A 46,455-nucleotide genomic window follows, 5' to 3' on the forward strand; every position below is an offset into this window, starting at 1 on the left:
GCCCAGCAGGTGGCCGCGCAGGCGTTCGGTGACGAACGCCAGGCGGCTCTCGGCCTCCAGTTCCCCGCCGGGTTCGAGCAGGGCCCGGTGCAGGGGCCGCCGGCCGCCCGCCTTTTCCGGGCCCGCTGCTCCGGCCGCCCGGCCGCCTCCTCAGCCCGTGTTGCGCTCGAACACCAGGCGCAGGCCGATGAGGGTCAGCCAGGGCTCGTGGACGTCGACCGTCTCGCACTCCCCCACCACCGTCGAGGCCAGGCCCCCCGTGGCCACGACCGTGACGTCGTCGGGGTTGTCGGTGAGCTCGGCGACCATCCGGTCGACGATCCCGTCCACCTGGCCCGCGAACCCGAAGACGATGCCCGAGCGCAGCGCCTCCGTGGTGTTCTTGGCGATCGCGGCGCGGGGCCGCACGATCTCCACCATGTGCAGCTGGGCGCCGCGCCGGGACAGGGCGTCCACCGAGATGTCGATGCCCGGGGCGATGGCGCCGCCCACGTACTCGCCCTTGGTGCTGACCGCGTCGAACGTGGTGGCGGTGCCGAAGTCGACCACCACGGCCGGGCCGCCGTAGAGGTGGTCGGCGGCCAGCGCGTTGATGATGCGGTCGCTGCCGACCTCCTTGGGGTTGTCCATCCGGATCGGCACGCCCGTCTTGACGCCCGGCTCGACGATCACCGCGGCGACGCCGTCGAAGTGGCGGCGGAACATGTCGCGCATCTCGTGCTGCACCGAGGGGACCGAGCAGCACAGGGCCAGCCCGTCGATGTCGTCCACCCCGCCGTGTGCGCTCCCCTCCAGGAGCCCGCGCAGCACCACCGACCACTCGTCGGCGGTGCGCCGGGTGTCGGTCCCCACTCTCCAGTGTTCGAGCAGGTCCTCCCCCTCGAAGAGACCGAAGACCGTCTCGGAGTTACCGACGTCGATCGCCAGCAGCATGGACCCTCATCCTGGTCGAAGTGTCTTTTCTGGGAATCCTCTCCCAATCCCGGCCTTCACGGGAAGTCGGACGGCGGATCCGTTCACAGCAGATCGAGGGCGATGTCCAGGGCGGGGCTGGAGTGGGTGAGGGCGCCGACGGCGAGGTAGTCCACCCCCGTCCCGGCGACGTCGGCGGCGACGTCCAGGGTCAGGCCGCCCGAGGACTCCAGGCGGGCGCGCCCGGCGACCAGGGCGACGGCCTCGGCGAGCTCGGGGACGGTGAAGTTGTCGAGCAGGATCTCCTCGGCGCCCTCCGCCAGGGCCTCCTCGATCTGGTCGATCCGGTCGACCTCGACCTCCAGGGGGATCCCCGGGAAGCGCTCGCGCACGGCGCGGACGGCGGCGCCCACACCGCCCGCGGCGACCACGTGGTTGTCCTTGATGAGCCCGGCGTCGCTGAGGCAGTAGCGGTGGTTGACCCCGCCGCCTCGGCGCACGGCGTACTTCTCCAGGGCGCGCAGCCCGGCGTGGGTCTTGCGGCTGTCGCGGACGCGGGCGCCGGTCCCGGCGACGGCGTCCACCCAGGCGCGGGTGGCGGTGGCGATCCCGGACAGGTGGGTGAGCAGGTTGAGCGCGGTGCGCTCGGCGGTGAGCAGGTCGCGGGTGCGGGCGGTGACGGTCATGAGGACGTCGCCCCGCTTGACGGCGTCGCCGTCGGACGCCTGCCGGGCGACCTCCAGGGCGCCGTCGGAGCCCAGCCAGAACACCAGCTCCGCCAGCGGCAGGCCGCAGACGGTCCCGTCGGCGCGGGCCACCACGTGGGCGGTGCGGACCTGGTCGGCGGGGATGGTGGCGACGGAGGTGACGTCGACCCCGGCCCCGCCGGTGAGGTCCTCGGCCAGGGCACGGCGGACCAGGTCCACGTGCGCCTGGTGGGGCGCGGTCCAGGGGAGCGTGAACTCGTCGCGGACGTCCGGCCCGGGAGCGTCCCCGGCGAGGGGGAACGCGATGGTGTCGAGCTCGGCGGCGAGTCCGGGCGGCAGCGAGGGGGTCCAGGGTTCGTCGGTGGCCACGGGCGTGTCCCCTTCCAGTCGGACGATCACCGGACGGACCCGCCACCGCGGGCGGGGGCCGGCGTGGTCGGCGCGTTGATGGGAGCCGCGGCTCTCGGTGCGGTGGGCCGCGGCGGCGGCCACGAGGCGGGCCACCGTGAGCAGGTCGGCGGCCTCCCAGGAGGCCGTGTCGGGGGTGACCGGGGCGGCGGAGTCCGTGAGGGCGTCCAGCTCGGCGACCAGCGTCGCCAGGCCCTCGCCGGTGCGCAGCACCCCGGCGTGGCGCGACATCAGGGAGCGGACCCGGGCGACGACGGCCGGGTCGGGCAGGGCGGTCACCCGCGGGGCGGGCACGCCCCCGGTCGGCAGCGGTCCGCGCTCGGCGGCCAGCCGGGCGGCGATGCGCTCGGCGAACACCAGGCCCTCCAGCAGCGAGTTGGAGGCGAGCCGGTTGGCGCCGTGGACGCCGGTGCGGGCGACCTCGCCCACCGCCCACAGGCCGGGAACCCCGGTGCTGCCGTCGATGTCCACCTCCACACCGCCGGAGGCGTAGTGGGCGGCCGGGGCGACGGGGATCGGCTCGGCCAGCGGGTCGATGCCGTTCTCCCGGCAGGACGCCAGGATGGTCGGGAAGCGGCTCTCCCAGACGGCCGCGCCGAAGTGGCGGGTTTCCAGGTACACGTGGTCGACGCCCTGCTCCGCCATCGTCCTGGCGATGGTGCGGGCGACCACGTCACGGGGGGCCAGGTCGGCGAGCTCGTGGACGCCCTCCATGATCCGGTTCCCCGCGGCGTCCACCAGGTAGGCGCCCTCGCCGCGCAGCGCCTCCGAGACCAGGGGCTGGCGGCCGCGGGCCTGGGCGCCGAGCCAGAGCACCGTCGGGTGGAACTGGATGAACTCCAGGTCGCGCAGGCGGGCCCCGGCCCGGGCGGCCAGGGCGAGCCCGTCGCCGGTGGACACCGGCGGGTTGGTGGTGGCGGCGAAGATCTGGCCGAGCCCGCCGGTGGCCAGCACCACGGCCGGGGCGAGGGCGGCGCCGACCCCGTCGCGGCTGCCCTCCCCCATGACGTGCAGGGAGACGCCGCAGACCGCACCGGTGCCGGGGTCGCGCAGGGCGTCCAGCGCCACCGCGTGCTCGATGATCTCGATGCGCTCCTCGGCCAGCACGGCCTCGACCAGGGCGCGCTGGATCTCCGCACCGGTGGCGTCGCCCCCGGCGTGGGCGACCCGGTCGGCGCGGTGGCCGCCCTCCCGGGTCAGGGAGAGGCCGCCGTCGGCGTCGCGGTCGAACTCGGCGCCCAGGGCGATGAGGCGGCGCAGCGCCTCGGGCCCCTCGGCGGCCAGGACGTGGACGGCGTAGGGGTCGGACAGCCCGGCCCCGGCCAGGTGGGTGTCGACCATGTGGGCGACCGGGTCGTCCCCGGGGGCCACGGCCGCGGCGATGCCGCCCTGGGCGTAGGCGGTGGAGCCGGTGGAGATCCGGTCCTTGGTCACGAGCACGACGCGCCCGGCCCCGGCGCGGCCCAGGTAGCCGAGCGCGGTGCTCAGGCCCGCGATGCCGGAGCCGACGATGACGACGTCGGCGGTGACGGTCCAGCCCGGCGCGGGTGCGTCGAGCCGGGTCGGGGTGGCTGTGCTCATGGGGATCTTCTTCCGGGGAGGGCGCGGTGACGCGGGGACCGGTGGTCTAGAAGCGGATCGACGTGTTGTCGATCAGGCGGGTGGTGCCGACCCGGGCGGCCAGCGCCAGCACCGCGTCACCGCGGTGGTCGTCGGCGACCTCGGCGAAGGTGGACGGGTCGATGAGGGCCAGGTAGTCGGGTTCGACCGGCGGCTCGCCCCCGGCCGCCTCCTCCAGCACCGCGGCCGCCGCGGTCCGGGCCGCGGCGGCCCCCCGCCCGGCGGCACTGCGGGCCGCTTCCAGGGAGCGCGACAGCGCCAGGGCGGCGGTGCGCTCGGCGGCGGAGAGGTAGACGTTGCGGCTGGAGGAGGCCAGGCCGTCGGGGTCGCGCAGGATGGGCGCGCCCACGATCTCCACCGGGAAGTCGAGGTCGGCGACCATGCGGCGGATGAGCGCGATCTGCTGGGCGTCCTTCTCCCCGAAGACCGCCAGGTCGGGCCGGACCAGGTGGAAGAGCTTGCCGACCACCGTGAGGACGCCGGTGAAGTGGCCGGGCCGGGAGGCGCCCTCCAGCCGCTCCCCCATCTCCCCCGCCTCGATGGTGACCATGGGCCGGCCGGCCGGGTACATGGTCTCGGTCTCCGGGGCGAAGACCACGTCCACGCCCTCCTGGGCGCACCGGGCGGTGTCGCCCTCCAGGTCGCGCGGGTAGCGGTCGAAGTCCTCGTTCGGGCCGAACTGGAGGGGGTTGACGAAGATGCTCACGACCACGGTGTCGGCCCGCTCCCGGGCGATCCGCATGAGGCTCTGGTGCCCCCCGTGCAGGGCGCCCATGGTGGGCACGAGGGCGGTGCGCCCGGCGTCGGCCAGGGCGCGGCGCAGCTCGTGGGGCGTGCGCACCACGAGCGGGGCGGAGAGGTCGGTGGATGAGGTCATGCGGGTTTCCCTGGGGTGTCCGTGACGTGTCGGTGGTGGTCCGGGTGCCGCGGCGGCGGGCGGACGGTCAGCGGCGCAGTACGTCGAGGAGCGGTTCGGCCGCCTCGGGCTTGAGCATCCCGGCGTTGATGGCCAGGTCGGCGGTGAGCCGGGCCAGCTCGATGTAGGCGGCGGCGCTCTCGGGCGCGTGGGCGCGCAGCTGCTCGATGTGTCCGGCGACGGTCCCGGCGTCACCGCGCAGGACCGGGCCGCTGAGGCCGTGGATGCCCAGCCTCAGGGCGTTGTCCAGGGAGGCGCTGAGCAGGGGGGCGATCATCCGGCCGGGGTCGGGGACCCCGGCGGCGGACAGCAGCGAGGCGCTGTCGGCGACGAGGGTGACCAGGTGGTTGGCGCCCCCGGCCAGGGCCGCGTGGTAGAGGGTGCGCTTGTCCTCGGCGATCCAGACGGGTTCGGCGCCCATCTCGACCACCAGTGCCTCGGCGATGGGCCGCAGCGGGTCGGGGGCGGTGATCCCGAACGCGCAGTCGGCCAGCCTCTCGAGGTCCTCGTCGCGGCCGGTGAAGGCCATGGCCGGGTGCAGGGCCAGCGGCAGGGCGCCGGCGGCGGTGGCCGGGGCCAGCACCCCGTACCCGTGGGCCCCGCTGGCGTGGGCGAGGAGCTTGCCGCGCAGGTCGACGCCGGTGGCGGCCAGCCCCTCGGCGAGTTCGGCCAGGGCGTCGTCGGGGACCGTGAGCAGGACGAGGTCGGCGGCCTCGACCACGCGCGCGGGCTCCATCAGCCGCGCGGTGGGCAGGCGCTCGGCGGCACGGGCCTTGGAGGCCTCGGAGACGGCCGAGGCGGCGACGACCCGGTGCCCGGCCAGGCCCAGCGCCCGGCCCAGGACCGAGCCGACGCGGCCGGGACCGATGACGCCGATCCGCAGCCGGGCCGGACGCCCCTGCGTGGTCTCCATGCCTGTGCCCCCTCGTCGTGAGTGCGTCCGGCCCTCCCCGGCCGTGACGCCTGAGCACACGATAGTCCTCCCCGCCGCCCCCTCCCGCGCGCCGCCCCTGGTCGAGGGCACGGTCCGGCGGACGCGCGAGGGGGCGGGCCCCGTCGGGCCCGCCCCCGGTCCACCGCCGCGGTGCCCCGTGCTCGGGGCGGCCGGGTCAGTCCTGGATGATCACCCCGGAGTTGAAGCAGGAGGCGAGGGACTGGCCGAGGACGGCGTTCGAGTTGCCGCAGCCCTGGTTCACGTTCTCGATGCCGTTGATGTAGGCGATGTTGCCGCTGACGTTGGAGCCGTGGCCGGAGGTCCAGGCCCCGCTCTGCGCCGCCGCCGGTACCGCGGAGAGGAGGATCCCGGCGGAGGAGGCCAGGACCAGTGCACCGGTGGCGAGCGTCTTCTTCAGCACTACGCGTTCTCCTTGTCGTGTCCGGGTCGGGGGGACCGCCGGGCTCGTCGCTGGCGCCGTGTCGGCACCGGTGCTGAAACTACCCGTGGACCTCGCATTTTCGACCCCCCTGAACTGGGATCATCACGAAGAATTCCTTTTGAGTGACGTTGCGTGATGGCTTTTCGGGGCAAAGGGCGGCCAAGCGGCGGCCCGAAGAAGCACGAAGCGTCACCATCGGCGGTGATTCAGCACGACGCCAATGCGCTTTACAGCCGTCGGCCTATCCGGAGCACGGATTCGTGCGCGGCACGGTCGGCCCCGGACGCGGAACACGGCCGGCCCCGGACATGAAAAGGAGCGCCGCTCCGTCGTCACGGAGCGGCGCCCGGGAAGTCCACTCGGCCCCGGATCCGCCGGGACGCCCCCGACAGGGACGTCTCCGGCCGGGACCCTCCCGGCCGTCAGGGCCGGAAAGCGGTCGCTACCAGTTCTTGACGGTGGCGCCGGAGTCCACGCAGTTGGCGCCGGCCACGCCGAGGATGGCGATCGCGTTGCCGCAGACGTTGATCGGAACGTCCAGGTCGGCCACCAGCTGGTTGCCGCCGAGGATGCTTCCGTTGCCGGAGGTGAAGACGTTGCTGTTGGCCATGGCCGGAGCGCCCGTGAACAGAACGCCCGCGGCGGCGGCGACGATGGCACTGGCGGCGAAAGCCTTCTTCAGCATGTGTTTCTCCCGTTCGGACCGAACGGCGGGGGCGCCGATCGGTCGATAACGTTGACCATGTGTACAACCGAGAACACTCAACGTGTTCGGTCACCATTTAGCCATACTCGGCGGCCGCCAGAGGCCAGAACACGCGAGCTTTTCGCGGCCTTGACCTGGAGTTATCACCCATCGTGAGTACCCATGTCGGACATGAGAGCCATTAGCGGCAGCAATTTACGCCCTTGATGTGCCGCACGTCACATCACTCTTCCCCGGAGTCCTCCGCGCGTGTCATGGTCGCCCGTGTCGCCCAGCGTTCGGGGCCCGCCGCCGGGACCCGCGCCCGCCTCCCCAGGTCGACCATCTCGTCCAGCAGGCGGCGGGCCTCGGCCGCCTCCCGGTTCTGGGCCCGCGCCCGGACCGGTCCCGGCGGGACGCCCACGCCGAACGCCACCCGGCCGGTGAACCGGGACAGCGGTCCGGCGGTCAGCCGCAGGGCCTGCACCCGCTCCATCGGCACGACCTCCGTCACCCGGCAGAACAGCCCCGAGACGGTCACGAACAGGTGCGCGTCCACGCCCACCAGGGACCGCGAGCCCTTCCGGCCCGGCACCAGCGGCACGTACGCCACCTCGCTCTCCGGGAACAGCTCGTTGACCAGCGCGTAGGCCCGCCGCCGGGGCGCCACCGGGAGCAGCGTCGCCGAGTCGGCCTGGCGGGCCCCCGCGTACCCGGCCACCGTCGCCTCGACGCGGGCCACGCCCAGCGCCCGCCACAGCAGCGGCTCCACCACCCGCACGGCCTGGACCCGGCCCGGGGGGACCGTCTGCATGCGCCGCTGGAACATCCCGTAGCGGAGCCGCAGCCCGTCGGAGGAGACCGAGGCGTAGTAGTCGGTGTAGCGGGCCAGCGGTCCCCAGAACGACCGGATCAGCCCCAGCGTGAGCGGCACCAGCGCCCCCAGCACCCCGGGCTCGCGGAACATCACTCCGGCGGTGACCGTCGCGGCCAGGCCCAGGGAGGCCAGCAGCACCGGGACCCGGAAGGTGAGCGCGCCCAGCAGGAGCAGGAACGGCAACCGGTAGAAGGGCCACTCCGGCGCCTCCGGCGAGCGGCCGGACAGCCCGGCGGCGTGCGCCAGGACCGCGACGCGCATCTTCTCGGCGGTCCCGTGGCGCAGGTAGCGCAGGCGGACCGCGCTGTTGTCGCCGCCGGCCAGCTCGATGCGCAGTTCGGCCAGGCCGAACACCTGGCCCAGCAGCGGCCGGACCACGTCGACCGCCTGGAGCCTGCTCAGCGGGATCTCCCGGGAGCCGCGCATCACCAGTCCGCTGTGCACCACCAGGTGGTCCTCGCGCAGCCCGAAGCTGCCGTACCACCAGGAGGGCAGCGTGTAGGCGAGCGCGCCGAACAGGACCGCGATGGTCAGCATGACCACCCACGCGTACCCGAAGATCGTGAGGATGGGACCGGCCAGCGCCACGAAGGCCAGGGTCACCGCCAGGACGCGGATCGGCACCATCGACCAGTGCGCCCGGTACACGCCCGTGGTGACGTCCTCCTCCCGGCGCCGGAGCGGGGCCGGGGGCTGGCGCTGCCACACCGTCGGCGGCAGCATCACCGGCGGCCCGTACCCCGGCGGCCCCGAGTCGGCCGGCCCGGGCCCCTGCGGCACCGGCCACTGCGACACGGGCCCCTGCGGCACGGGCGGGTGCGCGGGACGGGGCGGGCCGGGCGGGTGCGGGTGCCCCGGGGGCGCCGACCGCTGCGGCGGCCCCGGCGGTGCCTGCGGGGGCCGCTGCGGCACGGGCTGCGGAGCCCGCGGCGGGCCCTGAGGCGCCGGTGGCGGCCCCTGGGGACGGGGGGAGTCGGGACGGTCGGGTTCGTGCATCTACAACCCCGTGGAGAACGTCTCGCTGCGGGACGCCAGCCGGTCGCGCAGACCCACGGCCTCCGCCAACGGCAGGCCGACCACACGCGTGTCGGCGGTGCTGGCGGCGGTGCGGACCCGCACCGTGGCGATGCCCAGCGCCTGTTCGAGCAGGTCGGCGGTGGTGTCCACCACCTGCATGCGCCCGTAGGGCACGACCACCAGCTGGCGGACGAACACCCCGTACGTCAGGTACAGCTCCGTCGCCCCCTCGACGTACCCCCAGGAGCTCTGGAAACGGCCGGCCAGCACCCAGCCCGCGCCGAGCACGGCCAGGGCCGCGACCGCCCAGACCGCGGCCCAGACCCGGTCCGCCCACAGGAACAGGAGCAGCACCCCGATCAGCCCGGACCCCAGGCACAGGGCGCCCACCACCAGACGGCGGTACCAGGCCAGGGCCGGGGACACCCGGAGCCACTCGGTGCCCTCGGGCGCGGCGAAGGCCGCGTCGAGCGGGCGCTCCGGCGCGGGGGGCGGCGGGTCGGTCGGTGTCGGTTCGCTGGTGTCCACGGGCCCAGTCAACCATTTGCCGCCGCTCCCCGTCCGGAGGCGGTCCGGGATCGGTCAGGCCGTCCCGGGGCGGTCGTCGTCGCGGTCCTCGTCCCCGGGCACCCGGCAGGCGTACTCCAGGTACAGGGCGGCGGCCGCCAGCACGCCCGCGGCCAGCGCCGTTCCCAGGGCGGTGAGGAACACCTCCCGGTGCACCGGCAGCCCCAGGTTGTCCACGACCGTGAGCGCCACCCCCACGCAGAAGCCGCCGAACAGCGCGGCGGCCAGCACGCTCGCCTTGGCCAGGGCGACCAGGCGGGCGGCGCTGAGCGGCGGGATCGGCTCGGTGCCGGGCGCCCGGCGGATCCTGCGCCGTGTCCGCCCGGCGGTGAACGCCTCGGCGAAGGCGAGCAGCAGCAGTGTGGGGATCGCCGTCCACGGCATGGGCGGCAGTCCGGGCAGCGCCGTCCCGAACAGCGCCCCCAGCAGCAGGCCGACGGCCCCGAGCAGCACCGGCGTGCGCCACCCGGTGGGGTGCAGGCGCCGCTCGTCGTCCTCCTCGTCGGTCATCGGATCCCCCCGGGCGGGAGCAGCCGCAGGTCGTCGCGCCGGCGGAGCCCCTGTTCGCCCCCGGTGTCCGCGGCCTCCACCGCGGCCAGCAGGTCGGCGAGCGGTCCGCGCCCGGGCAGCTCCGCGCCGGGGTCGGCGTCCAGCCACGGGCGCAGCACGAACGCCCGCAGGTGGGCGCGCGGGTGCGGAAGCGTCAGGACGGGGTCGTCGGAGCGCACGTCGCCGAAGGCGATGACGTCCACGTCCAGGGTGCGCGGGCCCCAGCGGACCTCTCGCACCCGGTCGAAGGCGCGCTCGGCGGCCTGCGCGCGCTCCAGCAGCTCCCCGGGCGTGCCGTCGGTCTCGACGACCACCACGGCGTTGAGGTAGGCGCCCTGTTCGGGGCCGCCCACCGGGGCGGTCTCGTACACCGGGGACAGCGCGACCGGGGCGGGCGCGCCCGCCCCGGTCAGCAGGTGCTCCACCCCGCCGCGCAGGGTCGCCCACCGGTCGCCGAGGTTGGACCCCAGGGCCAGGACGGCACGTGTCACCGCGCGGCACCCCCCGCCCCGGGCACGGTGCCGCGCACCACGGTCACGGACACGTCCGCGAACTCGTGCTCGATCGGCGCCGACGGCTTGTGCACGGTCAGTTCGACCCCGCGCACCCGCGGGTCGGCCGTGCACTCGGCGGCCAGCCGCTCGGCGAGGGTCTCGATCAGGTCCACCGGCTCCCCCGTGACGATCGCGACCAGCCGGTCGGCGAGCAGTCCGTAGTGGACGGTGTCGGCCACGTCGTCGGAGGCGGCGGCGGGCGCCAGGTCCAGGTACAGGACGGCGTCCACCACGAAGTCCTGGCCCTCGCGGCGCTCGAAGTCGAACACGCCGTGGTGGCCGCGGGCCCGCAGGCCCCGCAGGGCGATGCGGTCGGTCATTCCTCCCCGCCCTCGTCCTCGTCGTCGCCCATGAGCACCGGCGAGGCGTGGTGGGACCACAGCCGCCACCCCTGCGCGGTGTCGACGAACAGGTTGGTCGTGACGACCTGGCCCCCGGCGATGAACCCGGGGTTGCCGTCCTCGGCGGTGAGCACGTTCTCCTCGCACGTCACCATCGCGATGTCGCCGCCCACCCCGATGTGGGTCTCGGTGAGGACGTACTGGATGTAGGTGACGTTGGCCATGATCAGGGACCAGGCCCGCATGATCTCGGTGCGGCCGCGCAGCAGCGGCCACCCGGGGTTGACGCACACCAGGTCGGGGGCCTCGTGCTCCTCGGCCCACACACTGCGCATCAGGTCGATGTCGCCGTTCTCGATGGCGCTGTAGAACTGCGCGTTGGCCTCGGCCACGCGCTCCATGACCTCCTGGCGGGACCTCACCGGCGGCCCCGACCCGTGCCGTCGGCGTCCTCGAAGCGCCCCTCGACGAGGGCCTTCCCGCCGTCGGACCAGGCGGCGGCCACCCGGACCGCGTCGGCGCTGGCGCGCACGTCGTGCACCCGCACCGCCCAGGCGCCCCGGTCGGCCGACAGGGTGGTCAGGGCGGCGGTGGCGGCGTCGCATTCGAGGAAGGGCCGCTCCTCCCCCTTGGGTTCGCTCAGCAGCCGGCTCAGGAAGCGCTTGCGCGACCCCGCCACCAGGACGGGGCGGCCCAGCTCGTGGAACCGGTCGAGATGCCTCAGGAGCGCCCAGTTGTGGGCCTGCTCGGGTCGTTTGGAGAATCCGAGTCCCGGGTCGAGGACGATCTGCCCCGGGTCGACGCCTGCACTGATCATGGCCTCCATACGGTCGCGGAGCTCATCGATGACCTCCTGGACGACATCCGTGTACACGGCACGGCTCTGCATGTCATGACTATGCCCGCGCCAGTGCATCAACACGTAGGAGACACCGGAAGCGGCCACGAGCCGCGCCATGGCCGGGTCGGCCAGCCCGCCGCTGACGTCGTTGACCAGGACGGCGCCGGCCTCCACGGCCCGCTCGGCGACCTCGGCCCGCATGGTGTCCACGCTGACGGCCACTCCGCGCGCGGCGAGGGCCCTGACCACCGGTTCGACCCGGCGCAGCTCCTCCTCGGCCGGAACGCGCTGGGCGCCCGGGCGGGTCGACTCGCCGCCGACGTCGATGATGTCGGCGCCCTCGTCGACCAGCCGCAGGCCGTGCTCGACCGCCCGCTCGGGGTCGAACCAGGCTCCGCCGTCGGAGAAGGAATCGGGGGTGACGTTCACTACCCCCATGACCAGGCACCGCCCGCGATCGGGCAGGCCCGGAAGTGTGTATTTCGGCCCCATGGGGGTCACCTTACGCGTAACCACAGGGGCCGGGGGCTCACGCCCCCGGCCCCTGTCCGGATGTTCTCCACGTCACCCGCCGGCGGTCAGCGGCGGTCCAGGATGAGGCTCATCGCCTCCGAGCGGGTGCGGTCGCTGCTGCGGAAGATCCCGCGCACCGCCGAGGTGACGGTCTGGGCCCCGGGCTTGCGCACCCCGCGCATCGTCATGCACAGGTGCTCGGCCTCCACGACCACGATCACACCCCGCGGGTTGAGGTGCTCCATGATGGCGTCGGCCACCTGGCCGGTGAGCCGCTCCTGCACCTGGGGGCGGCGCGCGAAGACGTCGACCAGGCGGGCGAGCTTGCTCAGGCCGGTGATGCGGCCGTCGGAGCCGGGGATGTACCCGACGTGCGCCACCCCGTAGAACGGCACCAGGTGGTGCTCGCAGGTGGAGTACAGCTCGATGTCCTTGACCAGGACCATCTCCTCGTGCCCGGCCTCGAACACGGTGGTGAGCACGTCGTCGGGCTTCTGCCCGAGTCCGGCGAACTGCTCCTCGTAGGCGCGGGCGACCCGCTCCGGCGTCTTGAGCAGGCCGTCGCGGTCGGGGTCCTCGCCGATGGCGATGAGGATCTCGCGGACGGCGCGCTCGATGCGCTCGCGGTCCACGGGTCTGGTCTGGTCCGGCTCGATCACGCCTCGTCCCCTTCTCCGGGGGCGGACGCCCCGTTGCCGACACCGTGGCCGGTGACCTCGTGCAGTGCGGTGCCCGGTTCGGAGCCGTTGGCCTCGGCGCCGTTGAGCATGGCCAGCTCCTTCTTGGAGTGCACCGGGGGCCGGTCGGAGGGCTGGCGCTTGCCGTAGCCGGTGTAGGAGCCGCGGGCCGGGCGCTTGTTCACCGGCGCGAAGATCTCCAGCACCTGCTCTCGGGAGAGCGTCTCCTTCTCCAGCAGGGCCACGACCAGGTCGTCGAGGACGTCCCGGTACTCGACCAGGACCTCGTAGGCCTCGTCGTGCGCGGACTCGATGAGGCGGCGCACCTCCTCGTCGATGATGGAGGCGATCTCCTCGGAGTACTCGCGCGAGTGCGCCATCTCCCGGCCCAGGAACGGCTCGTTGCTCGACGACCCGAACTTGCGGGCGCCCAGGCGCTCGCTCATGCCGTACTCGGTGACCATGTTGCGGGCCAGGCTGGTGGCCTTGTCGATGTCGTCGCTCGCGCCCGTGGTGGGCTCGTGGAAGACCAGCTCCTCGGCGGCGCGGCCGCCCAGCATCATGGCGAGCCGGTCCATCATCTGCGAGCGCGAGGTGAGGAACTTGTCCTCGGTCGGCACCGACATGGTGTAGCCCAGGGCACGGCCGCGGGGCAGGATCGTGATCTTGTGCACCGGGTCGGCGTTGGCCTGCGCGTGGCCCACCAGGGCGTGGCCGCCCTCGTGGTAGGCGATGATCTTCTTCTCGTGCTCGGACATGACCCGGCTCTTGCGCTCGGGTCCGGCCATGACGCGCTCGATGGCCTCCTCCAGCACCGCGTGGGTGATGGTCTCCCGGCCCGCGCGCGCCGACAGCAGGGCGCCCTCGTTGATGACGTTGGCCAGGTCGGCGCCGGTCATCCCGGCGGTCTGCCGGGCGATGGTGTCGAAGTCGACGTCCTCGGCCATCGGCTTGCCCTTGGAGTGGACCTTGAGGATGTCGCGGCGGCCGTCCATGTCGGGGCGGTCCACGACGATCTGCCGGTCGAAGCGGCCCGGGCGCAGCAGCGCCGGGTCCAGGATGTCGGGCCGGTTGGTGGCCGCGATGAGGATGACCCCGCCCTTGACGTCGAAGCCGTCCATCTCGACCAGCATCTGGTTGAGGGTCTGCTCGCGCTCGTCGTGGCCGCCGCCCATGCCGGCGCCGCGGTGGCGGCCGACGGCGTCGATCTCGTCGATGAAGATGATCGCGGGGGCGTTGGCCTTGGCCTGCTCGAACAGGTCGCGCACGCGCGAGGCGCCCACACCGACGAACATCTCGACGAAGTCCGAGCCGGAGATGGAGTAGAACGGCACCCCGGCCTCGCCCGCGACGGCGCGGGCCAGCAGGGTCTTGCCGGTGCCGGGCGGGCCGAACAGCAGCACGCCCTTGGGGATCTTGGCGCCCATCGCCTGGAACTTGGCCGGGTTCTGGAGGAACTCCTTGATCTCCTGGAGCTCCTCGATGGCCTCGTCCGCCCCGGCGACGTCGGAGAAGGTGTTCTTGGGCGTGTCCTTGGTGATGAGCTTGGCCTTGGACTTGCCGAAGTTCATCACGCGGGAGCCGCCGCCCTGCATCTGGCTGAAGACGAACCAGAAGATGGCGACGATGAGCAGGATCGGCAGGAAGCTGAAGAGCGCCGTGGTCCACAGCGGGGTCGTGGCGACCGAGACCTCGTAGCCCTGGAGCTCGGTGCCCTCCTCGTCCAGCGAGGCCTGGAGCATGTCGGCGAGCTGCAGGCCCTGGCCGGCCACCCAGTAGGCCTCGAGGATCTCGCCGTCGGTCGTGGTCAGCACGATGCGCTGGTCACGGTCGATGATCTCGGCGTTGTCCACCTCGTTGCGCTCGATGAGCTGGTGGACGGTCGAGATGTCGGTCTCTTCGGGCTGCGGTTCCCCGCCCAGGTCGAAGACGTTGAAGACGAGGAGGAGCATGGCGAGAACGGCCAGTATCCATATCCACGGGCCGCGGAAAAAGCGCTTCAGATTCATGTGAGCGGAACCCCGTCGGGTCCGTCCCTCCTGACCAGGCCGCCCGCACCGGAGGACTTTCCGAGGCAGGACCTCTTATCGGACACGTGCGTTCCCCGCGAGTACGCCGGGATCGAAATCGACGGTACACCCGTCGGACGGGCGCACCCCTTCCGGATGCGCCGGGGCGGGGGCCCGTCATGAGAGCAACGATCGCGCCCCCGCCGCTTGTTCCCCGCTACTGCTCGTACACGTGCGGGGCGAGGGTGCCGATGAACGGCAGGTTGCGGTACTTCTCGGCGTAGTCGAGCCCGTAGCCGATGATGAACTCGTTGGGCAGGTCGAAGCCGATGTACTTGACGTCGAGGTCCACCTCGAAGGCCAGCGGCTTGCGGACCATGGTGCAGACCTCGACCGAGCGGGGCCCGCGCGACCGGAGGTTGCCCACCAGCCAGGACAGGGTCAGGCCGGAGTCGATGACGTCCTCGACGATGAGGACGTCGCGGTCCTTGATGTCGGTCTCCAGGTCCTTGAGGATGCGGACCACGCCGGAGGAGGTCGTCCCGGCCCCGTAGGAGGACACCGCCATCCAGTCCATGGAGACGGGCGTGTGCAGCACCCGGGCCAGGTCGGCCATCACCATGACGGCGCCCTTGAGGACCCCGACGATCAGGAGGTCCCTGCCCGCGTAGTCGGCGTCGATGCGTTCTCCGAGCTCGACCAGGCGCGCCTTGATCTCTTCCTCGGTGACCAGGACCTTCTCCAGGTCCCGGCCCATGTCCTTAGCGTCCACGCTCACTGTCCTCGCTGCTGGGTTCCCCGTTTGCGGCAACCAGGATAAACGTGCCGAACGTCCCGGGGGCGCCGACGGGCTGCCCCGGGGCCGGCCCCGGCCGGGCCGGAGCCCGGCACCGGGTGACACACCGGGCCGCCGACGGGTTCCGCCCCGTCAGCGCTCGAAGCGGACGTGACCGTCGACACGCCGGGCGCGCACCCCGCCGGGCAGGTCGAGGTGCGCCTGGCCGCGCCAGGCGGTGACCAGCCGGTCGACCTCCCGCACGTGCCGGGCGGTGAGGGCGCCCGCCGGGCAGCCCGCGTCGATCGCGGCCCCGCGCAGGACCCGGGTCCGCAGCGCCTCGGGGGCGTCGGCCAGGACGGCCGCGGACAGGCCCTCCCCCGTCCGCGCCCGGGAGCGCAGCCCGTCGGCCAGGGAGTCCAGGGCGTCGGCGTCGGCGCGCAGCAGGGAGGCGGTGCGGGCCAGCGCCGCGGCGACGCCCGGGCCCAGGGTCCGCTCCAGGACGGGCAGGGTCTCGTGGCGCACCCGGGAGCGGGTGAACCGGGCGTCGGCGTTGTGGGGGTCCTCCCACGGGGCCAGCCCCATGGCGGCGCACGCGGCGCGCACCGTGGCGCGGTCCAGGTCGAGCAGGGGGCGCAGGAGGTGGCCGTTGCGCGGGGCCATCCCGGCCAGGGAACGGGCGCCCGAGCCGCGGGCCAGGCCCAGCAGGACCGTCTCGGCCTGGTCGTCGAGGGTGTGGCCGAGCAGCACCACCGCGGGCTCGTACTCGGCGGCGGCCCCGGCGAGCGCCGCGTGCCGGGCCGTCCGGGCGGCGCCCTCGGGCCCGCCCGGCCCGGTCACCTCGACCGCGCGGACCGACACCGGGTCCAGGCCCAGTCCGGACAGGACCGCGGCGACCTTCTCCGCGCGCTCGGCCGAACCCTCCTGGAGCCCGTGGTCGACGGTGACCGCCCCGGCCCGCAGTCCCAGCCGGGGCGCCTCGAAGGCGGCCGCCCCGGCCAGCGCCAGCGAGTCGGCCCCGCCGCTGCACGCCACCAGCACCGCGGTGCCCGCGGGCAGCGGCGCCAGGGCCCGCCGGACCGCCGACCGGACGGCGGCCACGGCGGGGGGCGGACCGCTCATTCGGTGATGGCCGCCGGGCGCACCACCCGGTTCACCCAGGCGGAGGGGTCGCGGATCTCCGCGATGGTGGGCAGGGTCTCGCGCGAGGTCCACACCTTGTTGAACTCGGCCATGCCGACCTGGGCCACCGCCTCGCGGACGAACGCGGCGCCCTCCTCGTACTGGCGCATCTTCATGTCCATGCCGAGCAGCTGGCGCAGCAGCCGGTCCAGGGGGTTGACCGCCTCCCGCCGCTTCTGGAAGCGGGCGCGGATCCGCTCCACCGACGGCACGACGCCCGGCCCGACCGCGTCCATGACGTAGTCGCCGTGGCCCTCGGCCAGGCTCATCACGGCGGTGACCCGGTCCATGATCTCGATCTGCTCCGGCGTCTGGATGGCGGTGAGGAGGTTGCCCTCCCCGCCGCGCACCGCGTCCGCCACGGCCTCGCCCGCGGCGCGCAGCCGGGTGATGAGGTCGCCCGCGTCCATCTCCGTGGACAGCAGCAGCTCGCGCATCAGCTCCTGGACGTACCCCCGCAGCCACGGCGTGGCCGTGAACTGCATGCGGTGGGTCTCCTCGTGCAGGCACACCCACAGCCGGAAGTCGTGCGGGTCGACGTCGAGCTCGCGCTCGGTGTTGACGATGTTGGGGGCGACCAGGGTCAGCCGCCCGGTGGGCAGGGTGCCGTCGGGGTCCGGCGGCAGGAAGAGCTCGTACTGGCCCAGGACCTTCCCGGCCAGGTAGGCGAGCACCGCGCCGAGCTGCACCCCGGTGATCCGGGAGCCCACGGCGGAGGTGAGGGCGGCGGCCGCGCCGCCGCTGTTGAGGCGCTCGGCGCCCATCTGTTCGAGTACGGGTTCGATGACGGTGCGGAAACCGTCGACGTTGGCGCGGATCCAGCCCGGCCGGTCGACGATCACCGCGGGCCCGGTGGGCTCCAAGGGGTTCATGCCGGTGAAGTCGCGCACGTGCCCGGCGGCCACGGTGGAGAGCTCGCGCAACTGCGCGACGGCCTGTCGCGCGTCGGCGAGATCCACCTGCGGGCCCGGTCGGACGAGGCGGACACCGGTGTTGACGGCTACGTCCCAGTCGATCACAGTCACATTCGCAGCCTACCCACGCAGAGCCTTCCGGCACGGGGATCGGGGTTCCAATTCGGGGTAAGCCCCGGGTTCACCCCGAGTGGGACCGAAAAGCGGCGCCCCCGGCGCCGCGGGGCGGCCGGGGGCGGGGGCCGGGCTCAGGAGCAGCCGCAGCGCGCCAGGGCCGCCGCCAGGGGATCGAGCTGGTAGCCCTGGACACCCGGGCTGTTGGCCACGAAGGCGAACAGGAACATGTTGCCCTCCTGGTCGTGCACGGTCCCGGCGAGCGCGCTCACGTCGTTCAGGGTTCCGGTCTTGCCGCGGATCAGCCCGGCCACGTCGTGGACCGGGGTGCCCTCCGTGTAGCGGTTGCCCAGGGTCCCGGTGGAGTTGGACGTGGGCAGGCCGGTGATCGCCGCGTTGAGTTCGGGGTTGTCGGCCGCCACCCGGAGCATCTCCACCAGGGCGCGCGGGGTGATGCGGTTCTCCGGGCTCAGCCCGCTGTTGTCGGCCAGGTCGACACCCGTGATCCCGTAGGAGTCCATGACCCGGTGGGTGGCCGCGGCCCCGCCCTCGAACGAGGCCTCGCCGCCGGTCTCCAGGGCGGCGATCCGGGCCAGCGCCTCGGCCATGTTGTTGTCGCTGGCCAGCATCATGTGCTCGACCAGGGCCGTCATCGGCGCGGAGTCGACCGAGGCGATCGGATCGCCCTGTGCCCGGACCTCGCTCGGCTCGCCCCCCTCCACGGTGAGCCCGGCCTCCTTCAGCTGCTTGACGAAGGCGTCGGCGGTGGCCCGGGGCGGGTCCGGGACCCGCGAGTGCGTGTCCGGGGAGACGCGCCCGCTGTCGTGCATCAGCGCGTGGACGGAGGCGGTGCTGCCCTCCGTGATGTAGCCGGGCTTCCAGGAGGGCCCGGTGTCCGGCCCGGTGAACAGCGAGTCGTCGTAGCCGACCGAGACCGTGTCCACCCCCTGCTCGGCCAGGGCCGCCGCGGTGCGCTCGGCGAGCTCCTCCAGCGTGGCCACCTGCGGGTAAGCTGCGGAGTCGGCGGTCGTGGTCAGGGTGGAGTCGCCCGCGCCGCGCAGCACCACCATCCCCTGCGCCGGGTCGAAGTGGGCCGTGGTGGTCAGCACGTGGTCGGGTCCCACCGCGTCCAGGACCGTGATGGCCGTGGCGATCTTGGTGGTCGACGCCGGGACCGCGGGGGTGTCCGGGCTGCGCTCGTAGAGCGCCTGGCCGGTGGCCCCGTCGACGACGAAAGCGGAGAGGCCCTCCGCGAGCCCGGACTCCGCCATGGGATCATCGATCACGTCCGCGATCCGTTCCGGGTCCGCCGGGGACGAGGGCGCGGGTTCCGCCGCGGCCGCACCTTCGGCGTTCACGACCGGGTGGGGCACCGCGGGGAGTGGTCGGGCCTCGATCACATCGAGGGCTGCGAACCCGGCGATCAGCACGAATATGTTGAGCAGGGCCAGCGTGAGGAAGACCTCACTTCGTACCCGTCGCACCCGGGGCACCCGCCCTTCCTTAGGTGTCGCGGCCTGACGTTGTTGTTATACGGCGACATTAGTCGCAATGGGAGCCGAGATCAGCATGGAATTCGACGTTACGATCGAGATCCCCAAGGGGGAGCGCAACAAGTACGAGGTGGACCACGAGACCGGTCGCATCCGTCTCGACCGCATGCTGTTCACCTCCACCACCTACCCCGCCGACTACGGTTTCGTCGACGGGACGCTCGGTGAGGACGGCGACCCGCTGGACGCCCTCGTCCTGCTCAAGGCCCCGACCTTTCCGGGCTGCCTGATCCGCGCCCGGGCCATCGGCATGTTCCGGATGCGCGACGAGGCCGGCGGCGACGACAAGCTGCTGTGCGTTCCGGCCACGGACCCGCGCATGGAGCACCTGCGTGACATTCACCACGTGAACGAGTTCGAGCGCCTGGAGATCGAGCACTTCTTCACGGTCTACAAGGACCTGGAGCCCGGCAAGTCCGTCGAGGGCGCCAGCTGGGTCGGCCGCCACGAGGCCGAGCAGGAGATCATCGCCTCGGTCAAGCGCGCCGAGGAGGCGGGCGTCCACGGCGACTCCTCCCACATCTCCGGCGACAAGGAGAAGTAGGGCGGGGCTCCCGTTCGACCTCCGGGGCGGGCGGGCCCGGCGGACTCCGCCGGGCCCGCCCGCCCCGCCGCCCTCGGCCCGCGTCCTCCGGCACGGCTCCCCCACACCGCCGCCCCGGAGGCCGCGGGCCGTTCTCGCGGGTCAGCGGCCGACGAGGCCGGCCGGACCGGTCCAGGGCCCCTCGGCCTCCGAGGTCCGGGTCAGCAGGTAGCCCGCGCAGACGGCGGCCACCAGCGCCATCAGCATCACCAGTCCGATCGAGCCGGCCAGGGGCGGGCCGTGCGGGGTCGGCGAGTCCCCCGGGCCGAGGGGGAAGCCGTCGTGGCCGAAGCGGTCGGCACGGGCGGCCACGTGGGCCCGATAGCCGTCCAGCTCCGGGGCGGCCATGCCCTTGAGGATGCGGACCGGCACCAGACCGGTGTTCTCCGGCATGCTCCGCTCCCCCGGGAGCCGGAGGTCGTACGAACGGCGGCGGACGCACTCGACCTCCGCCAGGGCGTGCAGCCACTCCCCCAGGCGGTCGGGCTCGGTCAGCCGCCCGATGTGCGCGCAGGCGACGATCAGCGTGTCGCGCAGCACCACGTGCGCCGCGTCGCGGTCGCCCAGGGCCAGGATGCAGCGCCGGAACAACTCCTCGCCGTACGCGTCGAGCAGCCTTCGGTAGGCCTCGGCCGACGGCGCGCCGTCGGCACGCAGAGCGTGGATGAGATCCCGGTCCGTCATGGACGAGAATCTACGCTGCCGACCGCGTACACCCCGGCGCTTCGCCGAAAGACGCGTGTGAGAGTCCTCTCCGTCAGCGATCCGAAGGCGGGCGGCGCCGCGGGCGGCCGCGCAGCCAGAGCAGGACGAACGTCAGCGCGGTCAGGGCGCAGACCAGCAGCGCCGCGCCGGGGCCGAGGAAGCCCAGCGCCATCACCCCCGCCGCCGCCACCACGAGCGCCCGGACCAGCAGGCGCACCCACAGCCCGGCCGGGTCGGGGTTCAACCGGCACCTCCGGGCGTGCGAGCCGACACGGCCACTCCTGTCAGTGCGTTCGGGGGACGGTGCCTTTCCGGCGGTGCTCTCACGCCGTACTCGGGCTCCACATGTCACCACCACGCGACGCCTCCCGCAACACCGCCGGATGAGAAGAGGTGTGACACACGCGATTCTCCACGATCGCTTGACTCCCCGCGCCCTTTGCTGGTCTCCTTACAACCATGTATCCGCGCACCCGCACCGACGCCATGGCTCGCAGGGCCCTCCCGGCCCCCTGCCACCCGTCCTGTGCGGCGTGTCCGTGTTGTCGTCGCTGAGTCTTCTTCTCCGGGGCCCATCGGCCCCCTAGGCTCCAGGCCCGCCCGTCCGCGCGCGCTTTCGCGCGGCGGTTCCCGGCGGCTCCTCTCCGCGTCTCCACCGCGGTGACCCGTGCCCTGAGCGGCACCGACGGCCCCTTCCTCCGTGCGACGGGGCCCCCGGACGACATCCGCGCCCTCGACGGCGCGCACGCGAAGGATCTTCCCACGATGGCCCAGCAGGCTCTCTCCGTACGCACCGCCCCGCCCGCCCGCACCTCCGGGGACGACGCCGCGCCCCGCGGCACCGCACCGCACCGCGTGTCCGTGGAGGGCATCGGCGACGTGGCGGACGCCGGCCGCAAATCCGGCTACGCCCACCTGGCCGAACGCCGGCTCCCCACCGTCGGGCGCCTGGTCGCCGCCGCCCGCGGCGCCGCCGCAGTGCTGGCCCGGCCCACCCTGTGGCCCGCCCGGCGGGGCCACTGGCAGCCCGCCCCGCGCGCCGCCCGCCGCGGGGCCGGCGGACGGCTGCGGGTGAGCACCGTGTCCCTTGAGCCCAACAGCTTCGTGTCCGGCCCGGTGTCCCCGCGGGCCGCCGACATGGAGGTGCTGTTCCTGGTGAGCGGGCGGGCGCACCTGATCTCCTCCGGCTCCGACGGGCGCATGCGCTCGGCGGCCGAGCTGGCCCCCGGCCGGGCCCGGGTCGTCGGCGGCTCCCTGGGCGGTCACCAGCACCTGGTCAACACCGGCGAGGAGGTCGCCGTGGTGGTCCGGGTGACCGCCTGAGGGAGGGCTCACGCCCCCTCCTCGAACGCCTCGCCGTCGTCCCGGGCGCGCAGGGCCGCCTCGACGGCCTCGACGGAGCGCAGGACGGCGGCCGTGCGCCGCCCCTCCGCCTGGTAGGCGCGCATCACCTGTTCGAGCGCGTGCGGCGGCAGGTGGCCGCGCAGGTCGACCCGGGCGGTGCGGTAGCCCTCGCGGCCGGCGGCCAGGACCGCGGAGAGGTGCTGGCGCGCCAACCGCGAGAGCGCGACCGGGTACCGCCGCAGGACCCCGTGTGTCCGGTAGTCGGCGGGCAGGAGGTCGAACAGCCACACCGCGGCCGTCCGCTCGAAGGAGTCCGACCCGGGTGGGTGCACACTCGCGGGCCAGTCCGGACTCAGCGACTGATCGGGCATGCCCCGAGCATACCCTTCGTTCGAAATCCTGTTCGAAAAGACCCGGGGTCAGTCCGAGGAGATCTCCTCCCCCTCTTCCCGGCCCTCGCCGGCCTCCTCCTTCCTTCTCTCCAGCTCCACCCTGATGGCCTGCTCGGCCGCGTCGACCGCGGCCCGGGCGGTGATGGCGTTGACGTGGGCCCGGTCCAGCTCCTCGAGGAGGATGCAGTCGAACGCGACCCGCGCGTCGTGGATCGACGCCTCCAGCTGTCGTGATGCCTCTTCCAGACTCATGCAACCCCCATACCCCGGGAGGACCGTCCTGCACATCCCGCCCCAGGGGACACGGGGCGTGCCGGGCGCCGCGGCCGGGTAGACCCGTGGTGGGACCGGACACCGAAGGGGGAGCACGTGGTCTATCTCATCCTCGTCCTGTTGGCGCTGTGGCTGTTCCTGGCGATCCTGGGGGTGTTGATCAAGGGCCTGTTCTGGCTCACCGTCATCGCGGCGGCCCTGTTCGTCGCCACGGCCGTGTGGAGCGGGCTGCGCAGCCGCGCCGGCATGTGAGTTCAGCGTTCGAGGGCCGGTGTGCCGTCGCCGTCGCCGCCCAGCTCCGCGACGATGCCGCGGGCCCGGTCCTCGTCCCCGTCCAGGCGGTCGCGCACCAGCCGGACCGCCTCCTCCGAGCGCCCCAGCGCCACCAGGTTGGCCACCCGCGCGCGCAGCTGCGGCGGCAGCTCGCCGGGGACGCGCGGGGCGGGCACGTACCCGCCGACCTGCGCCGCGGGCCCCGGGTCCACGGGGGCGGGCGGCTCGTCCGCCTCCAGGCGGGCGGCGACCGCGGCGATGACCCGGCGCAGGGCGTAGGAGCCGCCCGCCAGGACGAGCACCGCGCCCACCAGGGCCACCAGCATGAACAACAGGCTCATGCGGTGCCCCTACCCCGGTTCTCCCCCGGCCACCGGACACGAACGGTCATCATTCGGCCACCTCAGGTGGCGAGCACGTCCTCCGGCAGCAGGGTCCGCAGATCGTCCACCCCGGGCTCGGCCCCGGCCCGCGCGGCCTGTTCGATCCGCCGCGCCTGCCGGGTCAGCGCCTCCTCGAACGCCTTGCGGACCTCGCGGCCGTTGCCGTCGGAGAACCGCTCCTCCTCGGCCCCGAACAGCCGGGCCGCAGCGGCCCGGGTGTCCTCCGGCACCAGGAAGTCGGCTCCCTCCGCCATCCCGACGAGGATCCGCAGCAGCTCGTCGTGCGTGTACGGCGCGAACTCCACCGTGCGGGAGAACCGCGACTCCAGCCCCGGGTTGCTCGCCAGGAACCCGCTCATCTCGCCGGTGTACCCGGCGGCGATCACCACGACCTCGTCGCGGTGGTCCTCCATGAGCTTGAGCAGGGTGTCGACGGCCTCCTGGCCGAAGTCGTGGCCGGAGCCCCCCGGCCGGACCAGCGTGTAGGCCTCGTCGATGAACAGCACCCCGCCGCGGGCCCGGTCGAACACGTCCCGGGTCTTCTGCGCGGTCTGCCCGACGTACGACCCCACCAGGTCCGCGCGGCCCACCTCCACCACCTGCCCCTGGGCGAGGACGCCCAGGGCCGCCAGCAGCCGCCCGTAGATCCGCGCCACGGTGGTCTTGCCGGTCCCCGGGGGCCCGGCGAAGACCAGGTGCCGCGACGGCAGCACGGCCCCCAGCCCGGCCGCCTGCCGGCGGCGCCCCGCCGAGATGAGGCTCATCAGGTCGGCGACCTCGCCCTTGACCGAGGTCAGCCCGACCATCGACTCCAGCTCGGCCATCAGCCCGTCGACCTGGCCGCCGTCGCGGGGCCCGCCCACCCGCGCGGACAGCCCGGCGTCCACGACGCCCTCCAGGTCCTCCGGGAGGATGCGGCCCAGGTCCTCGGGGCTGTGGAAGTCCCCCTCCACGACCCGGGTCGCCTGGGTCTGCACGACCGCCTCGAACACGCGGCGCGCCTCGCGCCCGTTGCCGAAGGTCTCGTCGCGCTTCTGGGCCCGGAAGTGCGCGGTGACCGCCTCCAGCACGCCCTCGCCGGGGACGTACCCCTGGGCCCGCGCCATCCCCGCGAAGATCGTGGTGAGCTGCTCGGGCGTGTAGTTCTCGAACTCGATGGTGCGGGCGACCCGCGACCGCAGCCCGGGGTTGGCGTCCAGGAACCCGCGCATCTCGCTGGAGTACCCGGCGAAGACCACGACGACCTCGTCGCGCAGGTCCTCCATGAGCTTGATGAGGGTGTCGATGGCCTCCTGGCCGAAGTCGGTCCCGCTGCCGAACCGCCGGGACAGGGCGTAGGCCTCGTCGATGAACAGCACGCCCCCGCGCGCCCGCCCCACGGCGTCGGCGGTGAGCTTGGCGGTCCCGCCCAGGTGCTCGGCCACCAGGTCCGAGCGGGAGACCTCCACGAACTGCCCCTGGGAGAGCACCCCCAGCGAGCGCAGGATGCCCCCGTACAGGCGGGCGACGGTGGTCTTGCCGGTCCCGGGCGGGCCCGAGAAGACCAGGTGCCGCCCCACGTTGAGCGCGGGCAGCCCGGCGGCCTCGCGCTTGGCACTGGCCCTCTGGAAGTTGACCAGCGTGCGGACCTCCTTCTTGACCCCCTCCAGCCCCACCATGCCGTCCAGTTCGGCGAGCAGCTCCTCCACCGGCGCCGCCTCCCCGACCGGGGCGTCCGGGACCGCGGCCGCCCCGCCCGCCTCGGCGGCGACCCGCACCGTGTCGCCGCCGCGGTTGTTCTCGGACGTGGTGTCCTCGACCTTCACCGCCGCGCCGTCCGCGGAGTCCACGGCCTTACCCCCGTTGTCGGCGATCGTGCACCGGCGCAGGGTCGCCCGGGAATCCTCGTGGACGTCGATGCCGCTGCCCCCGCACCCGCGCACGGTGGAGTCCTCCAGTACCAGGCGGCCGCCGTCCTGGACGATGGCGCCCCTGTCCCCCGTGTCCGAGACCACCGCCGAACGGAGGGTGAGATCACCCCCGTCGGCCCAGGCGCCGTACTGGCACGAGGTGCTCTCCAACCCGTCGATCTCGGCCTTCGCGCCCTCCCCGACGCGGACCGCCCAGGCCTCCAGCCCGCGGAGCCGCAGCCCCTCGGCCCTGTACCTGCCGCCGTCGTCGAAACCGATGCCCCGCACACCCTCCTCCACCGTCACGTCCGCCAGGGTGCCGGTCGAATCGTGGACGCCCACCGCGGTCCCCCGCAGCCGCGTGACCGTGAGCCCCCGCACGTCGAAGCCCGACGTGCCGTCGAGGAGCAGTCCGATCGGCTCCTCCGCTCCGGCGGGGGGCTCGCCGAGCTCGATGTCGGACAGCGTCGGCCGTCCCCCGTTCAGGTGGACCGCGACGATACCCGCACCGGTGACCTTGGAGCGGTGGATCTCGACCCGGGAGTCCACGGTGAGGACACCGTTGTCCTTCGCCCCCGCGACGGTGAGCCCGGTGGCGGTCAGCGTGCTGTCGGACGCGCAGACCGCGCTGCCGGGCGACCGCGTGACCGTGCAGTCGGTCAGGGTCAGCCCGCCGCCCTCCCACACGTACAGCGAGTCTCCCCCGGGCCGGCCGCCGTCGATCCTGAGCCGGGTGAAGGAGGCCTTGGACCCGCCCAGGACCCGGACCGGATAACCGCTGTCGCCCGTGATCTCCACGTCCGAGAACACGGGTTCGGCCTCCTCCTGGACGCAGACGGCGTTGGTGTTCTCGCTCCCGCCGTCGGTGATCCTGCACTTCTGGATGCGCGGCGAGGCACCGCTGATCAACAGGGTGTGGCAGGCGGGGTCCCCGCCCTGGAAGGAGACGTCCGACACCGAGAGGGCCCCCTGGCCCTCGATGAACAGGGCGGCCCTCTCGAAGCGCGTCCGCGCGACGGCGCCCCCCGACCTCTTCAGGTACAGCCCGGCGTCGCGGAAGGTGCACCCCTCGATGTGCAGGGTCGCCCCCTCCGCCTCCACCCGGGCGGTGGAGACGAAGACGCACTCCTCGGCGCGGAACGCGCCCCCGGGGTGGACGTAGACCGGGGGGTAGTCCGCGGAGGCGTTCCTGACCTCGATGCCGAACAGTTCGAGACGCCCTTCGTGGACGTTGAACACGTTGGTGTCGCCGACGGCGACGGTGACCGTGCCCCGCCCCGCGCTGGGGACGACCATCACGTGTCCGTTCACCCCGAGGACGTGCGGCTCCAGGTAGTACCCCGGGTCCACACGGAGGTAGAGGTCCTGGTCGGCGAACCGCGGGTCGTTCATCGCGTCGGCGATGCCGCGGAAGGCGTTCGGGGCGGACTGCGACACATGGAGCGTGATCATGCGTGGGCTCCCGGGGGGGCGAGGGGACGTGCGCTATGTACCGTAGCGGTCGCGCCGTGCCCGTATACGTGCCCCGGTGACCGGTTCCGGCCGGGCCCGGGGCCCACCGGAACGGCGAAGGCCCGTCCGGGGACCGGACGGGCCTTTGTGCTGAGCCGCCTGTCGGAATCGAACCGACGACCTATTCATTACGAGTGAATCGCTCTGCCGACTGAGCTAAGGCGGCGCGACGCCGCGCGGTTCCACGCGGCGAGGCGATCACCAGTTTAGCGTCTCCGCGGAGTGCCGGGTACACGGTTTCGGACCCGGCACCCCGCGGGGTCAGGCGCAGGCCATCCCGTCCCGGGGGACCTCCAGGTCGATGAGGTAGGCGTCGACCATGCGGTCCACGCACGCGTCGCCCATCCGGTAGCCGGTGTGGCCGTCGCCGTCCCGGGTGACCAGGAAGCCGGACTCCAGCGCCCCGGCCAGCGCCTCGGCCCAGGCGTAGGGAGTGGCGGAGTCGCGCGTGGTGCCCACCACCATGATCGGCGGGGCGCCCGGCGCGTCCAGCGGGCCGCCGTCGTAGACGGCCTCCTCGGGCCAGAACGCGCACGGCAGCGCGCCCCAGGCCAGGCTCGGCCCGAAGATCGGGGACTCCTCCCCGGCCTCCTCCGCGGCCTCCACGTAGGCCTCGACCCCGCGCGGGCTGGGCGAGTCGGAGCAGTTCACCGCGATGAGGGCGGCCGTGGAGTTCTCGTACTCCTGCGTGTCGCCCCGGCTGTAGAGCTCGTCGCCCAACTGGAGGAGCACGGTGCCGTCGCCGTCGCTCATGGCGTCGTCCAGGCCCTCGCGGACCCGCTCCCACCAGGACTCGGAGTACAGGGCGGCGAGCACGCCGAGTTCGGCGCGGGCCCGGTTGATCTCCCGGTCGTCCATGGAGTTGTGGAGCGGCTCGCGGGCCGTCCGGGCCAGGAACCCGTCGAGGGCCGCCACGCCGTCCTCGACCGAGTCCCCGTTGCCGCCCAGCGGGCAGTCGGTGCGGGTGAGGCAGTCCTCGACGAAGGCGCGCAGCGCGGTCTCGAACCCGGTGGCCTGGGCGACGCTCAGGTCGAGCTGGTCCAGGGTGGGGTCGACGGCGCCGTCGAGCACCAGGGCGCGCACCCGGTCGGGGAACTGCTCGGCGTAGTGGGCGCCGATGTGGGTGCCGTAGGAGGCGCCCAGGTAGGTGAGCTTCTCGTCGCCCAGCAGGGCGCGCAGCACGTCCATGTCGCGGGCGACGTTGACGGTGCCGACGTTGAGCATGAGGTCGGGGGCGTTGGCCTGACAGGCCTCCACGAACTCGCGGCTGCCCTCCTCCATGTCGGCGACCCCGGCCTCGGTCAGCTCGGACATGTCGCCGTCGCCGTCGGCGGACTCGGCCTCGCCGCCGATGAAGTCGTCGAGCTCCTCGGCGGGCAGGCAGGTGATCGGGGTGCTGCGGCCGACCCCGCGCGGGTCGAAGCCCACCAGGTCGAAGCGCTCGCGCACCTGTTCGCTGACGATGAAGGAGGCGTGGTCGACGAAGTCGTACCCCGAGCCGCCCGGTCCGCCCGGGTTGACCAGCAGGGAGCCGATGACGTCGTCGCCGGTGGCGGCCATGCGCTTGACCGCGATCTCGATGCGCTCGCCCTCGGGCTCGTCGTAGTCCAGCGGCACTTCGTACGTGGCGCACTCGGCCTCGGAGGGCCCGCCGTCGCAGGGCCCCCAGTCGAGCTCCTGCTCCGCGAGGTCGCCCAGGGCCCCGAGCGATTCGGCCGGCTCCTGCGCCCCTCCCCCCGGTGTCAGCGCCGTACACCCGCTCACCAGGAGCACCGTGCCGGTGAGCGTCGCCGCCACCGCTGCCCGCAGCCTCGTCGCCACGTGTTTCCTTCCCGTCGTCCGGTTCCACCGTTGCCTGTGACGGCCGTGCCGCCGTTGCGGTTGCGACGGGGAGGCGGTGCCGTAGGTCGACCGTATCCGCCGGGGGGCGCGGGACGGGCACCGCCCCGCGTCCGGCCCGGTGCGGGCGTCAGCCGAGGAGGAGGGCGGAGGTCATGGCCTCCATGGCGATCTGCGGGTGCACGTTGGCGGCGATGCGCTCGCGGCAGTCCATGATGGCGTCGATGCGCCGCAGGGTGGTCTCCGGCGTGCTGGAGCGGGCGACGCGCTCCAGGTCGCCGGAGCGCTCCCCGGTGGAGCGCTCGACGGACGCCCCGAACTGGAGGGTGAGCACGTCGCGGTAGAAGGCGGCCAGGTCCAGCAGGGCGCGGTCGTAGGAGTCGCGCTTGATCCGGGTGGCCCGGCGCTTCTGCCGCTCCTCCAGGTCCTTCATGGCGCCCGCGGAGCCCCGCATGGCCTTGGCCACGCCCTTGCCGGTGGAGCCCTCGCCGAAGGCGGCCTTGAGCTCGTCCTTCTCCTTCTCGTCCAGGGCGCTGGTGATCGCCTTGGACTCCGCCTCGGCGATCTCGTAGAGCCGGGCGGCGAAGGTGACGCAGGCGCCGATGCCGTCGAGCCTGGCCGGGATGGACAGCACCTCCTCGCGGCGGCGGCGCGCCTCGGGGTCGGTGGCCAGCTGCCGGGCGCGGTCCACCCGCCCCGCCGAGGCGACGGCGGCGGCCCTGGCCGTGCCCTCGTCCACGTCGCCGGCGCGGGTGAGCGCGCCGACGATCTCGGCGGTGGTGGGGGTGGTGAGGGTGACCAGGCGGCACCGGGAGCGGATGGTGACGAGCAGGTCGTCGGGGGTGGGCGTGCACAGCAGCCACACGGTGCGCGGCGACGGCTCCTCCACCGCCTTGAGCAGGGCGTTGGAGGCCGCCTCGGTGGCGCGTTCGGCGTCCTCGAACAGCACGATCCGGAACCGGCCGCCGGAGGGCTTGGACCCGGCGCGCAGGACCAGCTCGCGGGTGGCGGCGACGCCGAAGCTCAGGCCGCTGGGCCGCACGTACAGCACGTCCGGGTGGGTCCCGGCCAGGGCCTGGTGGCAGGAGTCGCAGTGGCCGCAGCCGCCGTCGCGGCACTGGAGGGCGGCGGCGAAGGCGCGGGCGGCCTCCGAGCGCCCCGAGCCGGGCGGGCCGGTGAACAGCCAGGCGTGGGTCATGCCCGTGCCCGCTCCCCCGGCGACCAGGTCGGCGGCGCCGGCCACCGCCCGCCGCAGGTGGTCCACCGCGGTCCGCTGACCGACCAGGTCGTCGAAGACCGTCACACTCCACCCCCGCGTAGAAAGACGTGCCAGGGATCCAGGATAGGAGCCGGGGGCGACGGTCGGGCCGTTTCCACAGGCCCGCCCCGCGCCCGGGAACGCGCGGGGCCCGGGGGCGTGCGCCCCCGGGCCCCGTCCCGCCGCGGCGGGTCAGTCGTTCTTGATGACCGGGATCATCCCGGTGACGGCCTCGGCGCTGCTCGGGACCGGGTCGGGCAGCAGGGCGCGCACCCGCTTCTGGATCTCGCGGGTGATCTTCTCGCGGGGCTCGCGGGAGTCCAGGACCAGGTAGCGGTCCGGGTCCCGGCGGGCCAGGTCGAGGAAGCCCTTGCGGACCCGCTCGTGGAACTCCACGGACTCCGACTCGATGCGGTCGGCCGGGCCGCCCAGCCGGGACAGGCCCTCTTCCGGGCGCACGTCCAGCAGCACCGTCAGGTCGGGGACCAGGCCCTGCACCGCCCACGTGCTGATGTCGGCGATGTCCGAGACCGCCAGGTCGCGGCCGGTGCCCTGGTAGGCGAGCAGCGAGTCGGTGTAGCGGTCGCTGATGACCACGGCACCGCGCTTGAGCGCGGGCAGGATCTCCTGCTGGACGTGGTCGGCCTTGTCGGCGGCGTACAGCAGCACCTCGGCGCGCGGGGTGATGTGGGAGTTCTCGCGGTCCAGCAGCAGGGCGCGCAGCCGCATGCCGAGCTTGGTGGCGCCGGGCTGGCGGGTGCTGACCACCTCGAAGCCCTGGTCGCGCAGCCACACCGTGAGTTCGCGGACCTGCGTGGACTTGCCCGCGCCCTCGCCGCCCTCGACGACGATGAACGCGCCGGAGGGGCGCTCGTCCTCGTCGACCGGCTCGGTGATCTCGACGCCGCGCAGCGCCGCGAACAGCTCGGGGAGCAGTCCGGGGCCGGCCTCGGGGTCGTCCCGGTTGACCTGGCGGTGGGCGACCACGGCGGCGACCACGCCCAGCAGGGCGGCCGCCGCCAGCACGACGGCGCTGCCGCGCAGGTCGTAGGTGAGCGGGCCGATCGCCAGGGCCCGGTCGCCGACGAACCCGGCGGCGACGGGGGCGAGGACCGCCGTCAGCACCAGGGCCAGGCGGGCCGCGCCGTTGAGGTGGGCGTGCACCGCGGTGCGGTGCTCCTCCTCGACCTCGCGGGTGACCACGCCCAGCGCGGTCGCCCAGGACATGCCCGCGGCGACGCCCAGGACCAGGGCCAGGACGACGGCCAGGACCATGTCGCCGACGGCGCCGGCGAACAGCAGCACGACCGCCGCGATGACGGCGGTGAGCCCGAAGAGTCGGCGGCGGCTGAGCAGCTTGAGGACGCGGGGGCCGGAGACGGCGCCCAGGCCCATGCCGCCCAGGACGGCGGCGAACAGCATGCCGAACCCGGCGTTGCCCGCCTCCAGGCCCTCGGCGTGCAGGCGGCCGACGCCGACGACGGCGCCCACCGCGACGACCGTGGTGATCAGGCCCAGGGACAGGCCGCGCAGCAGCACCGGGTCGCCGGAGCCGCGAGTGCCGCGCGCGACGGACGGCAGGATGCGGGCGTCGCGGGTGGGGCTCTGGGCGTCCTTGGCGGGCCGGTGGCCGGGGATCCGGAGTCCGGCCACGAGCCCGGCGGCCGCCAGGAAGAGCAGCCCGTTGAGGTAGAGCGCGATGTCCGCCTCGGGGGAGGCCAGCGAGGGCACCAGGACGCCGAGCACGTTGCTCACCGAGGCCAGGGCCGCGAACAGCAGGGCGGCGACCGGCGCGGTGCCGTAGGAGGTGAACAGCACCAGGCGGTCGGCCTGGCCCAGCAGCTTGCGGGGCACCAGGTTGGGGATCGCGGAGTCCCGGGCGCCGGTCCACAGCAGCTCGACGATCTCGGCGAGCAGTGCCGCGATGAACAGCCACGGCAGCGCGAACCCGGGGGCCAGCAGGCCCACCACGGGGACCGAGGCGTAGAGCAGGGCCCGCAGGACGTCGCCGCCGACCATGGTCCAGCGGCGGTCCAGCCGGTCCACGAGGGCCCCGACCAGGGGGCTCAGGAGGACGGAGGGCGCGAGTTTGACGGCCAGGACACCGGCGATGGCCAGGTACCGGACCAGGGCCGGGGCGTCGAACGTGAAGATCGCGGCCAGGGAGACCAGAGCCAGGAGGCTCAGCCAATCGCCCAGTCCGGACAGCACGAGCGAGATCCACAGCCTTCGGAAGGGAGTGATCGCGAGGACGTTGTGCGCCTCGGACGGCGCTCCCGGAGATGCAGGTCTGCTCATAGCGCTCAAGGTTATTCGGTGAGGGGGAGGGGAGGAGTGGGCCGTCGTCCGCTGAGGAATTCGGTGGAGCGGCGGAAGATCACTTGCGTTTCAGTGTTCCCGTCGGCCACGTCCAGCGTAGTACGGAAGATCATCTGCGAACAGGGGGTACGGCGGGCCCCGGAGTGAACGTGGAGATCGTACCGACCCGCACACCCCGTGTCACACGACGCGGACCGCCCCGGGCCGGAGGTGCTCCGGCGCGGGGCGGTCCGCGTTCGACGGTGTGCGCCGCTCAGGCCTCGTCGGAGGCCTTGGCCGCGGTACGGGGCGTGCCCGTCTTCTTGGCCGGCGCCTTCTTGGCGGCGGTGGTCTTCTTCGCCGCCGTGGTGGTCTTCTTGGCCGTCGTCTTCTTCGCGGGCGCCTTCTTGGCCGCGGGCTTCTTGGCGGGCGCCTTGGCCCGGCGCTCGGCCAGCAGCTCGGCGGCGCGCTCGTCGGTGATGGACTCCACCTCGTCGCCCTTGCGCAGCGAGGCGTTGACCTCCCCGTCGGTGACGTAGGGGCCGAACCGGCCGTCCTTGACGAGCATGACGGCGCCCGACACCGGGTCCTTGCCCAGCTCGCGCAGCGGCGGGGCGGCGGCCCGGCGGCCGCGCTGCTTGGGCTGGGCGAACAGCTCCTTCGCCTCGTCGAGGGTGACCGTGAACATCTGCTCCTCGGAGGCGAGGGAGCGGCTGTCGGTGCCCTTCTTGAGGTAGGGGCCGTAGCGGCCGTTCTGGGCGGTGACCTCGTCGCCGTCGATCACGCCGACCACGCGCGGCAGCGAGAGCAGCCTGATCGCGTCGGCGAGGGTGACGGTGTCCAGGGTCATCGACTTGAGCAGCGAGGAGGTGCGCGGCTTGACGGCCTTGGCCTTCTTGCCCCCGTTCTCCTCGGGCTCCTCGATGACCTCGGTGACGTAGGGGCCGAAGCGTCCGGACTTGGCCACGACGAGGTGCCCGGTCTCGGGGTCGGTGCCCAGCTCGCGGTCGCCGCTGGGCTGGGCGAACAGCTCCTCGGCCTTCTCCGGGGTCAGCTCGTCGGGGGCCAGGTCCTCGGGCACGTTGACCCGGACGCCCCCGCGGTCCAGGTAGGGGCCGTAGCGGCCGACCCGGAGCACGATGTCCTCGGTGCCCGGCACCGGCAGGGAGCTGATCTCCTTGGGGTCGATGTCGGCGAGGCGGTCGCCGACCAGTTCCTTCAGGCCGGTCTCCCGGTCCCCCTCGGGGGTGTCTCCGCCGAAGTAGAACCGGCGCAGCCACGGCAGGCTCTCGGCCTCGCCGCGGGCGATGGAGTCGAGCACGTCCTCCAGGCGGGCGGTGAACTCGTAGTCCACCAGGTTGCCGAAGTGCCGCTCCAGCAGCTGCACCACGGCGAACGCCAGGAAGGACGGCACCAGGGCGGTGCCCTTCTTGAACACGTAGCCGCGGTCCAGGATGGTGCCGATGATCGAGGCGTAGGTGGAGGGGCGCCCGATCTCCCGCTCCTCCAGCTCCTTGACCAGGGTCGCCTCGGTGTAGCGGGCCGGCGGGCGGGTGCTGTGCCCCTCGGCGGTCAGGTCGCGTGCGGTGAGCGGGTCGCCCTCGGCCACGGCGGGCAGCCGCCGCTCGCGGTCGTCGAGGTCGGCGGCCGGGTCGTCGGCGCCCTCCACGTAGGCCTTGAGGAAGCCGTGGAAGGTGATGATCTTGCCGGTGGCGTTGAACTCGGCGACCTCGCCGGCCGAGGAGGTGCCCTGCACCTTGACGGTGACGGACTCGCCGACGGCGTCCTTCATCTGGGAGGCGACGGTGCGCTTCCAGATCAGCTCGTAGAGGCGGAACTCGGGGCCGCTGAGCCCGGTCTGGCCCGGGGTGCGGAACTCGTCGCCGGCCGGGCGGATGGCCTCGTGCGCCTCCTGGGCGTTCTTGACCTTCTTGGCGTAGACGCGGGGGCGCTCGGGCAGGTAGTCGGCGCCGTACAGGCGCTGCACCTGGGAGCGGGCGGCGCGCACCGCGCTGTCCGACAGCGTGGTGCTGTCGGTGCGCATGTAGGTGATGTAGCCGTTCTCGTAGAGCCGCTGGGCGACCTGCATGGTCTGCTTGGCCGACAGCCCCAGCTTGCGCGACGCCTCCTGCTGGAGGGTGGTGGTGCGGAACGGCGCGTACGGCGAGCGGCGGTAGGGCTTGCGCTCCACCGAGGACACGCCGAAGGCGCTGGCGGACAGCCGCTCGGCCAGGCCGCGCGCGGCCGCCTCGTCGAGCTGGCGGACGGCCCGGTCCGGGCGCACGGTGCCCTGGGCGGTGAAGTCGCGGCCCACCGCGATGCGGGTGCCGTCCACGGCGACCAGCGTGGCCGGGAAGTCGGTGGGGTCGCCCGCGGGAATGCCCGCGCCGGAGGCGTCGAAGAGGGCCTTGATGTCCCAGTACTCGGCGGGGGTGAACGCCATCCGCTCGCGCTCGCGCTCGACCACCAGGCGGGTGGCCACGGACTGCACCCGGCCCGCGGAGAGCTTGGGCATGACCTTCTTCCACAGCACGGGGGAGACCTCGTAGCCGTAGAGCCGGTCCAGGATGCGGCGCGTCTCCTGGGCGGTCACCAGCCGGGTGTTGAGGTCGCGCGTGTTGTCGGCGGCGCGCTGGATGGCCTCCTTGGTGATCTCGTTGAACACCATGCGGCGCACCGGGATCCTGGGCTTGAGCTCCTCCAGCAGGTGCCAGGCGATGGCCTCGCCCTCGCGGTCCTCATCGGTGGCGAGCAGGAGCTCGTCGGCGTCGGCCATGAGCTCCTTGAGCTTGCGCACGTGGGACTTCTTGTCGGCGTTGACGACGTAGAGGGGTTCGAAGTCGCCGTCGACGTTGACGCCCAGCCGGGCCCAGGGCTCCCCCTTGTACTTGGCGGGGATCTCCGCGGCCTTGGTGGGCATGTCGCGGATGTGCCCGATGCTGGACTCCACGACGTAACCGCGGCCCAGGTAGCCCGCGATGGTCTTGGCCTTGGCGGGCGACTCGACGATGACGAGGGCGGTCCCCGAGCCCTGTCGTCCGCTGTCCTGCGAGCCGTTCTTGCCGGCGCTGCCCTTGGTGGGTGGCACGTGTTCCCCTACGTCTACGTCTAGCCTCTGCGTGGTCTGTCGGCCGCGGTCCCTCGGCTCCCGTGGAAACCGACGGTAACCGAAACCCCAGGCGTTCCCCCGTCGGTGGGTGGGCGGAGGGACTCCCGTGTACACGGGGCCGTGACCGCGGAGAGCGGGCTCTTCACCCACCGGCAACCGCAGAATAAGCGCTCACCGCACCGCTACCGGCCCGTACCGCGCAGGCCGTGCTCCGGCCGTGCGGGCCCCGGAGCCGCCTCCGGCTCCGGCGATCACCCGGAACACGCCCTCAAAGTGACTTCCATCACACTTCCCGGGGGGTCGGGTGCCCATACCCCCCACAAAGCGGCGAGTCCTCCCGGATATTCCCGGGAGGACTCGACTGTGGTTCCGAGCCCCGGACGGACACCCCCACCCGCCCGCAGTCCACCGCGTTCCTCACGGAACGGGCGCGCGGAGGCGGTCCGTCCTGCTCTCGCCCGAACGACGCACGCGACACCCTGCACGTGCCGCTCCGGGTTCCCGGAGCCCCGACCCGGTCCCCGCCTGTGGTGTTCGGCACCTCGCAGTCCACCGCGTTCCAAACGGAACGAGAGGCCGCGCACCACCGGCGGGGGACGGGTCCGGTCCCCTTTCCCCCGTCCGCGTCGTTACAGGCCCACGCCCACGGCGCCCAGAACCTGGCCGACCGGGTCCACCGGCGCGGCGGGCGCGGGCAGCGTCTCGGCGTGCTCCGGCGCGTGCTCGGCGACCGCCTGCTGGGCGGTCTCGCTCACGGTGTACTCGACGGGCAGCGTCTCGGAGACGGGCACCTCGGGCAGCTGCTCCACCACGGGCAGCGCGTCCAGCGCACCGGACTGGTGCTCGGTGGCGCTCTGGTGCACGACGGCCGCGTCGCTGTCCGTGGAGCTCGCGCCCGCCAGGCCGGCGACCGCGGCGACCGCGTTGCCGGTCACGTTCACGGGGACGTCGCCGTGCACGACGGCCTGGTTGCCGCCGGCCAGCGAGCCGTTGCCCGAGGTCGCGATGTACTCGTGCGACTCCTTGACGACCGCGTCGCTGTCGGTCGCGGCCGCGCCGGCGACGCCGCCCACGGCGCCGACCGCGTTGCCGGCCACGTTGACCGGGACGTCCAGGTGGCCGACCAGCTGGTTGCCGCCCAGCACCGAGCCGTTGCCGGAGGTGGCGATCGACTGGTGCTCGCGGACCGGGGCGGACTGGCGCAGGACGCCGGCGTCCACGCCGGAGGTGTCGGGCAGCAGGCTGGCGTTGCGGGCGGCCTCGCCCACCAGGTCGACCGGGGTGATCTCGGTCTCCGCCGCGTAGTGGTCGCGGCCGACGTGTCCACCGTGCCCGACGTGTCCGCCGTGCACGTCGTGGACGATGGCGTCCGCGTCGGTGGCCGCCGCACCCGCGACACCGCCCAGGGCGCCGATCGCGTTGCCCGACACGTTGACGGGGACGTCCAGGTCGCCGACGAGCTGGTTGCCGCCGATCAGGGAGCCGTTGCCGCTGGTCGCGACGTCGGGCTCGCCCTCGCCGTGCCAGGCGTGGCCGTCGTGGTGGACGACCGCGTCGGAGTCGGTGGTGGAGGCGCCGGCGATGCCGCCCACGGCGCCGATGGCGTTGCCGGTCACGTTGACGGGGACGTCCCCGTCGATCACGAGCTGGTTGCCGCCCAGCACCGAGCCGTTGCCCGAGGTGGCGACCTCGTTGTGCTGGTGGTCCACGACGGCGGCGTCGCTGTCGGTGGTGGAGGCCCCGGCGGTGCCCAGGACGGCGCCGACCGCGTTGCCGGTCACGTTGACCGGGACGTCGGCGTTGACGACGGCCTGGTTGCCGCCGAGGACGGAGCCGTTGCCGCTGGTGGCGGCGTCGGTGTCGGCGAAGGCGACGCCGCTGCCCAGGGCGACGAAGCCCGCGGCCAGCAGGACGGACTTCGCGGAGGTCCTGGCCCACTTAGACATGTGGGAAGTTCCTTTCAGAAAACGTGCTGATGAGAAGGTGTGTGCTCGGGCCACAGGCCGTTCCACACCCCTGGGTGGGGTACGGGCCTTCGGCCAAGGCCGGGGATCGTCCTCCCGGCTCCGCACCTGGGCGGTGCGTGTCGGTCGGTGCTCGAGGGCTGCGTCGCCGTCCCGTCCGCCGGATGCGGACGGACGCGCGCGCCCCGTCGGTCAGCTCCGCCCTGGTGGGGCGGCGGCTGACGTGAACCCCGCGCACATGGCCTCGGCCGGTGCTACGGGACTCGCGTCAACCCCCGGGCCGCGTCGGCGGCCCGGGAAGCCGTGCGGTCAGATCCGGGAGCGCCGGCGGCCCGCGATGACCAGGCCGATCCCGGCGACCGCCGCGGCGATCGCGGCGATGACCAGGCCGGGCAGTCCGGCGGAGCCGGTCAGCGGGAGCCGGGCGTCCGAGGTGTCGGACGGCCGTTCGCCCGCAGTGCTGGAGTCGGACGGTTCGCCGGGGCTCTCACCCTCCTCGGGGCCCTCCGACGGGGACTCGGACGGTCCCTCCGACGGGCCTTCCGACGGGCCTTCGGACGGGGACTCCGACGGCTCCTCGGACGGCCCTTCCGACGGGGACTCGGACGGTCCCTCGGAGGGCGACTCCGACGGTCCCTCCGAGGGCCCCTCGGAGGGGCTCTCCGAAGGCTCCGGCGAGTAGCCCGGGTACCCGGGGTGGCCCTTGTCGCCGTCCCGGTCCGGGACGCCGCCCCCGGTGCCGGCGTCCCCGCCGGCGCACTGGGCGCCCGCCGCACCGAGGAGGGCCAGGGAGTTGCCGCAGACGTCGACCGGGGCGTCGAGGTCGGCGTGGAGCTGGTTGCCCCCGGCGATCGAGCCGTTGCCGCTGGTGGAGGTGTCGGCCAGGGTGGTCCCGGCCGGGGCCAGTGCCAGGAGGCCCGCGGCGGCCAGTGCCGCGATCCTGGCGTGGGTCCGATGGGTCATCGCGTGTCCTTGTCAGCGAAGAAGGTCGTGATTGCTGCGTGGACCGCGGTCGTTCCGACTCCTGGGAAAGGGGGCCCGAGCGGGGGGCGCCTCCGGGGAGCCAGCGGGTGGGAAGGGGCGCTCAGGGCGCACCGGACCGACCGCGGCGGGTGAAGGCGCGGCTAGTCGGGGGAGAAGGAGGGGTCGTCGGCGGCGTCGCGCACGACGAGGGTGGGGTCGCCGGGCAGGGCGACCCGCTGCACCCGGGGGGCCAGGTGGGCGGCCCGGGGCGTCAGGAACCCGGCGGTGCCGGGCGTGGGGAACGACGGCGCGGACGCACCGGTGGCGTCGGCGCCGCTCGGGCCGGTGGAACCGCCCGCGATGAGGCGGATGCGCTCGCCCCGGTCGGTGTCGGCGTCGCCGGAGGCGCCGTCGACGGCGCCCGCGGACGCGTCGGCCGGCCCGCCGACGGGCGTGACCAGGGCGAACCCGGGCGCGGTGCGCTCGGCGCGGCCCGCCCGCTCGACCGCCTCGGTGGCGGAGCCGACCGCCCGGTCCACCGCGGGGCGTGCCACCGCGGCGGGGGTGTCGGGGCCGCCGACCAGCGGCAGGTCGGCGGGCATCGTCGCGGTGACGGTGTCGCCGAGGGCGTCCAGGGCGCCGGTGGGCTCGGTGAGTCCGGCGACGCCGCCCACCAGGTCGCCTTCGCGCAGGGCGCCGTCGGCGGAGCCCACCACTTCGCGCCCGGTGGTGGCGACGGAGTCGACCAGCCGGCCCGCCTCACGGGCGGTGCCGTCCACGGTGCGGGCGGTGTCCTCGACGACGCGGCCGGTGGAGGTGCCCTCCAGGGCTCCGGAGACCCCGGTCCCGTCGAGGACGGTCTCGGGGAGCTCGGCGGCCTGGGGCACGACGGTGCCGGTCAGGGCGCCGGTGGCGGCCCGGGCGGCGGTGCCGGTGACCCGGACCTCCCCCTCGGCCGAGCGGCCGGCCTCCTCGACGACGCCCTCGGGGCCCAGGACCCGGTCGACGAGCCCGCCGGGGCCGGTCTCGCCATGGGCGACACCCACCCCGGCCAGCCACGCGACGGCCATGATGCCGGACAGGAGCAGCAGGCGGCAGAGGGCACGGTCGCCACGGGCGGCACGGTCGGTCGACACCGACCACTCCCGGCCCGTGAGCACCATGGATGCCCCCTCGTTTCCTGACTGCTGGACGGTCCCGTGCGACGGCGCCGCCCGGATCGGATGCGGTGGGCGCACGGCGGACGTGCCCGAGCCACCACATCGTTGAACTCACAGACACCGTAGCATCACGTTCTGTGACGACGCACGCGAACAAGGGGGCCGCGCCGAGAAGTTCCCGGCGCGACCCGGGGACGAATCACCGCAGGTAGGGGCGGATCATGTCATCCCGATTCCAGCTCGTCCCGGTTTCCGTTCAGCTCATCTCGATGAACCGGTCCAGCACCCGGACCCCGAACTGCAGCCCGTCGATCGGCACCCGCTCGTCCACGCCGTGGAACATGCCGGCGAAGTCCAGCTCCGGGGGCAGCTTGAGCGGCGCGAAACCGAAGTTGCGCACCCCCAGCCGGGAGAAGCTCTTGGCGTCCGTCCCGCCCGACAGGCAGTAGGGGACGGCGCGGGCGCCGGGGTCCTCCGCCAGCAGGGCCGCAGACATGGCGTTCACCAGCCCGCCCTCGAAGGGGGTCTCCACCGCGGGCAGGTGGTGGATGAACTCCCGGCTCACCTTGGGGCCGAGCAGCCGGTCGATCGTGGCGAAGTAGTCGTCCTCGGTACCGGGCAGGAAGCGCCCGTCCACCTGGGCGGTCGCCTCGCCGGGGATGACGTTCGCCTTGTAGCCGCCGCCGAGCACCGTCGGGTTGAGGGTGTTGCGCAGGGTCGCCCCGATCATCCGGGCGATCGGGCCCAGCCGCGCGACCGTCGCGTCCAGGTCGTTCTCGTCGAAGGGGATCCGGAACTCCTCGCAGATCTCCTCCAGGAACGTGCGCACCGTGGGGGTCAGGTGCACGGGGAACGCGTGCTCCCCCAGCCGGGCGACCGCCGCCGCCAGCTCGGTGACCGCGTTGTCCCGGTTGACCATCGAACCGTGCCCGGCGGTGCCGCGCGCGGTCAGCTTCATCCAGGCGATGCCCTTCTCGGCGGTCTCGATGAGGTAGAGCCGCCGGTCGTCCCTCACCGTGAAGGAGAAGCCGCCGACCTCGCTGATGGCGGCGTCGCAGTCGGCGAAAAGGTCGGGGTGCTCGTCCACCAGGTACTGGGCGCCCCAGGTGCCGCCCGCCTCCTCGTCGGCCAGGAAGGCCAGCACGATGTCGCGCGGCGGGCGCCGCCCCTCCCGCAGCCGCTGCCGCAGCACCGCCAGGACCATCGCGTTCATGTTCTTCATGTCGACCGCGCCGCGGCCCCACACGCAGCCGTCCGCGATCTCCCCGGCGAAGGGGTGGTGCGTCCAGTCCTGCGCCGCGGCCGGCACCACGTCCAGGTGGCCGTGGACGAGCAGCGGGGGACGGCTCGGGTCCGCCCCCTCGATCCGCGCCACCACGTTGCTGCGTCCGGGGTGCTTCTCGTAGACCGTCGCCTCCACCCCGACCTCGTCGAGCCTGCCCACCACGTACTCCGCCGCCTTGCGCTCGCCCGGCCCGGAGTGGTCGCCGTAGTTGGAGGTGTCGAAGGCGATGAGCTCCCGGCACAGGTCGACGACTTCGACCTCGGCCGCGCTCAAGCCCTCGGATTCCCGTGTCATCGGACGCTCCTGTTCCACCGTGTCACTGTGCTCGTCGCCCCCGACCCTGTCATGATCACCCCCGGCCCGAAAAGCGGTTCGGGGCACTCCGGAGCTTTGCTATTGTTGACCTGTCAGGCGGCGCTGCCGCCCGATACCACCGGTCCGGGTGGCGGAATAGGTAGACGCGCTAGCTTGAGGTGCTAGTGGCCGTTAAGGCTGTGGGGGTTCAAGTCCCCCCTCGGACACAACGAAGGCCCTGTTCGCAGGGCCTTTTCTCATGTCGGGGCGCGGTTCCCGCGCACGGGCGCGACGGTTCCCCGCGCCGGGCGTGGCATGCTGGCGCCATGGCCGTCGACGTTCGCCCCGCCTCGGTGTTCGAGGACGTGCGGGCCCTGGTGGGACCGAGATCACCCGGCGCCGACGTGTGCTGGTGCCTCAGTTACCGGCTCCCGTCCGCGCTCAACAGGGAGCTGCGCGGCCCCGCCCGCGGCGAGTACGTCGCCGGGCTGTGCCGCGCCGAGCCGGCGCCGGGGGTGCTCGCCTACGACGGCGACGAACCCGTCGGCTGGGCCGCGGTGGCGCCGCGCGCGGACACCTCCTTCGCCCGCAGCCGCAAAATCCCGCACGTCGACGACCTCCCCGTGTGGTCGCTGTGGTGCGTCCGCGTGCGCCCGGGCCACCGGAAGAAGGGGATCTCGCACGCCCTGATCGCCGGGGCCGTCGAGTTCGCCCGGGCGCACGGCGCACCCGTGGTCGAGGCCTATCCCTTGGACAACGGCGACGCCCGGGTGGACCTGACGATGGCCTACCCCGGACTCCGGAGGAACTTCGAGCGCGCCGGGTTCGTCCACGCCGCCGACACCTCCTCGGTCCTGGCCGGCCACCCCCGTGTGCTGATGCGGCGCGACCTGCGCTGACCCCTCCGCCGGGGCGCGGCGTGCCGCGCCCCGGCTGCGACGGCGGGCACCCCTCCCCCTTGCATACCCCCCAGGAGTATGTTAAATCTGTTCCCCAGATACCCCAAGGGGGTATCCCGACACGAGGAGGAACCCATGTGCTCCACCTGTTCCTGTGAGACCGGGACGACCGCCGCCGAGACCCCCGGGGACGCGCGGGTCTACCAGGTCGAGGGAATGACCTGCGGACACTGCGCGAACTCCGTCAGCACCGGGATCGGCGGCGTCGCCGGCGTCACCGGCGTGACGGTCGACCTCGCCGCCGGCACGGTCGCCGTCCAGGGCTCGGGCTTCGACGACGACGCGATCCGCGCGGCCGTCACCGAGGCCGGCTACCGGTTCGCGGGCGTCTGACGGAACCCCCACGGTCCCGCCCCGCCCGACCACTCCAGCTCCACCCCTCGATGGTCCGCCGCGAGGCGGGACCGTGTTCAGGAGACAGCAGCATGTCAACGCCACAAGCCGATCCCCGCCGCTGGTGGGCACTCCTGGTGCTCGCCGGCGCGCAGTTCATGGTCATCATGGACACCTCGATCATCGGGGTCGCCCTGCCCGAGATGCAGCGCGACCTCGGCTTCTCCCCCAGCTCCCTGCAATGGGTCTTCAACGCCTACGTCATCGCCTTCGGCGGTCTGCTGCTCCTGGGAGGACGCCTGTCCGACCTGCTCGGCGCGCGCCGGGTGTTCACCGCGGGCTGGGTCACCCTCATCGCCGGGTCCGTCCTGGCCGCCGCGGCCGAGACTGCCTGGGTCGAACTCCTGGGCCGCGCGGTCCAGGGCGCGGGCGGAGCGCTGATCGCGCCGTCGGCGATGACCCTGCTGATGATGATCTTCGCCCACGACACCGGCGAGCGCACCAAGGCGCTGGCCTTCTACGGCGCGGCCGCCCCGGCGGGCGGCACGGCCGGCGTCTTCCTCGGCGGCGCCATCACCGAATGGCTGAGCTGGCCGTGGCTGTTCCTCCTCTACATCCCCATCGGACTGGCCTCCCTGGCCGCCGTCCCGGCCCTGCTGCCCGCGGTGAGCGGACGCGGCGGATCGGTCGACCTCCTGGGCGCCGTCTCGGCCACCGGCGGCCTGGCCCTGGCGGTGTTCGGCATCGTCCAGGCCTCCGAACAGGGCTGGACCTCCGCGGCCACGCTGCTCGGCCTCGTCGGCGGAGCGGTCCTCCTGGGGGTCTTCGTCGTCAGCCAGCGCCTGGTCCGCGCCCCGCTGATGCCCCTGGGCGTCTGGCGCACCCCCGGCCTGCTGGCCGGGAACGTGGCGATCACCCTGCTGGGGGCCGCGTGGATCCCGATGTGGTACTTCCTCAACCTCTACCTCCAGCAGGTCCTGGGGTACGGGGCCTTCCCCAGCGGCGCGGCCCTGCTGCCGATGACGCTGCTGATGATGCTCCTCATGACCACCGTCACCGGCCGGCTCATCGGCCGCTTCGGCCTCAAGCCGCTGATCGTGACGGGCCTGCTGGTCCTGGCCGCCGGCCTGGGCCTGCTCTCCCTGGCCCGCCCCGGGGGCGACTACCTCGTCGACGTCCTGCCCGGCTCCCTGATCGCGGCCCTGGGCATGTCGCTGGTGTTCATCCCGGCCACGATCGCCTCCATCAGCGGGGCGCGCCCGGAGGAGGCGGGGCTGGCCTCGGGCATCGTCAACACCACCTACCAGGTCGGTTCCGCCCTGGGCCTGGCGGCCATGACCGCCGTCGCCACCGCGTGGGGGGCCGACCGGCTCGGCGACCCGGCCGCGCTGACCGACGGCTTCCAGGCCGCGTTCATCGGGGCCGGAGCGGTGGCCGTGGCGGGTGCGGTGCTCGGGTTCGCCCTCATGCGCCCGCAGAGGGCGGCCGCGACCCGGTCCGAGGAGGGGGAGACCGCCGGGACGGGCGTCTGACCCGTCCCCGCGGCGAGCCGGGCGGCCCGAGGAGGGGCCGTCCGGCTCCGCCGTGTCCGCGGATTCGAGGACACACGTCACAGTGGCCCCGTCCCGGGGACTTGTATACCCTGGGGGGGTATGGTATTCCTTGAGTTGTCGCCGACGAACTCCCCCGCGGAGGGCTCCGGCGCACACCGCTCGAAGCATCCGGCCACAGAGGAAGGAAAGGACCGACGATGAACGTCCCCGCCAAGCTCGGGCTCTACGGACTGGGCCTCGCCGTGGCCTTCGCCGGAGCGATGGGGGCCGGCGGCCTGGTGGGCCCCCTGCTCCCGGACACCACCGAGGCGAGCGAGCACACCGGCCACGACGGCACCACCGGCACCGGCACCACCACCGATGAGGAGACTTCCATGAACGGCGCGCACTCCACCCCCTCCGGCCTCCAGATCTCCCAGGACGGCTACACGCTCACCCCGGTCCGGACCCCCGACCGGGCGGGCGAGGAGGAGACCCTCTCGTTCCGCATCCTGGGCCCCGACGGCGAGCCCGTGACCGGGTTCGAGGAGTCGCACGACAAGCGCATGCACCTGATCGTGGTCGGCCGCGACATGAGCGGATACCGGCACGTGCACCCGGAGATGGCCGAGGACGGCACCTGGAGCGTCCCGCTGGAGGTGGATACCCCCGGGGCCTACCGGATGTTCGCCGACTTCGTCCCGCAGGAGCACGGGAGCGGCCTCACCCTCGGCGCGGACCTCACCGTCCCCGGCGACCACGAGCCGCAGGACCTCCCCGCCGCCGAGCGGACCGCCGAGGTGGACGGCTACACCGTCACCCTCGACGGCGACCTCGTCCCCGGGCGGACCAACCCGCTGACCCTCACCGTCACCCGCGACGGCGAGAAGGTCACCGACCTGGAGCCCTACCTCGGCGCCTACGGCCACCTCGTGGCGCTGCGCGCCGGCGACCTCGCCTACCTGCACGTCCACCCGGAGGGCGAGCCCGGCGATGGTGTGACCGAGCCCGGGCCCGAGATCACCTTCCAGGCCATGGTGCCCTCCGTCGGCGACTACCGGCTCTTCCTCGACTTCAAGCACGGCGGCGAGGTGCGGACCGCGGAGTTCACCGTGACCGCCGACGGCACCGTCACCGCGGAGGAGCACACGGACCAGGAGAGCCACGCGCCGCACTCCCACTGACCGTGACGACGCCCCCCTGCCGCGCACCCCCACGACCTCAAGGAGCAACGATGAACACCGGAACCGGAGACGTCAGAGAGTCCGGAGAGCGGATCGAGCTGGCGATCGGCGGCATGACCTGCGCCTCCTGCGCGAGCCGCATCGAGAAGCGCCTCAACCGGCTCGACGGCGTCACCGCCACCGTCAACTACGCCACCGAGACGGCGCGCGTGGTCTTCGACGGTGACCCGGTGCCCGCCGAGGAGCTGATCGCCCAGGTCGAGAAGGCCGGGTACACCGCTGAGGTGCCCCGCTCCGCCGACGCCGCCGCCGATGACGACGGCGCGGCGGAGGCCGCGGACCCGACCCGCCCGCTGCGCGACCGCCTCATCGTCAGCGCCCTGCTGTCGGTGCCGGTCATCGCGATGGCGATGGCCCCCGCGCTCCAGTTCACCTACTGGCAGTGGGCCTCGCTCGTCCTCGCGGCGCCCGTGCTCGTCTGGGGCGCGCTGCCCTTCCACATCGCCGCCTGGAAGAACCTCAAGCTCGGCGCGGCCACCATGGACACCCTGGTGTCCATGGGCACGATCGCCGCCTTCGCCTGGTCCCTGTACGCGCTGTTCTTCGGCACCGCGGGCGAGCCGGGCATGACGCACCCGTTCGAGCTCACCATCGCCCGCACCGACGGCTCCGCCAACATCTACCTGGAGGTCGCCGCCGGGGTCACCACCTTCATCCTGGCCGGACGCTACTTCGAGGCCCGGTCCAAGCGCCGGGCCGGCGCCGCCCTGCGCGCCCTGCTCGAACTCGGCGCCAAGGACGTCACCGTGCTGCGCGACGGCGCCGAGCTGCGGATCCCCACCGCCGACCTGACCGAGGGCGACCTGTTCATCGTCCGGCCCGGTGAGAAGGTCGCCACCGACGGGACCGTGGAGGAGGGCACCTCCGCCGTCGACATGAGCATGCTCACCGGCGAGTCCGTGCCGGTCGAGGTCGGCCCCGGCGACGCCGTGGTGGGTGCCACCGTCAACGCCGGCGGACGCCTGGTCGTGCGCGCCTCCCGCGTCGGATCCGACACACAGCTCGCCCAGATGGCCCGCCTGGTCGAGGACGCGCAGAACGGCAAGGCCGAGGTCCAGCGCCTCGCCGACCGGATCTCGGGCGTCTTCGTCCCCATCGTCATCGCCCTGGCGGCCGTGACCCTCGGCTTCTGGATCGGTACCGGCGGATCGGTGGCGGCGGCGTTCACCGCGGCGGTCGCGGTGCTCATCATCGCCTGCCCCTGCGCCCTGGGCCTGGCCACCCCGACCGCGCTGCTGGTCGGCACCGGGCGCGGCGCCCAGCTCGGCATCCTCATCAAGGGCCCGGAGGTCCTGGAGACCACCCGCGGCATCGACACGATCGTTCTGGACAAGACCGGCACCGTCACCACCGGCCGGATGACGCTCACCGACGTGTTCACCGCCCCCGGCCAGAGCGAGGACGAGGTGCTGCGGCTGGCCGGGGCCCTGGAGAACGCCTCCGAGCACCCCATCGCCCAGGCCATCGCCAAGGCCGCCCTCGCCCGTACCGGCGGGCTCGGTCAGGTCGAGGACTTCGCCAACGTCGAGGGACAGGGCGTGCAGGGCATCGTCGACGGCCACGCCGTCCTGGTCGGCCGCACCTCGCTGCTCGCCGAGTGGTCGCAGGAGCTGCCCGCCGAACTGGCGAGCGCCAAGGCCGCCGCGGAGGCCGCGGGCGGGACCGCCGTCGCCGTCGGCTGGGACGGCGCCGCCCGGGGTGTTCTCGTGGTCTCCGACACCGTCAAGCCCACCAGCGCCCAGGCCGTCGAGCAGTT

The 46,455-nt window shown here is 73.5% G+C and carries 41 protein-coding genes and 2 tRNA genes; 9 read left to right on the forward strand and 34 right to left on the reverse strand.

The features are described 5' to 3' along the window. Positions 1-150: 150 nt before the first annotated feature. From ABZ249_RS30535 to dacB, 19 genes are all read right to left on the reverse strand, one after another. Positions 151-933, reverse strand: a complete 783-nt coding sequence (locus tag ABZ249_RS30535; protein ID WP_220563497.1) for a type III pantothenate kinase — start codon at positions 931-933, stop codon at positions 151-153. An 83-nt stretch (positions 934-1,016) separates the two neighbouring features. Further along, positions 1,017-3,608 carry an L-aspartate oxidase gene (locus ABZ249_RS30540; RefSeq protein ID WP_355269699.1) on the reverse strand — a complete coding sequence of 864 codons (2,592 nt, stop codon included), beginning with the start codon at positions 3,606-3,608 and terminating at the stop codon, positions 1,017-1,019. Between the two features lie 46 nt (positions 3,609-3,654). Beyond that, the gene (panC, locus tag ABZ249_RS30545) at positions 3,655-4,524 is read right to left on the reverse strand and encodes a pantoate--beta-alanine ligase (protein ID WP_355269701.1); all 870 of its coding nucleotides are present in this window, start codon (positions 4,522-4,524) and stop codon (positions 3,655-3,657) included. Between the two features lie 67 nt (positions 4,525-4,591). Continuing rightward, positions 4,592-5,476 carry a DUF2520 domain-containing protein gene (locus ABZ249_RS30550; RefSeq protein ID WP_355269703.1) on the reverse strand — a complete coding sequence of 295 codons (885 nt, stop codon included), beginning with the start codon at positions 5,474-5,476 and terminating at the stop codon, positions 4,592-4,594. A gap of 196 nt (positions 5,477-5,672) precedes the next feature. Beyond that, positions 5,673-5,918 (reverse strand): hypothetical protein, encoded by a 246-nt coding sequence (locus tag ABZ249_RS30555; protein WP_220563501.1) that lies wholly within the window; start codon positions 5,916-5,918, stop codon positions 5,673-5,675. A 463-nt stretch (positions 5,919-6,381) separates the two neighbouring features. Beyond that, on the reverse strand, positions 6,382-6,624 hold the full coding sequence (locus tag ABZ249_RS30560; RefSeq protein ID WP_355269705.1) for a chaplin family protein: 243 nt from the start codon (positions 6,622-6,624) through the stop codon (positions 6,382-6,384). 244 nt (positions 6,625-6,868) lie between these two features. Next, positions 6,869-8,224 (reverse strand): PH domain-containing protein, encoded by a 1,356-nt coding sequence (locus ABZ249_RS30565; protein ID WP_355269751.1) that lies wholly within the window; start codon positions 8,222-8,224, stop codon positions 6,869-6,871. A gap of 273 nt (positions 8,225-8,497) precedes the next feature. Continuing rightward, positions 8,498-8,944 carry a PH domain-containing protein gene (locus ABZ249_RS30570; protein WP_355269753.1) on the reverse strand — a complete coding sequence of 149 codons (447 nt, stop codon included), beginning with the start codon at positions 8,942-8,944 and terminating at the stop codon, positions 8,498-8,500. Positions 8,945-9,100: 156 nt separating this feature from the next. Next, positions 9,101-9,595, reverse strand: a complete 495-nt coding sequence (locus tag ABZ249_RS30575; protein WP_355269707.1) for a DUF3180 domain-containing protein — start codon at positions 9,593-9,595, stop codon at positions 9,101-9,103. After that, positions 9,592-10,125 carry a 2-amino-4-hydroxy-6-hydroxymethyldihydropteridine diphosphokinase gene (gene folK / locus ABZ249_RS30580; RefSeq protein WP_355269709.1) on the reverse strand — a complete coding sequence of 178 codons (534 nt, stop codon included), beginning with the start codon at positions 10,123-10,125 and terminating at the stop codon, positions 9,592-9,594. The genes ABZ249_RS30575 and folK overlap by 4 nt, the downstream gene beginning before the upstream one ends. Then, complete coding sequence (gene folB / locus ABZ249_RS30585; RefSeq protein ID WP_355269711.1) at positions 10,122-10,508, reverse strand: dihydroneopterin aldolase; 387 nt, start codon at positions 10,506-10,508, stop codon at positions 10,122-10,124. Before folB ends, folK begins: the two co-directional genes overlap by 4 nt. Further along, the gene (locus ABZ249_RS30590) at positions 10,505-10,951 is read right to left on the reverse strand and encodes a nuclear transport factor 2 family protein (protein ID WP_220563505.1); all 447 of its coding nucleotides are present in this window, start codon (positions 10,949-10,951) and stop codon (positions 10,505-10,507) included. Before ABZ249_RS30590 ends, folB begins: the two co-directional genes overlap by 4 nt. Beyond that, complete coding sequence (folP, locus tag ABZ249_RS30595) at positions 10,948-11,808, reverse strand: dihydropteroate synthase (RefSeq protein WP_220563506.1); 861 nt, start codon at positions 11,806-11,808, stop codon at positions 10,948-10,950. The genes ABZ249_RS30590 and folP overlap by 4 nt, the downstream gene beginning before the upstream one ends. 140 nt (positions 11,809-11,948) lie before the next feature. After that, positions 11,949-12,515 (reverse strand): GTP cyclohydrolase I FolE, encoded by a 567-nt coding sequence (gene folE, locus ABZ249_RS30600; RefSeq protein WP_355269755.1) that lies wholly within the window; start codon positions 12,513-12,515, stop codon positions 11,949-11,951. A 23-nt stretch (positions 12,516-12,538) separates the two neighbouring features. Next, positions 12,539-14,569, reverse strand: coding sequence for an ATP-dependent zinc metalloprotease FtsH (gene ftsH / locus ABZ249_RS30605; protein ID WP_355269714.1), 2,031 nt, complete (start codon positions 14,567-14,569; stop codon positions 12,539-12,541). Between the two features lie 217 nt (positions 14,570-14,786). Beyond that, the gene (gene hpt / locus ABZ249_RS30610; protein ID WP_220563507.1) at positions 14,787-15,341 is read right to left on the reverse strand and encodes a hypoxanthine phosphoribosyltransferase; all 555 of its coding nucleotides are present in this window, start codon (positions 15,339-15,341) and stop codon (positions 14,787-14,789) included. A gap of 156 nt (positions 15,342-15,497) precedes the next feature. Beyond that, positions 15,498-16,466: a tRNA lysidine(34) synthetase TilS gene (tilS, locus tag ABZ249_RS30615; RefSeq protein WP_355269716.1), complete on the reverse strand. Its 969-nt coding sequence runs from the start codon at positions 16,464-16,466 to the stop codon at positions 15,498-15,500. Beyond that, entirely contained in the window at positions 16,463-17,545 is a 1,083-nt protein-coding gene (locus ABZ249_RS30620; RefSeq protein WP_220565365.1) for a zinc-dependent metalloprotease, read from the reverse strand. The genes tilS and ABZ249_RS30620 overlap by 4 nt, the downstream gene beginning before the upstream one ends. Positions 17,546-17,688: 143 nt before the next feature. Beyond that, positions 17,689-19,047 (reverse strand): D-alanyl-D-alanine carboxypeptidase/D-alanyl-D-alanine-endopeptidase, encoded by a 1,359-nt coding sequence (gene dacB / locus ABZ249_RS30625; protein WP_355269718.1) that lies wholly within the window; start codon positions 19,045-19,047, stop codon positions 17,689-17,691. 76 nt (positions 19,048-19,123) lie between these two features. On the opposite strand from dacB, the gene ABZ249_RS30630 reads away from it, so the two are divergent. Further along, entirely contained in the window at positions 19,124-19,651 is a 528-nt protein-coding gene (locus ABZ249_RS30630) for an inorganic diphosphatase (protein WP_220563510.1), read from the forward strand. A 141-nt stretch (positions 19,652-19,792) separates the two neighbouring features. Here ABZ249_RS30630 and ABZ249_RS30635 read toward each other — a convergent pair whose 3' ends face one another. Further along, positions 19,793-20,374, reverse strand: a complete 582-nt coding sequence (locus ABZ249_RS30635; RefSeq protein WP_355269720.1) for a sigma-70 family RNA polymerase sigma factor — start codon at positions 20,372-20,374, stop codon at positions 19,793-19,795. Positions 20,375-20,447: 73 nt separating this feature from the next. Further along, entirely contained in the window at positions 20,448-20,639 is a 192-nt protein-coding gene (locus ABZ249_RS30640) for a hypothetical protein (protein ID WP_220563512.1), read from the reverse strand. Between the two features lie 521 nt (positions 20,640-21,160). Between ABZ249_RS30640 and ABZ249_RS30645 the strand changes: the two genes are divergently transcribed. Next, on the forward strand, positions 21,161-21,718 hold the full coding sequence (locus ABZ249_RS30645; protein ID WP_355269723.1) for a hypothetical protein: 558 nt from the start codon (positions 21,161-21,163) through the stop codon (positions 21,716-21,718). Between the two features lie 8 nt (positions 21,719-21,726). Here ABZ249_RS30645 and ABZ249_RS30650 read toward each other — a convergent pair whose 3' ends face one another. Next, on the reverse strand, positions 21,727-22,110 hold the full coding sequence (locus ABZ249_RS30650) for a hypothetical protein (RefSeq protein WP_220563513.1): 384 nt from the start codon (positions 22,108-22,110) through the stop codon (positions 21,727-21,729). Positions 22,111-22,158: 48 nt separating this feature from the next. Continuing rightward, positions 22,159-22,383, reverse strand: a complete 225-nt coding sequence (locus ABZ249_RS30655) for a hypothetical protein (protein WP_220563514.1) — start codon at positions 22,381-22,383, stop codon at positions 22,159-22,161. A gap of 117 nt (positions 22,384-22,500) precedes the next feature. Between ABZ249_RS30655 and ABZ249_RS30660 the strand changes: the two genes are divergently transcribed. Next, positions 22,501-22,656, forward strand: coding sequence for a hypothetical protein (locus tag ABZ249_RS30660; protein ID WP_355269725.1), 156 nt, complete (start codon positions 22,501-22,503; stop codon positions 22,654-22,656). A gap of 2 nt (positions 22,657-22,658) precedes the next feature. On the opposite strand, the gene ABZ249_RS30665 is transcribed toward ABZ249_RS30660, so the two are convergent. The 11 genes from ABZ249_RS30665 to ABZ249_RS30715 form a co-directional block, all read right to left on the reverse strand. Beyond that, entirely contained in the window at positions 22,659-23,018 is a 360-nt protein-coding gene (locus ABZ249_RS30665) for a hypothetical protein (RefSeq protein WP_220563516.1), read from the reverse strand. A 62-nt stretch (positions 23,019-23,080) separates the two neighbouring features. Beyond that, entirely contained in the window at positions 23,081-26,401 is a 3,321-nt protein-coding gene (locus ABZ249_RS30670; RefSeq protein WP_355269727.1) for an AAA family ATPase, read from the reverse strand. Positions 26,402-26,554: 153 nt separating this feature from the next. Further along, positions 26,555-26,627 (reverse strand) — tRNA-Thr (locus ABZ249_RS30675). A gap of 95 nt (positions 26,628-26,722) precedes the next feature. Further along, entirely contained in the window at positions 26,723-28,258 is a 1,536-nt protein-coding gene (locus ABZ249_RS30680) for an alpha/beta hydrolase (protein ID WP_355269758.1), read from the reverse strand. Between the two features lie 172 nt (positions 28,259-28,430). After that, positions 28,431-29,603: a DNA polymerase III subunit delta' gene (locus tag ABZ249_RS30685; protein WP_355269729.1), complete on the reverse strand. Its 1,173-nt coding sequence runs from the start codon at positions 29,601-29,603 to the stop codon at positions 28,431-28,433. A 147-nt stretch (positions 29,604-29,750) separates the two neighbouring features. Beyond that, positions 29,751-31,856 carry a dTMP kinase gene (tmk, locus tag ABZ249_RS30690; RefSeq protein WP_355269731.1) on the reverse strand — a complete coding sequence of 702 codons (2,106 nt, stop codon included), beginning with the start codon at positions 31,854-31,856 and terminating at the stop codon, positions 29,751-29,753. Positions 31,857-32,130: 274 nt separating this feature from the next. Then, positions 32,131-34,944 (reverse strand): type I DNA topoisomerase, encoded by a 2,814-nt coding sequence (gene topA, locus ABZ249_RS30695; RefSeq protein WP_355269733.1) that lies wholly within the window; start codon positions 34,942-34,944, stop codon positions 32,131-32,133. Positions 34,945-35,594: 650 nt separating this feature from the next. Next, positions 35,595-36,911 carry a hypothetical protein gene (locus ABZ249_RS30700; RefSeq protein WP_355269735.1) on the reverse strand — a complete coding sequence of 439 codons (1,317 nt, stop codon included), beginning with the start codon at positions 36,909-36,911 and terminating at the stop codon, positions 35,595-35,597. Between the two features lie 327 nt (positions 36,912-37,238). Then, a complete protein-coding gene (locus tag ABZ249_RS30705; protein WP_355269737.1) occupies positions 37,239-37,892 on the reverse strand; it encodes a chaplin family protein in 654 nt (217 codons plus the stop codon). 161 nt (positions 37,893-38,053) lie between these two features. After that, the gene (locus ABZ249_RS30710; protein WP_355269739.1) at positions 38,054-39,055 is read right to left on the reverse strand and encodes a hypothetical protein; all 1,002 of its coding nucleotides are present in this window, start codon (positions 39,053-39,055) and stop codon (positions 38,054-38,056) included. Between the two features lie 253 nt (positions 39,056-39,308). Further along, positions 39,309-40,631 (reverse strand): M20/M25/M40 family metallo-hydrolase, encoded by a 1,323-nt coding sequence (locus ABZ249_RS30715; protein ID WP_355269741.1) that lies wholly within the window; start codon positions 40,629-40,631, stop codon positions 39,309-39,311. Between the two features lie 142 nt (positions 40,632-40,773). Here ABZ249_RS30715 and ABZ249_RS30720 point away from each other — a divergent pair. The 6 genes from ABZ249_RS30720 to ABZ249_RS30745 form a co-directional block, all read left to right on the forward strand. Continuing rightward, positions 40,774-40,858, forward strand: a tRNA-Leu gene (locus ABZ249_RS30720). A gap of 99 nt (positions 40,859-40,957) precedes the next feature. Beyond that, on the forward strand, positions 40,958-41,530 hold the full coding sequence (locus ABZ249_RS30725) for a GNAT family N-acetyltransferase (RefSeq protein WP_355269743.1): 573 nt from the start codon (positions 40,958-40,960) through the stop codon (positions 41,528-41,530). Positions 41,531-41,665: 135 nt separating this feature from the next. Further along, positions 41,666-41,923, forward strand: a complete 258-nt coding sequence (locus ABZ249_RS30730) for a heavy-metal-associated domain-containing protein (RefSeq protein WP_220563526.1) — start codon at positions 41,666-41,668, stop codon at positions 41,921-41,923. 92 nt (positions 41,924-42,015) lie between these two features. Next, positions 42,016-43,455: an MFS transporter gene (locus tag ABZ249_RS30735; protein WP_355269745.1), complete on the forward strand. Its 1,440-nt coding sequence runs from the start codon at positions 42,016-42,018 to the stop codon at positions 43,453-43,455. Between the two features lie 218 nt (positions 43,456-43,673). Next, positions 43,674-44,639 (forward strand): hypothetical protein, encoded by a 966-nt coding sequence (locus ABZ249_RS30740; RefSeq protein WP_355269747.1) that lies wholly within the window; start codon positions 43,674-43,676, stop codon positions 44,637-44,639. Between the two features lie 50 nt (positions 44,640-44,689). Continuing rightward, on the forward strand, positions 44,690-46,455 hold a 1,766-nt coding region (locus ABZ249_RS30745; RefSeq protein ID WP_355269749.1), incomplete at its 3' end, for a heavy metal translocating P-type ATPase.

Origin of the sequence: Nocardiopsis sp. NPDC006139 (genome assembly GCF_040614155.1) — a bacterium.
GTDB classification, from domain to species: Bacteria; Actinomycetota; Actinomycetes; order Streptosporangiales; family Streptosporangiaceae; genus Nocardiopsis; species Nocardiopsis changdeensis.

What these genes read in the sequence shown, in the direction of transcription:
- ABZ249_RS30535 (WP_220563497.1), bottom strand. Translation starts at nt 933, where the DNA reads ATGCTGCTGGCGATCGACGTCGGTAACTCCGAGACGGTCTTCGGTCTC.
- ABZ249_RS30540 (WP_355269699.1), bottom strand. Translation starts at nt 3,608, where the DNA reads ATGAGCACAGCCACCCCGACCCGGCTCGACGCACCCGCGCCGGGCTGG.
- panC (WP_355269701.1), bottom strand. Translation starts at nt 4,524, where the DNA reads ATGACCTCATCCACCGACCTCTCCGCCCCGCTCGTGGTGCGCACGCCC.
- ABZ249_RS30550 (WP_355269703.1), bottom strand. Translation starts at nt 5,476, where the DNA reads ATGGAGACCACGCAGGGGCGTCCGGCCCGGCTGCGGATCGGCGTCATC.
- ABZ249_RS30560 (WP_355269705.1), bottom strand. Translation starts at nt 6,624, where the DNA reads ATGCTGAAGAAGGCTTTCGCCGCCAGTGCCATCGTCGCCGCCGCCGCG.
- ABZ249_RS30565 (WP_355269751.1), bottom strand. Translation starts at nt 8,224, where the DNA reads ATGCTGCCGCCGACGGTGTGGCAGCGCCAGCCCCCGGCCCCGCTCCGG.
- ABZ249_RS30575 (WP_355269707.1), bottom strand. Translation starts at nt 9,595, where the DNA reads ATGACCGACGAGGAGGACGACGAGCGGCGCCTGCACCCCACCGGGTGG.
- folB (WP_355269711.1), bottom strand. Translation starts at nt 10,508, where the DNA reads ATGACCGACCGCATCGCCCTGCGGGGCCTGCGGGCCCGCGGCCACCAC.
- folP (WP_220563506.1), bottom strand. Translation starts at nt 11,808, where the DNA reads ATGGGGGTAGTGAACGTCACCCCCGATTCCTTCTCCGACGGCGGAGCC.
- ftsH (WP_355269714.1), bottom strand. Translation starts at nt 14,569, where the DNA reads ATGAATCTGAAGCGCTTTTTCCGCGGCCCGTGGATATGGATACTGGCC.
- tilS (WP_355269716.1), bottom strand. Translation starts at nt 16,466, where the DNA reads ATGAGCGGTCCGCCCCCCGCCGTGGCCGCCGTCCGGTCGGCGGTCCGG.
- ABZ249_RS30630 (WP_220563510.1), top strand. Translation starts at nt 19,124, where the DNA reads ATGGAATTCGACGTTACGATCGAGATCCCCAAGGGGGAGCGCAACAAG.
- ABZ249_RS30635 (WP_355269720.1), bottom strand. Translation starts at nt 20,374, where the DNA reads ATGACGGACCGGGATCTCATCCACGCTCTGCGTGCCGACGGCGCGCCG.
- ABZ249_RS30645 (WP_355269723.1), top strand. Translation starts at nt 21,161, where the DNA reads ATGGCCCAGCAGGCTCTCTCCGTACGCACCGCCCCGCCCGCCCGCACC.
- ABZ249_RS30650 (WP_220563513.1), bottom strand. Translation starts at nt 22,110, where the DNA reads ATGCCCGATCAGTCGCTGAGTCCGGACTGGCCCGCGAGTGTGCACCCA.
- ABZ249_RS30655 (WP_220563514.1), bottom strand. Translation starts at nt 22,383, where the DNA reads ATGAGTCTGGAAGAGGCATCACGACAGCTGGAGGCGTCGATCCACGAC.
- ABZ249_RS30665 (WP_220563516.1), bottom strand. Translation starts at nt 23,018, where the DNA reads ATGAGCCTGTTGTTCATGCTGGTGGCCCTGGTGGGCGCGGTGCTCGTC.
- ABZ249_RS30670 (WP_355269727.1), bottom strand. Translation starts at nt 26,401, where the DNA reads ATGATCACGCTCCATGTGTCGCAGTCCGCCCCGAACGCCTTCCGCGGC.
- tmk (WP_355269731.1), bottom strand. Translation starts at nt 31,856, where the DNA reads ATGAGCAGACCTGCATCTCCGGGAGCGCCGTCCGAGGCGCACAACGTC.
- ABZ249_RS30700 (WP_355269735.1), bottom strand. Translation starts at nt 36,911, where the DNA reads ATGTCTAAGTGGGCCAGGACCTCCGCGAAGTCCGTCCTGCTGGCCGCG.
- ABZ249_RS30705 (WP_355269737.1), bottom strand. Translation starts at nt 37,892, where the DNA reads ATGACCCATCGGACCCACGCCAGGATCGCGGCACTGGCCGCCGCGGGC.
- ABZ249_RS30710 (WP_355269739.1), bottom strand. Translation starts at nt 39,055, where the DNA reads ATGGTGCTCACGGGCCGGGAGTGGTCGGTGTCGACCGACCGTGCCGCC.
- ABZ249_RS30715 (WP_355269741.1), bottom strand. Translation starts at nt 40,631, where the DNA reads ATGACACGGGAATCCGAGGGCTTGAGCGCGGCCGAGGTCGAAGTCGTC.
- ABZ249_RS30725 (WP_355269743.1), top strand. Translation starts at nt 40,958, where the DNA reads ATGGCCGTCGACGTTCGCCCCGCCTCGGTGTTCGAGGACGTGCGGGCC.
- ABZ249_RS30730 (WP_220563526.1), top strand. Translation starts at nt 41,666, where the DNA reads ATGTGCTCCACCTGTTCCTGTGAGACCGGGACGACCGCCGCCGAGACC.
- ABZ249_RS30735 (WP_355269745.1), top strand. Translation starts at nt 42,016, where the DNA reads ATGTCAACGCCACAAGCCGATCCCCGCCGCTGGTGGGCACTCCTGGTG.
- ABZ249_RS30740 (WP_355269747.1), top strand. Translation starts at nt 43,674, where the DNA reads ATGAACGTCCCCGCCAAGCTCGGGCTCTACGGACTGGGCCTCGCCGTG.